This window comes from Serratia montpellierensis (genome assembly GCF_020858655.1).
GTDB lineage: Bacteria > Pseudomonadota > Gammaproteobacteria > Enterobacterales > Enterobacteriaceae > Serratia > Serratia montpellierensis.
On the sequence record NZ_VOSN01000002.1, the window covers coordinates 1 to 57,671 of the forward strand.

At 59.7% G+C, this 57,671-nt stretch carries 42 protein-coding genes and 1 tRNA gene (1 of these 43 running past the window's edge); 30 read left to right on the forward strand and 13 right to left on the reverse strand.

Annotation, left to right across the window (positions count from 1 at the left end):
- Positions 1–151 precede the first annotated feature (151 nt).
- The 3 genes from actP to acs all read right to left on the reverse strand — a co-directional run bounded on the left by actP (position 152) and on the right by acs (position 4,162).
- Complete coding sequence (actP, locus tag FUU19_RS01285) at positions 152–1,804, reverse strand: cation/acetate symporter ActP (RefSeq protein ID WP_230491026.1); 1,653 nt, start codon at positions 1,802–1,804, stop codon at positions 152–154.
- Positions 1,801–2,112, reverse strand: a complete 312-nt coding sequence (locus tag FUU19_RS01290; protein ID WP_004930047.1) for a DUF485 domain-containing protein — start codon at positions 2,110–2,112, stop codon at positions 1,801–1,803. The genes actP and FUU19_RS01290 overlap by 4 nt, the downstream gene beginning before the upstream one ends.
- Positions 2,113–2,203: 91 nt before the next feature.
- Positions 2,204–4,162, reverse strand: a complete 1,959-nt coding sequence (gene acs / locus FUU19_RS01295) for an acetate--CoA ligase (RefSeq protein WP_230491027.1) — start codon at positions 4,160–4,162, stop codon at positions 2,204–2,206.
- A 902-nt stretch (positions 4,163–5,064) separates the two neighbouring features.
- On the opposite strand from acs, the gene gltP reads away from it, so the two are divergent.
- Entirely contained in the window at positions 5,065–6,381 is a 1,317-nt protein-coding gene (gltP, locus tag FUU19_RS01300) for a glutamate/aspartate:proton symporter GltP (RefSeq protein WP_063988404.1), read from the forward strand.
- A 274-nt stretch (positions 6,382–6,655) separates the two neighbouring features.
- Entirely contained in the window at positions 6,656–7,999 is a 1,344-nt protein-coding gene (locus tag FUU19_RS01305) for a condensation domain-containing protein (protein WP_230507058.1), read from the forward strand.
- Between the two features lie 42 nt (positions 8,000–8,041).
- Here the strand turns inward: FUU19_RS01305 and FUU19_RS01310 are convergent, their stop codons facing one another.
- Both FUU19_RS01310 and FUU19_RS01315 read right to left on the reverse strand, forming a co-directional pair.
- Complete coding sequence (locus FUU19_RS01310; protein ID WP_230507059.1) at positions 8,042–11,137, reverse strand: amino acid adenylation domain-containing protein; 3,096 nt, start codon at positions 11,135–11,137, stop codon at positions 8,042–8,044.
- Between the two features lie 64 nt (positions 11,138–11,201).
- Positions 11,202–12,812 (reverse strand): condensation domain-containing protein, encoded by a 1,611-nt coding sequence (locus FUU19_RS01315; RefSeq protein WP_141971576.1) that lies wholly within the window; start codon positions 12,810–12,812, stop codon positions 11,202–11,204.
- Positions 12,813–13,347: 535 nt separating this feature from the next.
- On the opposite strand from FUU19_RS01315, the gene FUU19_RS01320 reads away from it, so the two are divergent.
- From FUU19_RS01320 to FUU19_RS01330, 3 genes are all read left to right on the forward strand, one after another.
- On the forward strand, positions 13,348–15,441 hold the full coding sequence (locus tag FUU19_RS01320; protein ID WP_230507060.1) for a TonB-dependent receptor: 2,094 nt from the start codon (positions 13,348–13,350) through the stop codon (positions 15,439–15,441).
- Positions 15,442–15,518: 77 nt separating this feature from the next.
- On the forward strand, positions 15,519–18,428 hold the full coding sequence (locus FUU19_RS01325) for a condensation domain-containing protein (RefSeq protein WP_230491031.1): 2,910 nt from the start codon (positions 15,519–15,521) through the stop codon (positions 18,426–18,428).
- Between the two features lie 47 nt (positions 18,429–18,475).
- The gene (locus tag FUU19_RS01330) at positions 18,476–19,708 is read left to right on the forward strand and encodes a YncE family protein (protein WP_025304962.1); all 1,233 of its coding nucleotides are present in this window, start codon (positions 18,476–18,478) and stop codon (positions 19,706–19,708) included.
- A gap of 66 nt (positions 19,709–19,774) precedes the next feature.
- On the opposite strand, the gene FUU19_RS01335 is transcribed toward FUU19_RS01330, so the two are convergent.
- The gene (locus tag FUU19_RS01335) at positions 19,775–22,051 is read right to left on the reverse strand and encodes a TonB-dependent siderophore receptor (RefSeq protein ID WP_230491032.1); all 2,277 of its coding nucleotides are present in this window, start codon (positions 22,049–22,051) and stop codon (positions 19,775–19,777) included.
- 284 nt (positions 22,052–22,335) lie between these two features.
- Between FUU19_RS01335 and fes the strand changes: the two genes are divergently transcribed.
- The 11 genes from fes (at position 22,336) to FUU19_RS01390 (ending at position 36,626) form a co-directional block, all read left to right on the forward strand.
- Positions 22,336–23,715: an enterochelin esterase gene (gene fes / locus FUU19_RS01340; protein ID WP_230507061.1), complete on the forward strand. Its 1,380-nt coding sequence runs from the start codon at positions 22,336–22,338 to the stop codon at positions 23,713–23,715.
- The gene (locus tag FUU19_RS01345; protein ID WP_048325765.1) at positions 23,690–23,896 is read left to right on the forward strand and encodes an MbtH family protein; all 207 of its coding nucleotides are present in this window, start codon (positions 23,690–23,692) and stop codon (positions 23,894–23,896) included. Before fes ends, FUU19_RS01345 begins: the two co-directional genes overlap by 26 nt.
- A 32-nt stretch (positions 23,897–23,928) precedes the next feature.
- The gene (locus FUU19_RS01350) at positions 23,929–27,873 is read left to right on the forward strand and encodes an enterobactin synthase subunit F (protein WP_230507062.1); all 3,945 of its coding nucleotides are present in this window, start codon (positions 23,929–23,931) and stop codon (positions 27,871–27,873) included.
- A 176-nt stretch (positions 27,874–28,049) separates the two neighbouring features.
- Positions 28,050–29,306, forward strand: a complete 1,257-nt coding sequence (entS, locus tag FUU19_RS01355) for an enterobactin transporter EntS (RefSeq protein ID WP_033649954.1) — start codon at positions 28,050–28,052, stop codon at positions 29,304–29,306.
- 212 nt (positions 29,307–29,518) lie between these two features.
- Positions 29,519–30,724 carry an isochorismate synthase gene (locus tag FUU19_RS01360; protein WP_230491034.1) on the forward strand — a complete coding sequence of 402 codons (1,206 nt, stop codon included), beginning with the start codon at positions 29,519–29,521 and terminating at the stop codon, positions 30,722–30,724.
- Positions 30,725–30,731: 7 nt separating this feature from the next.
- Entirely contained in the window at positions 30,732–32,360 is a 1,629-nt protein-coding gene (locus FUU19_RS01365) for a (2,3-dihydroxybenzoyl)adenylate synthase (RefSeq protein ID WP_230507063.1), read from the forward strand.
- A 3-nt stretch (positions 32,361–32,363) separates the two neighbouring features.
- Positions 32,364–33,224 carry an isochorismatase family protein gene (locus FUU19_RS01370; RefSeq protein ID WP_230491035.1) on the forward strand — a complete coding sequence of 287 codons (861 nt, stop codon included), beginning with the start codon at positions 32,364–32,366 and terminating at the stop codon, positions 33,222–33,224.
- 61 nt (positions 33,225–33,285) lie between these two features.
- Entirely contained in the window at positions 33,286–34,350 is a 1,065-nt protein-coding gene (gene yncE, locus FUU19_RS01375) for a 7-bladed beta-propeller protein YncE (RefSeq protein ID WP_060433936.1), read from the forward strand.
- Positions 34,351–34,471: 121 nt separating this feature from the next.
- Positions 34,472–35,092 carry a DUF2238 domain-containing protein gene (locus FUU19_RS01380; RefSeq protein ID WP_141971559.1) on the forward strand — a complete coding sequence of 207 codons (621 nt, stop codon included), beginning with the start codon at positions 34,472–34,474 and terminating at the stop codon, positions 35,090–35,092.
- Positions 35,093–35,419: 327 nt separating this feature from the next.
- Entirely contained in the window at positions 35,420–36,154 is a 735-nt protein-coding gene (locus FUU19_RS01385) for a winged helix-turn-helix domain-containing protein (protein WP_230491036.1), read from the forward strand.
- On the forward strand, positions 36,135–36,626 hold the full coding sequence (locus FUU19_RS01390; protein WP_230491037.1) for a FidL-like protein: 492 nt from the start codon (positions 36,135–36,137) through the stop codon (positions 36,624–36,626). Before FUU19_RS01385 ends, FUU19_RS01390 begins: the two co-directional genes overlap by 20 nt.
- Positions 36,627–36,709: 83 nt before the next feature.
- Here the strand turns inward: FUU19_RS01390 and FUU19_RS01395 are convergent, their stop codons facing one another.
- The gene (locus FUU19_RS01395) at positions 36,710–37,453 is read right to left on the reverse strand and encodes a winged helix-turn-helix domain-containing protein (protein ID WP_141971554.1); all 744 of its coding nucleotides are present in this window, start codon (positions 37,451–37,453) and stop codon (positions 36,710–36,712) included.
- A 424-nt stretch (positions 37,454–37,877) separates the two neighbouring features.
- Here FUU19_RS01395 and FUU19_RS01400 point away from each other — a divergent pair, with 424 nt between their 5' ends.
- The 10 genes from FUU19_RS01400 (at position 37,878) to FUU19_RS01445 (ending at position 46,393) form a co-directional block, all read left to right on the forward strand.
- Positions 37,878–38,438 (forward strand): fimbrial protein, encoded by a 561-nt coding sequence (locus FUU19_RS01400; protein ID WP_141971552.1) that lies wholly within the window; start codon positions 37,878–37,880, stop codon positions 38,436–38,438.
- Positions 38,439–38,523: 85 nt separating this feature from the next.
- Positions 38,524–39,069, forward strand: a complete 546-nt coding sequence (locus FUU19_RS01405) for a fimbrial protein (protein ID WP_141971550.1) — start codon at positions 38,524–38,526, stop codon at positions 39,067–39,069.
- Between the two features lie 29 nt (positions 39,070–39,098).
- On the forward strand, positions 39,099–41,654 hold the full coding sequence (locus FUU19_RS01410; RefSeq protein WP_230507064.1) for an outer membrane usher protein: 2,556 nt from the start codon (positions 39,099–39,101) through the stop codon (positions 41,652–41,654).
- A 30-nt stretch (positions 41,655–41,684) separates the two neighbouring features.
- Positions 41,685–42,434, forward strand: a complete 750-nt coding sequence (locus tag FUU19_RS01415; protein ID WP_230491040.1) for a fimbria/pilus periplasmic chaperone — start codon at positions 41,685–41,687, stop codon at positions 42,432–42,434.
- A 47-nt stretch (positions 42,435–42,481) separates the two neighbouring features.
- Positions 42,482–43,096, forward strand: coding sequence for a fimbrial protein (locus tag FUU19_RS01420; protein ID WP_141971544.1), 615 nt, complete (start codon positions 42,482–42,484; stop codon positions 43,094–43,096).
- Entirely contained in the window at positions 43,089–43,679 is a 591-nt protein-coding gene (locus FUU19_RS01425; protein WP_230491041.1) for a fimbrial protein, read from the forward strand. The genes FUU19_RS01420 and FUU19_RS01425 overlap by 8 nt, the downstream gene beginning before the upstream one ends.
- 10 nt (positions 43,680–43,689) lie before the next feature.
- Positions 43,690–44,202, forward strand: a complete 513-nt coding sequence (locus FUU19_RS01430) for a fimbrial protein (protein ID WP_185742335.1) — start codon at positions 43,690–43,692, stop codon at positions 44,200–44,202.
- Positions 44,203–44,371: 169 nt separating this feature from the next.
- Positions 44,372–45,184, forward strand: a complete 813-nt coding sequence (locus FUU19_RS01435) for an MrpH family fimbial adhesin (RefSeq protein ID WP_202670177.1) — start codon at positions 44,372–44,374, stop codon at positions 45,182–45,184.
- Positions 45,185–45,434: 250 nt separating this feature from the next.
- The gene (locus tag FUU19_RS01440; protein ID WP_225529162.1) at positions 45,435–45,971 is read left to right on the forward strand and encodes a helix-turn-helix transcriptional regulator; all 537 of its coding nucleotides are present in this window, start codon (positions 45,435–45,437) and stop codon (positions 45,969–45,971) included.
- A gap of 137 nt (positions 45,972–46,108) precedes the next feature.
- Entirely contained in the window at positions 46,109–46,393 is a 285-nt protein-coding gene (locus FUU19_RS01445) for a hypothetical protein (protein ID WP_141971536.1), read from the forward strand.
- A gap of 615 nt (positions 46,394–47,008) precedes the next feature.
- On the opposite strand, the gene FUU19_RS01450 is transcribed toward FUU19_RS01445, so the two are convergent.
- The 6 genes from FUU19_RS01450 to aspA form a co-directional block, all read right to left on the reverse strand.
- Positions 47,009–47,084 (reverse strand) — tRNA-Phe (locus FUU19_RS01450).
- A gap of 160 nt (positions 47,085–47,244) precedes the next feature.
- Positions 47,245–47,820 (reverse strand): division control transcriptional repressor DicD, encoded by a 576-nt coding sequence (gene dicD, locus FUU19_RS01455; protein ID WP_015376374.1) that lies wholly within the window; start codon positions 47,818–47,820, stop codon positions 47,245–47,247.
- A gap of 39 nt (positions 47,821–47,859) precedes the next feature.
- Entirely contained in the window at positions 47,860–49,578 is a 1,719-nt protein-coding gene (locus FUU19_RS01460; RefSeq protein WP_230491042.1) for a protein-disulfide reductase DsbD, read from the reverse strand.
- A complete protein-coding gene (gene cutA / locus FUU19_RS01465; protein ID WP_004929657.1) occupies positions 49,554–49,877 on the reverse strand; it encodes a divalent cation tolerance protein CutA in 324 nt (107 codons plus the stop codon). Before cutA ends, FUU19_RS01460 begins: the two co-directional genes overlap by 25 nt.
- Positions 49,878–49,986: 109 nt before the next feature.
- Positions 49,987–51,288, reverse strand: coding sequence for an anaerobic C4-dicarboxylate transporter (locus tag FUU19_RS01470; protein ID WP_016929379.1), 1,302 nt, complete (start codon positions 51,286–51,288; stop codon positions 49,987–49,989).
- 249 nt (positions 51,289–51,537) lie between these two features.
- The gene (gene aspA, locus FUU19_RS01475) at positions 51,538–52,974 is read right to left on the reverse strand and encodes an aspartate ammonia-lyase (protein ID WP_004929659.1); all 1,437 of its coding nucleotides are present in this window, start codon (positions 52,972–52,974) and stop codon (positions 51,538–51,540) included.
- 370 nt (positions 52,975–53,344) lie between these two features.
- Between aspA and FUU19_RS01480 the strand changes: the two genes are divergently transcribed.
- From FUU19_RS01480 to FUU19_RS01495, 4 genes are all read left to right on the forward strand, one after another.
- A complete protein-coding gene (locus tag FUU19_RS01480; RefSeq protein WP_019453406.1) occupies positions 53,345–53,833 on the forward strand; it encodes an FxsA family protein in 489 nt (162 codons plus the stop codon).
- Between the two features lie 189 nt (positions 53,834–54,022).
- Positions 54,023–54,316, forward strand: a complete 294-nt coding sequence (locus tag FUU19_RS01485; protein ID WP_004952634.1) for a co-chaperone GroES — start codon at positions 54,023–54,025, stop codon at positions 54,314–54,316.
- Positions 54,317–54,360: 44 nt separating this feature from the next.
- On the forward strand, positions 54,361–56,007 hold the full coding sequence (gene groL, locus FUU19_RS01490) for a chaperonin GroEL (protein ID WP_084826953.1): 1,647 nt from the start codon (positions 54,361–54,363) through the stop codon (positions 56,005–56,007).
- Positions 56,008–56,232: 225 nt separating this feature from the next.
- Positions 56,233–57,671: the 5' portion of a methyl-accepting chemotaxis protein gene (locus FUU19_RS01495; RefSeq protein WP_141971362.1), read on the forward strand. Its footprint extends 187 nt past the window's final position; only the first 1,439 of its 1,626 coding nucleotides appear in the window; it begins with the start codon at positions 56,233–56,235; its stop codon lies off the right edge, out of view.

Below are 57,671 nucleotides of genomic sequence, written 5' to 3' on the forward strand. Positions count from 1 at the left end.
GACGTTCAGGGCTTTTTGCTGTGCGTAAAACGCAAAAAAGCGCAGCTAGGCTGCGCTGCTTTTCCCTGCTTCTCTCCGATAAACAGCCAGAGAAAAGGCCCCGAAGGGCCTTTGATTAGGGTGTGTTTGCTTTTTTTCACTTATTATTCGGTTAATGCGAGCTGCCCTGAGAGATGCCCAGCCCGGTTTGCGAACGGACAAACTGAGCCCGGAAGCGTTCCCGCTCCTGCTGCCCGGCCAGCGAGCTGTCGGTGATCGAGAACAACCAGGTGCCGACAAAGGCCACGATCATTGAGAACAGCGCCGGATATTCATACGGGTAAATCGGTTTTTCATGGCCGAGGATCTGCACCCAGATCGTCGGGCCGAGGATCATCAGAATCACCGCCGTTAACAGACCCAGCCAGCCGCCAATCATCGCGCCGCGGGTCGTCAAACGCGACCAGTACATCGACAGGATGATGATAGGGAAGTTACAGCTGGCGGCGATAGAGAACGCCAACCCGACCATAAAGGCGATATTCTGCTTCTCGAACAAAATCCCCAGAGCAATAGCGACCAGGCCCAATACCACGACGGTGATCTTGGAGACCTTCAGCTCGTCGCGCTCGGTCGCCTTGCCGTTTTTCATCACGCTGGCGTACAGATCGTGGGAAACCGCCGAGGCACCGGCCAGCGTCAGGCCTGCAACGACCGCCAGAATGGTGGCGAAGGCCACCGCCGAGATAAAGCCGAGGAAGAAGTTGCCGCCAACGGCATTGGCCAGATGCACCGCCGCCATATTGGTGCCGCCCAGTAGCGCGCCGGTGGCGTCTTTGAACGCCGGATTGGCGCTGACCAACAAGATGGCGCCGAAGCCGATGATAAAGGTCAGAATATAGAAGTAACCGATAAAACCGGTGGCGTAGAACACGCTCTTGCGTGCTTCTTTGGCGTCACTGACGGTAAAGAAGCGCATCAGGATGTGCGGCAGACCGGCGGTGCCGAACATCAGCGCCAGGCCGAGCGACAACGCGGAAATCGGATCGGAGACCAGACCACCGGGGCTCATGATGGCGATGCCTTTCGGGTGCACCTTCACCGCTTCGGCGAACAGGGTATTGAAGTCGAAGTTGACCGACTTCATCACCATCAGCGCCATAAAGCTGGCCCCTGCCAGCAGCAGCACTGCTTTGATGATCTGCACCCAGGTGGTGGCCAGCATGCCGCCGAACAGCACGTACAACACCATCAGGATGCCGACCAGGATCACCGCCACATGGTAGTTGAGTCCGAACAGCAGCTGGATTAGCTTGCCGGCACCGACCATCTGCGCGATCAAATACAGCGCCACCACCACCAACGAGCCGCAGGCCGACAGGGTACGAATCGGTTTCTGCTGCAGACGGTAAGAGGCGACATCGGCAAAGGTATAACGGCCGAGGTTGCGCAAGCGCTCCGCGATCAGGAACAGAATGATCGGCCAGCCAATGAGGAAGCCGATAGAGTAGATCAGGCCGTCATAGCCCGAGGTGTAGACCAGGGCGGAGATACCGAGGAACGAGGCCGCAGACATGAAGTCACCGGCGATCGCCAGCCCGTTTTGCAGGCTGGTGATGCGCCCGCCCGCGGTGTAGTAGTCCTGACGGGAACGGGTGCGTTTGGAAGCCCAGTAGGTGATGTACAGGGTGGCGCCGACAAATAGGATAAACATCACGATCGCCTGGATGTTCAGCGGCTGACGCTGTACTTCACCGCCAATGGCGTCGGCCCAGGCCAGACCTGGCAGCAACAGCAGCGCGGCGGCGGACAATAAGCGCTTCATTGTTTCACCTCACGCAGAATTTCTGCGGTGAGACGATCGAACTCGCCGTTGGCGCGAAACACGTAGATCCCGGTCAAGACGAAAGAGATCACGATCAGCCCGACGCCGACCGGGATCCCGCGGGTGATGGTTGATCCGGCGGCGATCGGCGTGCCGAGCCATTGCGGATCGAAGGCGATCAATAGAATAAAGCCGACGTACAGCGCCAGCGTAATCAGTGAAAGCAGCCAGGCGAACCGGCCGCGTTTTCTCACCAGCTCTTTAAAGCGCGGGTTTTCTTCAATCCCTTGATAAATGGTGTCATTCATCAGAGTGTCTCCAGTCGGTATTGAGAGAGTACGCCGCGCCAGGGCCGCTCAACGGCGCGTTATCCGAATGAGCGGCCTGAAGCGGCGTAAATTATGACGGCACTTTCATTGATTGTTTTTCTTCCAACAGCTTGTCGACTACGGCCGGATCCGCCAGCGTGGAGGTATCCCCCAGATTGCTGGTGTCGCCGGCGGCAATTTTGCGCAGGATACGCCGCATGATCTTGCCGGAGCGCGTTTTGGGCAGCGAATCTGTCCAGTGCAGCACGTCCGGCGTGGCGATCGGCCCTATCTCTTTGCGCACCCAGTTGCGCACTTCGGTATAGAGCTCCGGCGTCGGTTCTTCGCCGTGGTTCAGCGTGATGTAGGCGTAGATCGCCTGGCCTTTGATGTTGTGAGGAATGCCGACCACCGCCGCTTCGGCGATTTTCGGGTGCGATACCAGCGCAGACTCGATCTCGGCGGTGCCCAGACGGTGGCCGGAGACGTTCAGCACGTCATCGACGCGGCCGGTGATCCAGTAGTAACCGTCTTCGTCGCGGCGGGCGCCGTCACCGCTGAAGTACATGCCTTTGAAGGTCGAGAAGTAGGTTTGCTCGAAGCGGTCATGATCGCCGAACAGGGTACGCGCCTGCCCCGGCCAGGAGTCGACGATCACCAGGTTGCCTTCGCAGGCGCCTTCCTGTGGCGTGCCGACGTTATCGACCAATGCCGGCTGTACGCCGAAGAAAGGTCGCGTGGCGGAACCGGCTTTCAGCTCGGTGGCGCCCGGCAGCGGGGTAATCATGAAGCCGCCGGTCTCGGTCTGCCACCAGGTATCGACGATCGGGCACTTCGCGTTGCCTATCTTGTTGTAATACCACTCCCAGGCTTCTGGGTTGATCGGTTCGCCGACCGAGCCCATGATGCGCAGCGAATCGCGTCGGGTGCCCTCGATCGCCTTGTCGCCTTCGGCCATCAGGGCGCGAATGGCGGTCGGTGCGGTGTACAGAATGTTGACCTGGTGCTTGTCGATCACCTGCGACAGGCGATTGACGCCCGGATAGTTAGGCACGCCTTCGAACATCAGCGTGGTGGCGCCGCAGGCCAGCGGGCCGTACAGCAGATAGCTGTGGCCGGTGACCCAGCCCACGTCGGCGGTGCACCAATAAATATCGCCGTCGTGGTAGTCGAACACATACTTAAAGGTCATCGCGGCGTAGACCAGGTAGCCGCCGGTGGTGTGCAGCACGCCTTTCGGCTTGCCGGTCGAACCGGAGGTATACAGGATAAACAGCGGATCTTCGGCGTTCACTTCTGTCGGTGGGCAGTCGGCGGAGACGCCCTGGGTCAGCTCATGCCACCACAGATCGCGCCCTTCCTGCCAGTAGCCCGGTTTCCCGGTGCGTTGGAACACCACCACGTTAGCCACGCTGACTACGCCGGGATTTTTCAGCGCATCATCGACGTTCTTTTTCAGCGGCACGGCGCGGCCGGCGCGCAGGCCTTCATCGGCGGTAATCACCAGCCTGGCGTTGGAGTCGATAATGCGTCCGGCGACCGCTTCCGGTGAGAAGCCGCCGAAGATCACCGAATGTACGGCGCCGATACGCGCGCAGGCCAGCATTGCGACCGCCGCTTCCGGCACCATTGGCATATAGATAGCCACCACGTCGCCTTTTTTCACGCCGAGCTTTTTCAGCACGTTGGCGAACTGGCAGACGTCATGGTGCAGCTGTTTGTAAGTCACGTTCTTGGATTGGGTCGGGTCATCGCCTTCCCAGATAATGGCGGTCTGGTCGCCGCGCTCAGCAAGATGGCGGTCCAAACAGTTGGCAGACAGGTTCAGCGTGCCGTCTTCAAACCAACGAATGCTGACGTGGCCGGGATCGAACGACGTGTTTTTAACTTTGGTATAGGGTTTGATCCAGTCCAGGATTTTGCCATGCTCACCCCAGAAAGCCTCTGGGTCTTGAACCGACTGTTGATAATACTGTTGGTATTGTGCCGGATTAATCAGGGCGTGCTCTGCAATTGCAGAAGGAATAGCGTGTTTATGCAGTTGGCTCATAGCTTTTCTCCTTGAAGTTGTTAATGATATGTCAACTGAAGGTTAAGTATAGTTTGCTACGATTCTTTGTTTCTTTTTTGCGCGGCAGATCACGCAACAAAGATATTGATTTGTAATAGTTCTGTCGCATTTGCAGGGCGTATCTATCTCTTTGGCGTTTAAATCATCATAAACCCGCTTTTTTAGCCAAAAACACTTATCTAAAGAACAAAAAAGAATAAACAAAGGTGAAGTTATTTGCCTCGTGCCAAATAAATCGGTGGAAAGGCCTGCGTTATTTCGCGCTATAAATCTTTTTGGATTATTTTTCGCTATTAATATTCGAAGTTGGTATTAACGCGATATAACGATGGACGGCATATCGTGAAATAACGTTTTATTAACCTTTAATTCCTGATGAAAGGTCGTGAGATACCCGAGGGTATTCAGCCTGCGATATCGTTCGCTTTTTAATCGAAATATAAAGTAGCCCTGCATTTATAGAGGGGTATGTCACTCGGCTAATTCTCATTTATTTTACTTTTGAGTAACAAAATATAAACATTTGATGCGGACTAAATATGCAGAATGGGCGAAAAATAACGCATTTCAATTGCGTTCAAAAAAACATCGTCGACGCGGTTATGTACTTCATTGTATGAAAAATTATGTTTTTAATAACAACCAATTATGCCGTTTGAAATAGTTACGCGAATTTTTTGTGATTCGATTCAGCGCTCAACCCTGACAAATCAAGGCTTGCAGAGCATGCCACCCGGATGATACAGATTTATACTGCGTCGCACTCAGGGCAGGTGAACGCTTCCACTGAATTAACATAAGCCTGTAATAAATGATTAAGTATTCTTTTCTCCGTGTTGCGACTTTGTGCGGCGAAAAGAGTCTTTGAGGACTTTTTGGGTATGAAAAGTGTAAAAATTAGCCTGGCTTGGCAAATCCTGATCGCGTTGGTACTGGGTATTATTGTTGGCGCGGTATTGCACAACCAGACAGAATCTCGTGAGTGGCTGGTCAGCAATATTCTCAGCCCGGCGGGTGATATATTTATTCGCCTGATCAAGATGATTGTGGTGCCGATTGTTATTTCCACGCTGATCGTCGGTATTGCCGGCGTAGGCGATGCGAAAAAGCTGGGCCGCATCGGATTGAAAACCATTATTTACTTCGAAGTGATCACCACCATCGCCATCGTGGTGGGGTTGACGCTGGCCAACGTATTCCAACCCGGCCACGGCATCGACATGTCGACGCTGACCACGGTGGACATTTCGCAGTATGAGAAAACCACCGAACAGGTGCAAAGCGGTTCGCACAGTCTGGTGGCGACCATTCTGTCGCTGATCCCATCGAACGTCTTCTCGTCGATGGCCAAGGGCGACATGCTGCCGATTATCTTCTTCTCGGTGCTGTTCGGTCTGGGGTTGTCGTCGTTGCCGAAAGAGACCAAAGAGCCGTTGCTGAAGGTGTTCAAGGCGGTGTCCGAGAGCATGTTCAAAGTCACCCATATGATCATGCGCTATGCGCCGATCGGGGTGTTTGGTCTGATTTCGGTTACGGTAGCCAACTTCGGTTTCGCTTCGCTGCTGCCGCTGGCCAAGTTGGTGGTGCTGGTATACTTCGCCATCGCGTTCTTCGCCCTGGTGGTGCTGGGGGCGGTCGCCCGGCTGTGCAACCTGCGCATCTGGACGCTGATCCGCATCCTGAAAGACGAACTGATCCTGGCTTATTCCACCGCCAGCTCGGAAACGGTGCTGCCGCGCATCATCGAAAAGATGGAGGCTTACGGCGCGCCCAAGTCGATCACCAGCTTCGTGGTGCCGACCGGCTACTCCTTTAACCTGGATGGCTCGACGCTGTACCAGAGCATCGCCGCTATCTTTATCGCCCAGCTGTACGGCATCGAGCTGTCGTTGGGGCAGGAGATCGTGCTGGTGCTGACGCTGATGGTGACCTCGAAAGGGATCGCCGGCGTGCCGGGGGTCTCGTTCGTGGTGCTGCTGGCTACGTTGGGCAGCGTCGGCATCCCGCTGGAAGGCCTGGCGTTCATCGCCGGCGTGGACCGTATCCTGGATATGGCGCGTACCGCGCTGAACGTGGTGGGCAACGCGCTGGCGGTACTGGTGATCGCCAAGTGGGAGCACCAGTTCGATCGCAAGAAGGCGCTGGCTTACGAAACGGAGTTCCTGGCGCAGAAGGTGAAGCCGGCCAACCAGGCCTAATCACCGAGTATTACCGCCTTTAAAAACGCCCCGGCCAATTGTGCCGGGGCGTTTTGTTTTTATGCCCCTGCAACCTGCCGCTTTCTTTTCTCTGCCCTACAGTGCGACTTGCATCCCCGCTTAACAAAATCTAAAGTGTTACCAAATTAATAGAAATGATAATGGATGTTATTATCATTTTCATTTGATGATGTATGGAGACACGCAAAAGCCGTTGAACGGTGGGGTTACGCCCGTTCTGCGTCTTTATTCGGGCTTATCAAAGGTAGGTAACATGTCGGACACCGCTTTGGCCTCTGAATGGTTGCCGCTGGCGCCAGCGCAGCTTGATTTCTGGGAAGAACACACCTTGCACCCCGGGCAGACCTTATCCACCGTCGCACACTGCACCGAACTGTGCGGCGCGGTAGAGGAAGAGGCGCTCTGTCAGGCGATCGCCGTCACCCTCGCCGAAACGCAGGCGTTTGCCCTGCGCTTTGGTGAGCGGCACGGCGACTCTCCTCCGCCGTTACGGCACGATCCACAGCGCATACCGTCATTGCAACGTATCGATCTGCAAACGCACGGCGACCCTTGGCAGGCGGCGCAGGGCCTGATGCGCGAGGATATTGCGCAGCACCGGGCGCTGCACAGCGAGCCGCTAGCCGCCGCGTGGTTGCTGAAGCTGGGGCCGGAGCGCTACCTCTGGTACGTGCGGGCGCACCATATTCTGGTCGACGGTTTCGGCATGGCGCTGATCGAACACCGCTGCGCCGCGTTGTATGCACACTATCGGGGTGAAGGCAGCGCGGGTATTCCCCTGGGCGCCTTCGACGTCTTTCAACAGGCTGAGCTGGCCTACGCTGATTCTGAGCGATGCGAGCGCGATCGGCGCTTTTGGCAGACCTATCTGTCGCCGTCGCAGGCGCTGCCGACGGTACGCAAGGGCGGTGAGGCCTATGGCGTGCGGCGTCTGAGCGTCCACCACCGGCTGCCGGCGGCGGTATCGCAACGACTGGCGCAGCTGGCGGAGCGCAGCGGCATCAATTGGCCCGATTTGCTGGTGGCGCTGTCGGCGGCCTGGCTGTTTCAGGTGATGCCGCGCTGTACTTGGCAGGGCGATACGCTGCCGATGTGGATGCCAGCGATGAATCGCCGCGGGCAGGCCGCCACCAACGTGCCTTCGCTGGCGGTGAATACGTTGCCGCTGCTGGTGTCACCGCAGCAAGCGGAGACGCTGGGGGGCTTTCTCACCACGCTGACGCAGCAACTGCGTGAGCTGCGCAGCCACGCCGGCTACCGTCTGCGCCAATTGGCCGCCGATCGCGGTGTGGATCCGGGCTCGCGCTTCTTTATTTCCCCCTTCATCAACGTGCAACCCTTCGATGCGCCTCGTTTTACTGGCTGTCGCGGTACCCGCAGCGTATTGGCCGGCGGCTCGGGCGACGGTTTTAACCTGACTTATCGCGGCCGCACCGACGCCCGCGATCTGCAGGTGGATATCGATATTTATCTGGAACAGTTCCCGGCGGAGGATGCGCTGGACTATGGCGAGGCGCTGCAAGAATTCCTGTTGCGTGCGCTGCAGCGGGAAGCGTGGGAACAGCCGCTGGCGGCCCTGACGGCGTTGCCCGCCTGAGAAAGCGCGGGCGGGGGATGTCCCCGCCCGAGTGGTATGGCTTCAGCTGGCCAGCAACGCCGCCACTTCGCGTGCGTTCTTGCACGGCAGGAGCGAACTGCTCACCAGCCGGGTGCCGAAAGCGTCATTGAGGCGTGCCGCCACCTGTTTGATATGCGGCAGTTTCAGTCCCATGGCGATAAACGCCGTCTCTTCTCCCCATTCCGGGCGCGGCGTTACGCCAATCGCCTGCCAGTAAATGGTCAGGATCTCTGCGCTGCGCGCCAACGGTGCGTTCGGCGGCGGGGCCGCACAGGCGTTCAGCGCCGGCGCGGTTTGCTGGTGGCTCAGGTCGGCGCGGATGCGATGGCGATCGGTTTTACCGTTGGCGGACAGCGGCAGCGCCTCGGCATGGATAAAGCGCGTGGGAATATGGGTACAGGGCAGATAGCCGGTGGAGAAGGCGCGGATCTCGGACAGCGGCAGCGGTTTGCCGTCGCGGGTCAGATACAGGGCGCCGAGCGCTGCCTCGTTGTTCTCTCCGCTGGGATAATCCACCACCACCATATCCAGGATCGCCGGATGGCGGCGCAGCACGTCTTCGATTTCCGGCAGCGAGACGCGCACGCCGCGGATCTTCACATAGCCGTTCACCCGGGTGGCGAACATGATGTTGCCGTCCGCCCGGTAGTAACCCTGATCCCCGGTGCGAAAAGCGCGCAGCGGTTGCCCGTCCGGTCCTTCGAGGGTGACGAAATCATGCTGCTTCACCTCCCCCTGTTCCAGATAGCCCAACGCCAGGTTAATCCCGGCGGTATGAATGCGGCCGACCACGCCGGCCGGGCAGTGGCTGCCGTCGTCATGGCAGATGAAGTAGCGGTTGGCCGGCAGCGGGCGGCCGTAAGGCACGGTGCCGCTCTCCTGTGGGGCGATCGGGTGCCAGATGCTCCAGATGGTGGTTTCGGTCGGCCCGCCGAGTGAGAACAGCGTGAGATCCGGGCGCAGGGTACGCAGGGTTTGCACCGTCGCCGGCTTGATATAGTCGCCGCCTTGCGCCACCAGGCGCAGCGAGCGCAGGCTGTCGGCCGTTTTGCAGGTGAGCAGCATCTCCAGAATGGCGGGCACCGAACACCACAGGGTGACCCGATGTTTTTCCACCAGTTGGTTCCAACTGATGGCATCCTTTTCCTGATGCGGCGCCGGCAGCACCAGCGTGGCGCCGGCGCACAGCGAGCCGAACAGATCGAACATCGACATGTCATGGTGCGGCGGCGTGACGGAAATGAAGACGTCGTCGGCGGTGACTGCCCAGCGTTGTTGAGTGTGGTGGATAACGTTGGCGGTGGCGCGGTTGTTAAGCACCACGCATTTGGGCTTGCCGGTGGTACCGGAGGTATACAGGTAGTAGCTCGCGGCCTGGCTGGCGCTGCGTTCAACCAGCGTCCGTTCATCCGGCAGCGCGGGCGCGCGATCCGCCTGCGCCAGCAGGGTCGCCGGCGTCACGCCGTTCGGCGTCTCCAGATCGCCGCCGTGCACCACCAGCGTCGGCCGGCAATTCTCCAGCAGGTAGGCGGTGCGTTCCGGCGGCGAGTTGATATCGATAGGCACCCAGATCACGCCCTGCAGGGCGCAGGCGAGGCTGAAGATGATCAGTTCCGGGCTGCGCGGCAGGTACAGCGCCACCACGTTGCCCGGCTGCACGCCGCGGCTCTGCAGGTTGACGATCGCCGTGGCGATCCGCTGGCCCAGCTCACGATAGGTCAGCGTCTGTTCGCCGCAGATCAGCGCATTGCCGCCGTCTTGCGCGCCGAACAGCCGCTCGGCCAGCTGCGCCAGATAAGGATAAGGCGCGTAATTCGCTTCGCTGTCGTTGTGGCAGTAATGCGCCAGATCGATGAAGTCGCGCGGTGCGATCGCCAGGTCGGCCCGTTGGCAACTGTGCAGGATGCGTCGCTGCAACGCGGCCAGCATCGCTTCTACCTGTTCACCCTGCAGCGCCTGCTCGGCGTAGTCCACGCACAGCTGCAGGGTTTTTTCACTGTCCAGCGTCAGGCGGATATCGATGGCGACCTGCGGCGTTTGGGTCAGGCCGTCGTGGAAGCGCACCGGCGCCTCGGCCGGCAGCGTCTCCCAGCCCAGGCAGTTGGTCAGGATCACCGGCAGCGCCGGGCCGCCCTGGCTTTGGCCGAGCAATTGCCGCGCCAGATCGACGCCGGAAAATGCCAGGTGATCGAGCGCGCCGAGCACGTCGTCCTGCAAGGCTTGCGCGCGCTGGATAAAGTCTTCGCCGTAGCGCGAATAGCGCACCGCCACGAAGCTGGAGGCGTTGCCCAGGGCGCCGTCGGCGGCGGGGAACGCCACCGGTACCCCGACGCACAGCTCGCCGTCGGTGGTCCAGTGGGCCAGCGTATCGAGGATCAGCGCCGAGAGCAGGCTGTTGCGCAGCAGCGCATGTGGCGATCCCAGGCGGCCGAGCTGTTTTATCGTATCGCGCGGCAGCGTCAGGGTGGCGCGGCGATAGCGTGATGAGGTGAGATTGGCGAGCGGGGCGCGCCACGGCAACGCCGACGGGGTGGTGACATCCTGCAGCTTTTCGCGCCAGTAGGCGGCATCGGCCTGGCGCTGCGCCGCCGATGCGGCGGGGGGCGGCAGCGCGGCGGTGGTCGGCGTCAGAGGGCGATCGTCGAACAGGCGCGCGATCACGGTGGAGATCCCCTGGCCGTCGAGGGTCAAGGCATCGAAGCTGGTAAAGATCAGCGTATCGTACGGCGATCCCGTCGGATCCTGCCGTTCGGCTAGTTGGATCACGGCGATGCGCCACAGCGGCTGGCTCGGATCGTGGCGCTGGTGGGAGTAACGCGCGCGCAGCTGTTCGACCTGGCGCTGCGCCGCTTCGCCATCAAGGGTGCGCAGATCGTGGCGATCCAGATGCAGCGTGGTTTCCGGGCGTACGTGCTGCGTGCCGCGCGGCACATCGATGCAGGTGCGCAGTGCCGGGTAGTGTTGAACCAGCTCGGTCAGGCGCGCTTCAAGGCGCGGTACATCCAGCTGCCGGGCGCGGTATTCGCGAAAGTCGTGCATCGCCACGCCGCCCAGCGGCCATCGATCGCTGCGGCCCAGAAGATAGGCCTGCTGCAGTGCGGTTAATGGTGTCTCCATGGTACTTCCCTATAGTCGCTAACCGATTAAAACGAGCCGGGCGCCGCGCGCCCGGAAACCGATCTCAGTGCTGCGGCGCCAACGCGGCGAGCAGCGTTTTCGCATTCCGTCCAGCCTCGGGCGAGCGTTGGCAGATCAATGCCGCCAGCGCCGCAGGGGAGGAGTGCGCCGCCAGATCCTGTGCCGTCAGCGCCGCCGCCAGATACTTGTTGAGCACCGTCAGCAGCGCGTTCACCCCGGCATCCGGCAGGGCCAAGCGGTGGATATCGTCGTGGTCGTGCAAGCCGGCCTCGGGGGCCACCCGCGTCAGCAGCCGGTGCAGCACCTGGCGCACCGGCGCCTGCTGCGCCAGCGCGTCGGGCGTACATTGCGCCAACAGCTGCGACAGCGGGCGATCGAACGCCTCCGTTTGCCGTGCGGCCAGGTGCAGCAGCGCCCGGTAACAGGCCAGCAGGCGCGGCAGCACCTGCTCGGGGAACGCGTCCTGCCGTACGTCCCAGTTGATCAGAATGCCGTCGTCGACGTGGGCGACCTGCGCATCCAGCGCAACCTGCGGTCCTTGAGAGATGACCCAGCCGAGACGGCCGAAGGTGTCGGTGACCCGTTCGGAAAACAGCGTCTTGCCGCGGATGCCGAAACCGGCGGTAAACACCACCGGCGAAGGCTGCAGGCTGCCGTGCAGACGCGACAGATCGCGCATTACGCTCACGCCGGGGTAATCCGCATGCTCGATAAGCTCCGCCAGCTGCGCCATCAGGCGCCGGCAGAAGGCGCTTAGATTTTCCGTCGGGTTCAGCTCCACGCCGAGCAGCACCAGGTTAGAGAAATCGCCGATGAGGCGATGCGCGTCCTCCCGTTCGCTCTCGCGGTGGAACAGCGGCACGTTGAGCCGGAAGCGCGTCATATTCCAACCTTGGCCGACGGCCAGGGCGAACAGCGCGAGAAACAGCGTCGAGAGGGAGGTGTGGTGCCGTTTGGCGACGCTTTCCAACGCGCGGCTTTCTTCCGCATTCAGCTGTACGGCCAGGCGATCGCTGCGGCAGCGGTCCGGCGTGCGCAGCAGGCGCGGCGCTGGCGGCACCTGCGCCAGGCGTTCACGCCACCAACGCTGGCCGCGTTCGCGCCGTTGGCGTAGCCCGTCGTCGGCGTCGCGTCGTTCGAGGTGTTCGAAGTAGGCCGGTGGCGCGTCATCGGAGGGGGGCGGCGGACACCGGTGATAAAACGCCGTCAGATCCTCCATCAACAGGCGAAAGCTCATGGCATCGCCGGCGATCATGTCGAGATCGACATGCAGGCGGCTGCGCCCTTCCGGCAACAGGCTCAGGCTGATATCGCAGGGCACGCCCTGTTCCAGCGGCAGCAGCTGGGTGCTTTTTGCCTGGCGTTTGGCGGCAAGTGCGGCTGCCAGCGTTGCTTCATCGGCGTGCTGCCAATCGTCGAGATGCAAGGCGTGCCGAGGGCCGGGAGGCGCGATCGTCTGCCGGCCATCATCGGTAATGCGCAGGCGTAACAGCGGATGGTGCAGGTACAGCGCCTCGACGGCCTGGCGCAGCCGGGCGAGATCCAGCTCGCCGCCGTCGAATTCCGCATACAGGTGGGCGGCCATGCCGCCGAGGGGAGGAGCGGACTGTCGGCCTACCCAATAGGCGGCCTGCATCGTGGTCAAAGCTTTCATCGGGTATCCATTTTGATTCAGCCAACGAGACTGCAAGAATATATCCAAATGTTAATGGGAATGAAAATTATTATTATTTGATCCATTTGGCGCGAGGGTGCTATCTATAAGGGGTTTTAGCGAGAACGGACGGGCATGCCGTTGGGTTTGAATAATTTATCTATATTATTCTTAGCATTGTAATGATTGCTTGTTATTGCAGCGCCTGTTTTACCTGCGAAAGCATAAGGTTTTCTGGCGGCTATCGCGGCCTGCCTCACACCTTTATTGATAATGATTTGCATTAGAAAATGCAAAATATTATCATTCTTAACATTATTTTACGTTTTTATACAAGCTGCCGGCCGCTCCGCCGGCGGCTTGGCCGTGGACGGGGCCGCGCCCGTTTGGCCGCGAAAGACATGGGTTTGCCGCAGGGATAAGCAACAAAAAGGTCGGGAAGGCCGTAGCGTCATGGTCTGTGTGAGTGTCGATGTAGGTTGTGTAAAAAAAAATCAAATTTTGTGCACCTCTGGGATGAAAGGAGAAGACATCTATGGGCAAGCATTTTGCGGCTCAACGGCATGAAAGCGTAGGAAACGGGGAAAAAGCGGGGTTGAAAGCCATTGGGGCGTTTTCCTCCGTATTTTTAGGGGTTTGTTCACTGGCGATCGGTAACGTCAACGCTGCGGAAACCAAGAGCAACGAAACCTACCAGGACGCGGAAACGCTGCTGGTCACCGGTGAGAAGATCAAACGTTCCATTTTCGACACCGGCTCCAGCGTGCAGGTGTTCGACAGCAACCGCATCGCCTCGATGCCTGACGCAGTGCAGATCCCCGATCTGCTGCGCATGACCCCCAACGTGGTGGATCTGGGCATCGGCAACGAACTGCCGACCGTGCGCGGCATCGACGGTTCCGGTCCGAACGTCGGCGCCAATGCCTTCCTCAGCGGCACCCGCCCGCGCCTCAATCTGTCGTTGGACGGCCGCTCGCTGACCTATAACGAACAGGCGTTCGGCCCGCAGTCGCTGTGGGATTTGGATCGCGTCGAAGTGTTCCTCGGCCCGCAAAGCTACATCCAGGGGCGCAACGCCATCGCCGGCGCCATCGTCATGGCCAGTAAAGATCCGACCTTCGAGTGGGAAAGCGCCTTCAAGGGTGGGGCCGGTAACCAGCATTCTTCACAGCTGGCCGCCATGGCGTCCGGCCCGCTGGTGGAGGATCAGCTGGCGTTCCGCGTCAGCGTCGATCGCCAGCGGCGCCGCAGCGAAGCCGATCTGCCGGCCTATGCGCCGGTGGGCGATCCGCGCGAAGTGGAAGCCACCACCGCCCGTGCCAAGCTGTTGTTCAATCCGGCCGGCCTGCGCGATCTGACCACCAAGCTGACCTTTAACCACTTCGGCAGCACCGCGCCACAGAACGAAAGCCTCAACCCGCAGCCGCATCCGACCAACCCGCGTCACGATCCGCGCCGCGCCGTGTTCAAAAGCAATATGAACAGCAGCATCTGGGATCTGGCCTGGGAGGCCTCCGATGCGCTGACGTTTGAAAACCGCGTTATCTATACCGATTTCAACATCAACCGTCCGACCGCTTACAACATCCAATACGCCGAGATCGACGGCCAGGAAGTTCACGTAGAGCCGGTGGTACGCTTCGGCGGTGCGGACAGCCGTCTGCACGGGCTGGCGGGGCTGCGTTACTTCCACGGTACGCAGGATGAGTTCGTCAATATCTTCGGCGGATCGACCTTCAAAGATAAAACCGATACCCATTCGGCGTTCGCCGAGCTGACCTATGCGCTGACGCCGCAGGTGGACGTGACCGCCGCCAGCCGCCTGGAACGCGAACACCGTCGCCGCGACGGCGGCAGCCAGGCGGTGCGTATCGACTTCGATGAAACTTACACCGTGTTTTTGCCGAAGCTGGACGTGGCCTGGAAACCGACGGATACCCAAACCTACGGCGCCAAGATCGCCCGCGGCTATAACGCCGGCGGCGGCGGCATCACGATCGGTACGCCGGTGGTCAGCTATACCTACGGTTCCGAGTATGTCTGGAACTATGAGCTGTACACCCGCCATCACCTGAAAGACGCCAACGTGGTGCTGACGGGTAACATTTTCTTCAACGATTACAAAGACATGCAGCTGCCGTACTCGTTGGGTGAGAACTCCAGCGTGATCCGTAACGCCGACAAGGTGGAAACCTACGGTGCGGAAATCGGCGCCACCTGGCAGCCGCGTTGGGACTTCGAACTGTTCGGCAACCTCGGCCTGCTGAAAACCGACATCAAGAAGTTCTCGGGCAGTGGCGTGGAAGGGCATGAGCTTGCGCGCGCACCGGCTTACACCGCCAACATGGGTGCCAAATATCAGTTCCTGAAAGGATGGGAGCTGAGCAGCAACGTGGCGTTTACCGACTCCTACTATTCGCAATACGACAACGACTCGCGCGGGCGCATCGGCTCCTATTGGACGGCCAACGCTCAGCTGGCTTACACCTTCGACTACGGTCGCGCCACGCTGTATGCGAAAAACCTGTTTGATTCAGACCGCCGTGAGATGGTCAGAAGCAACGACATCTACACGGCGACTCTCCAGCGAGGCCGTCTGGTCGGCGCGGCGGTTGAGCTGAATTTCTAACGCTATCGCGATGACGGGGGACGAATGTCCCCCGTTTTATGCGCTATCCCGGCACGGCCGGGCAAGGAGATAACGCAGTGATCGGTGATTTTGACAGCATTCTGAGCGATGAAGAGGCCCAGCGGCTGGAGAGCGCTTTTCAGGCGCTGGGCGCGGCGTCGGCGAACGGCGAGCGGCCGGTAAGCGAAGCCGAAGAGCGGGCATGGTTTGCCCATCTGCAGCAGGGTGACGCACGCGGGCAGCGGGCGCTGGCTTGGCGCCTGACGGGGGGCGTGGATGTCGCCCAACTGACGGCGGCGCTGCAGGCGTTGGTGCGGGAGACGCCGGGCGTGGACGTGCATTACGTTTTTGATGACGAAAACGGTCTGGTGAAACGGCCCGCCGGCTCGGCGCCGCTGCCGGTGAGCCTCCGTCAGGTGGCGGACGAACCACACGCCATTTGTTGCCTGCTGCAGGCGCAGGCGGCGCCGTTTGAACTGGAAAGCGAAGCGCCGCTGCGCTGCCTGCTGTTGCTCACGCCGGGCGATGACGTGATTTTGGGCGTGGTATTGCATAACATCCTGGCGGAAACGCTGCCGTGGCGCCACCTGCCGGCGATGCTGTCCGCCCGTTATAACGGGGATGCGATGCCTCTGCCATTCGCGGCGGAGCCGGTCGAGCTGCCGGAAATCCCGGAGCCGCAGCTGCCCTGGGCGCGCCAGGCGGTCTCGCTGCAGGATTACCGCAGCCCGGCGCAGCGTGCTGAAGCCTTGCCGCCGGTGGGCGCGCGCGTGGTCACGCGCATTGCGCGCGCGCTGTTGCCCGCCAACGACACGCCGCGGGCCTTGCTGGCGGCGGTGGCGGCGCGGTTTGCCGAGTTCGTCGCCGCGCAGGCCGGTGGCCAAACGGTGCAGCTGTGCGTGCCGGCCGCAGAAACGGCGGAGTGCGTCGGTCTGGAGCTGGGCCTGACGGCGGCGCCGCTGATGCGCCTGACCGTGCAGCATGGCGAGGGCGACATCGGGCAGCGGCTGCTGGCGCAGGCCGTGGCTGAACAGCTGGATCCGCAACGGGCGCAGCTGCTGGTGGCCTGGCGCGACGATCTGGCCGCAGAGTGGCGGCTGGAAGGCGTTCACGCCGAACGCCTGTTGCTGCCGCCGCTGCATACGCCGTTTGAACTGGCGCTGCTGTTGGGCTTGCCGGAGGCAGAAACGCTGACGCTGGAGCTGGTCACCGACCCGCGCCTGTCTCCGCACGCGGCGCCTTTCCTGCTGGAGCAGTTCAGCGCGTTCCTGGCCGGGCAGCGAATTGCCGTCGCCTTGCCGGTGGCTGAGGCCGTTTCCCCGGCGATGGCCGCGCCGGTGGCGAACGGCGACGCCGACGAAAGCGTTGCGCCGCTGATTTTGCAGGAGTTCCGTGAGGCGCTGGTAGCGCCGGAAATGACCCTCGATGAAGACTTCTTCGATCGCGGCGGCCATTCGCTGGTCGCTACCCGGGTGATTGGCCGCTTGCTGAGCCTGCATCAGATCGAAATCAACATTAACGATCTGTTCAGCCATCCGACGGCGCGCGGGCTGGCGGGCTACGCCAAACGCCTGAACGTCGCGCAGCCGAATGCCTCGGTAGCCATCGCCGACGATCATGATCGGGCGCAGGCGCCGCTGTCGCTGGCGCAGGAATCGCTGTGGAAGGTGTATGAAGCCTTCGGCCATGACGAGATTTTCAACCTGCCGTTCTCTCTGCGCTTCTTCGATGCGGTGGACGAAACGGCGCTGCACCAGGCGTTTATCGACGTCATGACTCGCCATACCGTGCTGCGTTCACGCTTTGTCGAGCAGCAGGGGGAGGTGGTGCAGGTGGTGGTGCCGGCCGCAGAACTGCCGGATTATCAGTGGTTCCGCTTCTCTCACGAGACGCCAGCGGGTAATGCCGCGGCCCTGTTGGCCGACGCCGGCCAGCACCGGTTCGATCTGGCCGCCGAGCTGCCGCTGCGCGCCACGCTGCTGCGCGATGCGGACAACGGCCAACAGCTGCTGTCGCTGCTGTTCCACCATGTGGTGCTGGATGAATGGTCGCTCAACCTGATGATGGATGAGCTGGGCGTCGCCTATCGCCATCGCGTCGTCGGCCAGGCGCCGCAGTGGAGCGGGCAGCCGCCGCAGTTCCACACCTTCGCCCGGCAGCAGCGGGCCTCCGGGGTGCAGCAGCAACATCTGGACTACTGGCTCGATGCGCTGCGCGGCGCGCCGGTCGGCCAGCCGATCTTCCGGCAAGAAGCGTCCACCCATCCGGCGGTGCCGGCACCGGCGGACGTCAACGGCGGCTGGCTGGAGTTCGAGGTCGATCCTGCCGTGGCGGAAGGCTTGTATCAGCTTGCCCGCCGCAACAACGCGTCGCTGTTTAACGTGGTGTATGCCGGGATTACCTCGGCGCTGCGTCTGCTGGGCGGCCCGGCGGATCTGCTGGTGGGCACCTCAACCTCCGGCCGTAACGACGCCGAGTTCTTCGATACCGTCGGCTATTTCACCACCGTGGTGGTGCACCGCGTGCGCTTTGACGAAGGGCTGACGGTGGCCGGGTTGGTCAGCCAGGTGAAAAACACCATCAATGGCTCGCTGCCGTACACCGACATTCCGATCGATCTGGTGGAAGAAGGGCTATTCGGCGTGGACGCCGACCGCAAGAATCACATGTTCGAAGTGTTCATCCAGATCCACAGCCGCATCAAGCTGAACGGCGAGTTCCGGCTGCAGGACGGCAGTGCGATCGCCTACCGTCAGGTGGAACCGGAGAAAGCCGAATCGCTGCTCGGCCTGCAGTTTGAGGTGATGGAAGACGATCTGGCCGGGAAGAAATCCCTGCGGGTGATGATGACCTACCGTCAGGACCACTACAGCCGGGAGCAGGCCAATCTGATCGCCGATGGCGTTCAGCACGTCTTTACCCAGTTTGCGCAGCACATCGCTGGCGATATCGCTCTGGCGGCGCTGCCGCCCGGGCCGCAGGCATGACGTTGTTTCACTCTAACCGAAAGCATGATTTTCAAGGAGATAAAAGGATGTCTGGAACCCTAGCAACCCCGCGCGCGCTACTGTCGCTGCTGGTGGCGGCCTCTCTGGTGGTCGCCGGCGCCGCGCAGGCGGACGATGTCGGCATCAAACCGCAGGACATCAAGCGCGAGGCGCTGTCATCGACGGTGGTGGAGATGGCCTACAGCACCTCGCAACAGGCGCTGTTCGTCAGCGCGCCGGACTGGAAAGAAGAGGCGCGCTCCCGCGTGCTGCGGCTGGATCCCAACACCCTGGCGATCAAGGCAGAGATCCCGCTGCAGGTGAAAGGCTTCGGCGTGGCGCTGAACGACGCGGGCAATCGCCTGTACCTGACGCAGGCTTTCAACGGCGAAGTTGGGGTGGTGGACACTACCACCAACCACGCGCTGGGCAGCATCAAGCTGCTGGACAAAGCGGTGCTGGAGCAGGCTTACAAGCAGGCGGGCATCAGCGGCAAGCGCCTGGACTTCCTGTTGGCGGAGCTGAAGAAATTCAAAATCACCGAGGACTACCTGTACCGCCTCCGCGAGCTCAAGTATGACGCGCAAAGCGGCCGTCTGTTCCTGCCGGGCCTGGGCTTCGGCGTCGACAGCGTGCTGTACGTGGTCGATACCAAAGCCGGCAAGCTGGAGAAAGTGATCCCGGGCTTCGGCTACAACGCGGTGGGCATCACGCTGGATGAGAAGGGCCGCCGGGTGTTCGTCTCCAACATGCAGGGGCAGGTGATCACCCTGAACGCCGACACGCTGGCGATCACCGCCACGCACGAAGTGCAGGCCGATCAGCTGCTGAACCTGGTGTATGACCCGGCGAGCAATCGCCTGCTGGGCGTCGATCAGGGTATCGATCGCGACGACTACCGCAACCATCATCTGGGGCACGACTACGTGAAGCGCAGCAGCGGCCACCGGGTGTTTGCGCTGGATGCGGACAGCGGCAAAGTGCTGGCCAGCGAGCTGACGGATGAGGTGCCGATCGGCCTGCTGCTCGACGAACGCAGCCAGCGGCTGTATGTCGCCAACCGCAAAGGCGTGCGCGTGGATCACGGCGCCGGGACGCTGACGGTGTTCGACGCCAAAACGCTCAAGCGCCTGCAAACCGTAGACCTGCCGCCTCACCCTAACAGCCTGGCGTTGGATCCGAAAGGCGACGCGCTGTTCGTGACGGTGAAAAACGACGGCGCTTCCACCAAGGCCGGCAAGCCGGAAAGCGTGGTGCGCATTCAGCTGCACACCAGGTAACTAAATATTAAATATAAAGATAAAAAAAGGGGCGCCGCGGCGCCCCTTTTTCGTTGGGTCATGTCATCAGAAGTGGGTGTTGATGCTCATGTAGTAGGTACGCCCCGATTCGTTATAGGTGGCTGCGCCTGCACCATACATGTAGGAGTTGGTTTTCGCGTTGCCAACAGTTTGTGCATTGCCGGCGCGGAACTGGCGTTTGTCGAACAGGTTGTCGATGCCGGCGGTGACGCTGACGTTTTTGGTCAAGTCATAGGTCGCGCTGGCGCCGACGATGGCGTAAGGGCTGACCTCGCGGGCTTCTGAGCCGACAGCGCTCTCTCCTTTATAGTTATACTTCTTCGGTTTCTGCCGGCCGTACCAGGTTAAAGTGGACTGCATCGACAGATCCTGCGTAGCCTGCCAGCTGAGGGTCGAGTTGACGGTGAACTTCGGGATCACCGACAGGTAATCGCCGGTGGTCTTGTTCTTGTTCTCGATCATGTAGGTGGCGTTGTTGCTCCAGGTGACGGTCTCGCTGACCGGCACGTTCAATGAGCCTTCCAGCCCCTGCACCACCGCCTTCGGCACGTTTTCCCACTGATAGATATCGGTTTTAAGACTGTTTGAGGAAATTGGCGCGTAGCCAGCCTCAATTTTGTTGCGGTAATCGTTGCGGAAGTAGGTCACGCCGGCCAGCCAGCCTTCGTTATGGAACTCCAGCCCGATCTCTTTGTTAACGCTGGTTTCCGCTTTCAAATCGTCGTTGCCCATCAGATAGCAAGCGCCAGCACTGGCTGCACAACCTTGACCACGGCTATACAGGATATAGTTACCGTTGTTCTGGAACAGATTGGGCGCTTTGTAGGAGCGTGCGATACCCATCTTCAGCGTGAAGTAGTCGCCCAGTTCCTGCGACAGGTTCAGCGCCGGGCTCCAGTTGTTGCCGGATTCGGAGTGCAAATCGTAGCGCAGGCCCGGCGTCAGCATGGTGGTGTCGGTCAGCTCGATATTGTCTTCGGCGAACAGCGAGAAGATATGTGCGGAGGAATAAGGACTACGGTTAGTGCTGTCCACTCCAGGGATCACTCCACCTTCGGTGAGAGACTGGCTAGTGGAGGTGCCGTCTTTCATCCGCTGCTGAGACCACTCGGTGCCCAGCGTAGCGGTCTGTGAAACGCCCAGTTCAAACGGCACGCTGACTTCGCTGTGCGCCAAGAAGTCGTCCAGCTTGATGGTGCCGAAACCGGTGTTATTGGTGTCGAAAATGCCTTCCAAGCCGCCTGACAGGCCTTCATTCAGGCGGGTGTTGCGGGTGCGCTCGAACTGCACGTAGTTGTTGGTGCTCACGCCGTTGTCCCAGGCGCCGCGGTGGGTCAGGCCGAAGGTTTCACGGTAGATGCGGTTGGTCTCTTTGCCGTAGTTGCTCTGCACCAGGGCGTTGGTGTTGGTGTTCTGGGTATCGCCGGCGTACAGGTTGCCCTGGCGGCCGTAGGCGTACTCGAACTCCAATGACTGCAGATGGGCGAAATCCCAATGCAGCAGGGCGTCGATGTTTTTATCGACCACTCCTTCACGTCCGGCAGGTAATGTATTGGAATAGCTGCCAGTGCGCTCGGATTGATGACCTTGGTTAATGTCCCAGGCGTCGGCCTGCGTTTTGCTGTAGCCGCCGAACAGGCGGAAGCTCAGGGAATCGCTCAGCGGGCCGGACAGGCTGAAGTCGGTGCGCTTGGTGGCGCCTTCCTGCTTGTGCTGCGGCACGTTGAAGTAGCCGTTCAGCGAGCCGTGCAGCGCATCGCCGGCCTTCTTGGTGATGATGTTGACCACGCCGCCCGCGGCGCCGTTGCCGTAGCGCGCGGCGGCAGGGCCGCGCAGCACTTCGATGCGCTCGATCATTTCCGGCGGCACCCAGGCGGTATCGCCGCGCGAGTCGCGCTCGCCGCGCCAGCCCTGACGCACTGAGTTGCGGCTGGAGGCCGGTTTGCCGTCGATCAGAATCAGGGTGTTTTCCGGGCCCATGCCGCGGATATCGATCTGGCGATTGTTGCCGCGCTGGCCGCTGGTGGAGTTGCCGGTCAGGTTAACCCCGGGCATGGTGCGGATCAGTTCGCTGATGTCGCGTGCCGGCGGGCGTTTTTTGATCTCTTCGGCGGTGATGGTGGACACCCCCGGCGCCTGCAGGTTCTGCCGGGCGGCGGTCACGACGATGGTGTCTTCGCCGCGCGGCTTTTTATCCGCTGTGCCGCTGTTTTCTTCCGTGGTGGGGGTGTCGGTCTGCTGCGCGGCGTTGGCGAACGCGGACGCGCCCAATCCCAAGCCGATAAGAGTGGCTAAAGAATAACGTGATAGCTTGCTTTTCATTTGAGTGTCCTACCTTGCTGCCATCCCTCGCCGAACGGGGGGAAGGGCGGTTGTAGTTTTTGTGTAGTCGGAAATAGAAAATCGGCTGCGGCAAGGGATGCCATTGATGTATCCCCGATCCCTGTCCGTTGCGCGCAATACCAGCACGATCTCCAAGCCTTACACACTATTGCAAATGCAAATTATTATCAATAGTATTTGGCGTACAGTGCGTTCGGGCGGTGGCCGGCGATAGGGAAAAGTCGACGTTCCCGGTGCCGCCAACTACAAAATGGGTAGGCGTTGTGAATACAGAACTACAGTCAGAAAGCAGCAGATTATTGGCCAGCAGCAATGCGGGCAGTCCAGGGTGGTGGTTGACGGTGGCACGGCGCGGTACGCCATGGGTAGAACCGGCGGGTAACGGCCGGTGGCGAACCACCTTTTTCTGGCGCGATCCTCAGGGATGCGAATTGACCTCCGCCTACCGTCGCGTGTGGATCAACATTAACTGCCTGACCGACCATCACCAGCCGAATCCGCCGCAAAGCCTGCAGCGTTTGGCCGGTACCGACGTGTGGTACTGGCAGACCGAGCTGAGCGGCGCCTGGCGCGGCAGCTACTGCTTTATCCCCTGCTTTGACGAGCGGCCGCCGGCGTTCAGCGGCGACGATGCGCACGCCAACATGCACAACCTGCGCCACTGGTGGCACCAGGTGTTCGCCAGCGCCACCCCCGATCTGCTCAACCCGTACCGCTCCTGGCAAAGCGCCAGCGGCCACAGCGTATCCGGCCTGCACATGCCGGATGCACCGCCGCAGCCGGTATGGCGCTCGTTCGACGAGTACGAGATCGCCAGCGGGCGCTGTACGCCACCGCTGCCGGCGCGTTTGCAGCGCCATACCTGGCAAAGCGAGCGCCTGGGCAATAGCCGCGACGTCTGGATCTACACCACCGGTGACAGCAAGCCGGCCGAGCGCCCGCTCGCGATCCTGCTCGACGGCCAGTTCTGGGCGAAGCAGATGCCGGTTTGGGAGCCGCTGATGCAGCTGACCCGCGAAGGGGCATTGCCGGAAGCGGTGTATGTGCTGATCGACATCATCGATCTGCCGCATCGGTCGCGCGAACTGACCTGCAAGGACGACTTCTGGCTGGCGGTGCAGGAAGAACTGATGCCACAGCTGGCCGACTGGGCGCCGCACAGCGACAAACCGGCTGACACGGTGGTGGCGGGGCAAAGCTTTGGCGGCCTGGCCTCCCTGTATGCCGGGCTGCGCTGGCCGCAGCGCTTCGGCGCGGTGATCACCCAGTCCGGTTCCTACTGGTGGCCGCGGCGCGACATGCTGCAGCTGCCGAGCATTCCCGATGACGCCTGCTGGTTGCTGCAACAGGTAGAACTGCACGGCTTGGGCAATCACGGCGCGCTGAAGGTATTTATGGAAGCCGGTTCGCAGGAAAAATTGGTGCATCGGGTCAGCGGCGAAATGGCGGCACGCCTGAGCGACGCCGGCCATCGGGTGCACTACCGGGTGGTGGAAGGCGGGCACGACGCGCTGTGTTGGCGCAGCGGCCTGACCGATGGGCTGCAGGCGGTCTGGGCTTCCGCTTTCGCCACCGCTTATCCGGCATCGGCGACGGCAACGGCACGAGGAACACATGGTGGAAAGCCTGAATCCGTTCGATGATCAACAGCAGCGCAGCCTGGTGCTGCGCAACGTACAACAACAATACAGTTTGTGGCCGGATTTCCGCGCCATTCCGTCCGAATGGACGATCGTCTTCGGCCCGGCGGCGCGCACCGCGTGCGCCGAATGGCTGGAGCAGCATTGGCAAGACATTCTGCCGGTCGCAGCACGCGAGGCGTGACCGGCGCCAGGTAATCACGGGAGCAATAAGCAGTGTCACACACCCCTAACTCTCTCAGCGGCCCGGCGCTTGCGGGCGAATGGCCGCTGGTCGCGGCGCAACCCGGCATCTGGGTCGCCGATCAAATCTCCCCGCATCGCAATGCCTACGCGGTCGCACATGCCATCGAACTCAACGGCCCTGTCGCCGTGGAGCCTCTGCTGCGGGCCATCATCCAGGGCCTGGGCGAGGTGGACATGCTACGCCTGCGTTTTGCGGAACGCGACGGCGTGCCGGTGCAATGGCTGGACGATGCGCTGGCGGTGCACGAGCCGGAACTTGTCGATCTGACGACGTCGCCGGATCCCGACGCCGCCGCGCGCGCGCTGATGGACATCGATCTGGCAAGCGATCTGCGCGCCGGCAGCGGCGCACCGCTGTATCGCCATGTGGTGATGCGTTTGGCTGATGATCGCTGGTTCTGGTATCAGCGCTATCACCATTTGCTGGTGGACGGTTTCAGCTTCACCGCCATCGCTCGCCGCGTGGCGGCGATTTACTCCCATCTTTGCCACGGCGACGCGCTGGAACCGACGCCTTTCACGGCGTTCAGCGACGTGGTGGCGGAATACCAGGCTTACCGGCAGGCGCCGGCCTGGCAACGCGACGCCGATTTCTGGCTTGAAAAAGCGCGGCAGCTGCCACCGCCGGCCACGCTCTGCCCGCAGCCGCTGGCCGGGCAAACGCCCACGCCGCGTATCCATCGATTGGAACAGCGCTGCGATCCGCAGGCCTTCGCCGAATTGGTACAGCGTGGCGCGCAGCAGAAGCTGAACGCCGCCGATATGGCGGTGGCGCTGGTGGCGCTGTGGGTATCGCGCCTGAGCGGCCAACCGAGCTTCAGCGCCGGTTTTATCTTCATGCGCCGCACCGGATCGGCCGCCTTGTGCGCCGCCGGCCCGGTGATCAACGTGTTGCCGATGGAGATGCACCTCGAGCCGCAGGCCACGCTGTATGAGGCCGCCACCCGCATCAGTCGCGAGCTGAAAACGGTGCGTCGCCATCAGCGCTACGACGCCGAACAGGTGCAGCGCGATCTGGGGCGCATCGGCGACGGCGAACCGCTGTACGGCACGGTCTTCAACTTCAAAATGTTCGATTACCAGCTGGATTTCGCCGGTATCGAAGGCATTACCCACGATCTGGCCTCCGGGCCGGTGCGCGATCTGGAGATTGCGCTGTTTATTGACGAACACCATCAGCTGAAGGTTGAACTGCTGGCCAACGCCGAGCGTTACAGCCGCCAGGAATTGCAGGCGCACCTGCAACGATTGCCGCTGCTGCTGGCGCAGTTCGCCGCGCAGGCAACGTTGCCGATCGGCGAAGCCGATATGCTGACTGCAGACGATCACGCGCTGCTGGCGCGGGTCAACGACACGGCGCACCCGGTGCCGGCGACCACGCTGAGCCAGTTGCTGGCGCAGCAGGCGCAAACCACGCCGGACGCACCGGCGCTGGCGGATGCGCATTTCAATTTCACCTACCGCGAAACGCGCGAGCAGGTTACGGCGCTGGCGCGCGAGCTGGTGGCGCAGGGCGTGCGGCCGGGCGACATCGTGGCGGTGGCGCTGCCGCGTTCGGTGTTTCTGTCGCTGGCGTTGATGGCGATCGTGGAAGCGGGCGCCGCCTATCTGCCGCTGGACACCGGTTATCCGGACGAGCGGCTGGCGATAATGCTGGAAGACGCCGCGCCCCGGCTGGTCATCACCAACCCGGCGCAGCAGGCGCGTTTCGCCGACAAGGGCGAAATTTTGCTGTATGACGCGCCGCTGGCGGCCGATCACGCCGCCGGGGTGGCGATCGCGGGCCCGACGCCGGACCATGCGGCCTATATCATCTTTACCTCCGGCTCCACCGGGCGCCCGAAAGGCGTGCTGGTCGGCCATCAGGCGATCGTCAACCGCCTACTGTGGATGCAACACCAGTATCCGCTGGGGGCGGACGACGCGGTGCTGCAGAAAACGCCGTGCAGTTTCGACGTCTCGGTGTGGGAATTCTTCTGGCCGCTAATGGTCGGCGCCCGGCTGGTGATGGCGCCGCCGGAGGCGCACCGCGATCCGCAGCAGCTGCAACAGCTGATCGCACAACACCGCATTACCACGCTGCACTTCGTGCCGTCGATGCTGGCGGCTTTCGTGGCCGCCCTGGACGACGACGCGGCGGTGGCGAACTGCGCTGCGCTGCGCCAGGTGTTCTGCAGCGGCGAAGCGCTGCCGGCGGAGCTGTGCCGCCTGTGGCAAAGCCGCACGGCGGTGCCGTTGCACAACCTCTACGGCCCGACCGAAGCGGCGGTGGACGTGACCTGGCATCCGGCTTACGGCGACGCGCTAGCGAAAGTGACCGGCGCCAACGTGCCGATCGGTCTGCCGGTATGGAACACCGGGCTGCGTATTCTTGACGCGCGCCTGCGGCCGGTGCCGCCGGGCGTGGCGGGCGATCTGTATCTGACCGGCGTGCAGCTGGCGCACGGCTACCTTGGCCGGCCGGATCTGACCGCCAGCCGCTTTGTCGCCGATCCGTTCGGCGAGGGCGGGCGCATGTACCGCACCGGCGACGTGGCGCGCTGGCTGCCGGACGGCACGGTGGAATATTTGGGCCGCAGTGACGACCAGCTGAAGATCCGCGGGCAGCGTATCGAGCTGAGTGAAATCGACCACGCCTTGCTGTCGCTGCCGGGCGTGCGCCAGGCGGTGACGCACGCGCTGGTGCTGCAGGGCACGCCGGTGGATGCCGGCGGCGATGCGCGCCAACTGGTGGGTTATCTGGTGATGCAGCCCGGCGCGAACTGGGATGCGGAAGCCCTGCGTGCGGCGCTGGCCGACCGTCTGCCACCGCACATGGTGCCGGTGGCGCTGGTGGAAATGAGTGATTTGCCGCTGAGCGCCAACGGCAAGCTGGATCGCAAGGCCTTGCCGCAGCCGCAGGGCGGTGAGCGCAAGGCAGGACGGCCGCCGCAGGCCGGGCTGGAAAGCGAGATCGCGGCGGTGTTCGCCCGTTTGCTGCAGCGCGAGCAGGTGTTCGCCGATGACGACTTCTTCGCGCTCGGTGGCCATTCGCTGCTGGCGATGCGGCTGGCGGCGGAGCTGCGCCGCGATCTGGGCAAGGCGGTGTCCGTCGGCCAGGTGATGGTGGCGTCGCGCGTCGAGCAACTGGCTGTCTTGCTGGCGGAAGAACGCACGCAGGAAGAGGCCGATCGTAGCGGCTTCGACAGCGTATTGCCGCTGCGCGTCACCGAGGGGCCGACGCTGTTCTGTCTGCACCCGGCGTCCGGTTTCTCCTGGCAGTTCAGCGTATTGCCACGCTATCTCGATCAGCACTGGTCGCTGGTCGGTATCCAGTCGCCGCGGCCGGACGGCCCGCTGGCGCTGAGCGAAGATATGGATCAGGTGGTGGATGCCCACCTGCAGACGGTGTTGCAGGTCCAGCCGCACGGGCCGTACCACTTCATCGGCTACTCGCTGGGCGGCACGCTGGCCCAGGGCATCGCCGCCCGGCTGCAGGCGCGCGGCGAGCAGGTGGCGTTCCTCGGCCTGCTGGATACCTATCCGCCGGAGACCCAAAACTGGGACGTGATGCTGGACGACAACGTGTTGAAGGAAGTGCAGCGCGAGCGCGAGCAGTTCCTGGCGGTGTCGCAGGATACGCTCGATCCGGCGCTGGGCGAGACGCGCACGGCGATGTTCGACAACATCGAAGCCAACTACGCCGATTCGGTGCGGTTGCTGTCGCACACGCGTACCGCCCGTTTCCATGGCCAGGCGACGCTGTTCGTCGCCAAACGTACGCTGCAGGAAGGGATGGACGTGCAGCAGACCTGGTCGCAGTACGTCGATGCGCTGCAGGCGCACGAGCTGGACTGCGCGCATGTCGATATCGTTTCGCCGGCGTCGTTCAAAGTGCTGGGGCCGCTGCTGAACCGGATCTTGCGCACGCTGTAATCGCGCTCGTCATCTCGCCGCCAGGCTCGGGGATTACCCCGCGTGTGGCGGCGTTTCTTGCGGTTGCTCACAATTGAATATCAATGATTTTTATTATCATTATTGATTTCGTCATCTGTGCTAGCATAGCGCTCCGCAACTGCAGAATCCCCGTTTAAAGATGTGGTGAACAACCGATGAGTAGCAAACCCTCCATCCTGCTTGATTTCAGCCTGTTGAAAACCAACCGGGCTTTCCGCGCGGTGTTCTGCGCGCGCTTTATCTCCATTGTAGCGCTGGGGTTGATGGCGATCGCCATCCCGGTGCAAATCCAGGCGCTGACCGGTTCCACCCTGCAGGTCGGGCTGGCGGTGACGCTGGCCGGCGGCGGCATGTTCGCCGGGCTGCTGATGGGGGGCGTATTGGCCGATCGCTATGAGCGGCGCCGGCTGATCCTGTTCGCGCGCTCCACCTGCGGCATCGGCTTCGTCGGCCTGTGTCTCAATGCCCTGTTGCCATCGCCTTCGCTGGCGGCCATTTATCTGTTGGCGGTGTGGGACGGTTTCTTCGGTGCGGTGGGGGTGACGGCGCTGCTGGCGGCCACGCCGGCGCTGGTGGGCCGCGAAAACATCGTGCAGGCGGGCGCCATCAGCATGCTGACGGTGCGCTTCGGCTCGATTCTTTCCCCGGCGATTGGCGGCCTGGTGATCGCCCACATGGGCATTGCCTGGAACTACGGCCTGGCGGCGTTCGGCACCCTGCTGACGCTGTTGCCGCTGCTGAGCCTGCCGCAGCTAATGCCGCCACCGCAGCCGCGTGAACACCCGCTGCGCGCGCTGGCGGGCGGCTTCGCCTTCCTGTTCCAGAACAAGGTGATCGGCATGGTGGCGCTGATCGGCGCGCTGCTGACCATGGCCAGCGCGGTGCGCGTGCTGTACCCGGCGATGGCGGAAAGCTGGCACATCGACGCTGCCCACCTCGGTTATATGTACGCCGCCGTGCCGCTCGGCGCGGCCATCGGCGCGTTCACCAGCGGGCGCGTGGCGCACGTGGCGCGCCCCGGCTGGGTGATGCTGCTGACGGCGATCGCGGCGTTCGCCGCCATTGGCCTGTTCGGCCTGATGCCGTGGTACAGCCTGGCGTTGCTGTGCCTGGTGGCGTTCGGCTACCTGAGCGCGCTGAACTCGCTGCTGCAATACGGCCTGATCCAGAGCCTGACGCCGGACAATTTCCTCGGCCGTATCAACGGCCTGTGGACGGCGCAAAACGTGGTGGGCGATGCGCTGGGCGCGTTGCTGTTGGGGGCGATGGGCGCCTTCATGCTGCCGGCGATGAGCGCCAGCGGTTTCGGCTTCGGCGCCGCGCTGCTCGGCATCCTGTTGCTGTTCGCCATGACCGGTTTGCGCCAGGTGACGTTGCACAAACCGGAGCCGCAGCCCGCCACAGAAAAGTAGTCGAACGCGTTAAGACAACGCTGTGGGATCAAATAGCAATGCTTATCATCGGCATGCGTAAAACCCACAGCGTTTATGTCATGATTTCGAAATGAAAGAAGTGCTTACGTTTATTGACATAGCAAATATCGGCGAGTAATTTAGCGCGGAATTAACTCAAATGATAATCATTATTATATTGGTTATCACTTCAAATCCTTGAGGGCGAAGCGATGGATACTGCCGTGAACGACATCAATCGAAAGGAAATGCAGGAGTGCGAAGAACACCGGTTCGCCGCTGATTTTTCTCCGGCGTCGGGCTTCTTCTTTACCTCTCCTTTCCGCAGCTTGACCACTACCGGTTGTTTCAGCCGCATTCGCCTGCCGGCCGCAGACGGCGCCGATCTGAACGGCGAGTTCCAGCGCAGCGTACGGCAGGCGTTTGCCGAGGCCCGTCAGGCCGGTATCAAAAAACCGCTGCTGTGCGGTGCCATCCCGTTCGATACCCGGCAGCCTTCGGCGCTGTTTATTCCGCAGCAGAGCCGCTGGTTCGATCGCGCCGCCTTTATGGCCGGCGTTCGGCCGCCGGCGAACGGCCCTGAACTGGCCGGCGTGACGGAGCTACCGCCGCAGCAGCCGTTTATGAAGATGGTCAGCGACGCCGTTGACGCGATGAAGGCCGGTGAGCTGGATAAAGTAGTCTTGTCGCGCCTGCTGGAGATCGAAACGCGCCAGCCGGTGGATCGCCATGCGCTGATGGCACGCGTAATTGCCCAGAACCCGCATGGTTTCCATTTCCATGTGCCGCTGGAGCAGGGTGCGCTGTTGGGCGCCAGCCCAGAGCTGCTGCTGCGCCAGGACAACGGCCGTTTCTATTCTAACCCGCTGGCCGGTTCCGCCCGGCGCGAGGCCGACCCGCAGCGCGATCGCGAAGTGGGGGAGTGGCTGATGACCTCGGCGAAAGATCGCCACGAGCATCGCATCGTCACCGAAAGCATACGTGACGTGCTGGCCGGCCGCTGCCGCTACCTGAACGTGCCGCAAACCCCTGAACTGCTGACCACCACGACGCTGTGGCATCTCTCCACGCCGATCGACGGCGAGGCGGCGTCTCCAGACGAAAATGCCCTGTCGCTGGCCTGCCTGCTGCACCCGACGCCGGCGCTGTGCGGCATGCCGACGGCCGAGGCGCACGCCCTGATCGGCAAGCTGGAGCCGTTCGATCGCGGCCTGTTCGGCGGCATCGTCGGCTGGTGCGACGACGAAGGCAACGGCGAGTGGGTTGTGACTATCCGCTGCGGCACCGTTGACGGCAACCGGGTACGGCTGTTCGCCGGCGCCGGCATCGTGGAAGACTCTTCACCCGAATCTGAATGGCATGAAACAGGCACCAAACTCAGCACCATTCTGCGTGCCTTTGGTATGAATCAAGGATAACGACAAGATGAGCATTGCCTTTACCCCCTGGCCGGCGGAGTTCGCCAGCCGCTATCGCGAGCGCGGCTACTGGACTGACAAGCCGCTGACCGAGATCCTCGACCGCCAGGCCAACAACGACGCCCCGGCGATTATCGATGCCCAGGGCAGCCTGACCTACCGCGAGCTGCAGCAGCGCTCCGATCGCCTGGCGGCCGCTCTGCTGCGCCGCGGCGTGAAATCCGGCGATACCGCGTTGGTCCAACTGGGCAACGTGGCGGAGTTCTATATCGTGTTCTTCGCGCTGCTGAAGATTGGCGTGGCGCCGGTCAACGCGCTGTTCAGCCATCAGCGCAGCGAACTGAATGCCTATGCCGAGCAGATCAAGCCGGCGCTGCTGATCGCCGACCGCCAGCACGCGCTGTTTGCCGACGACCAATTCCTGAACGCCTTCCGCGATGCGCATCCTTCGCTGCGTGTCGTGGCGCTGCGCAGCCAGCCCGAGGGTGAGCTGGCGCTGGCCGCCTGGCTGGACGAAGCCAGCGACGGTTTCGTCGCGCAGCCTTCTGCGGCCGATCAGGTGGCGTTCTTCCAGCTTTCCGGCGGCAGCACCGGTACGCCGAAGCTGATCCCGCGTACCCACAATGACTACTACTACAGCATTCGCCGCAGCGTGGAGATCTGCCGTTTCGACGCGCAGACCCGCTATCTGTGCGCGCTGCCGGTGGCGCACAACTACCCGATGAGCTCGCCGGGCGTGTTGGGCGTGTTTTATGGCGCGGGGCTGGTGGTGTTCGCCGCCGATCCGGACGCCGGGCAGTGCTTCCGCCTGATCGAACAGCACCAAATCAACGTGACGGCGCTGGTGCCGCCGGCGGTCACGCTGTGGCTGCAGGCGATCGAAGAGTGGGGCGGCAATGCCCAGCTCGCCAGCCTGAAACTGCTGCAGGTGGGCGGCGCCAAGCTGGGCGAAACGCTGGCGGCGCGTATTCAGAACGAAATCGGCTGCCAACTGCAGCAGGTGTTCGGCATGGCTGAAGGGCTGGTGAACTACACCCGGCTCGACGACGACGAGCGCCACATCCTGACGACGCAAGGGCGGCCGATGTCGCCGGATGACGAAGTGTGGGTGGCGGACGACGACGGCAATTCATTGCCGGCGGGCGAGGTCGGTCGGTTGATGACGCGCGGGCCTTATACCTTCCGCGGTTACTACCAGAGCCCGGCGCACAACGCCGATGCCTTCGACGCCGACGGTTTCTACTGCTCCGGCGATCTGATCAGCATCAGCGAAGACGGCTACATCACCGTGCAGGGGCGGCAGAAAGACCAGATCAACCGCGGCGGGGAGAAGATCGCCGCCGAGGAAATCGAGAACCTGCTGCTGCGTCATCCGGACGTGATCAACGCCGCGCTGGTGTCGATGCCGGACGCGCTGATGGGGGAGAAGAGCTGCGCTTATATCATCGCCAACGCGCCGCTGAAGCCGGTGGTACTGCGCCGCCACCTGCGCGAACAGGGCGTGGCGGACTTCAAACTGCCGGATCGTTTTATTCAGGTGGACAGCCTGCCGCTGACTCCGGTCGGCAAAGTGGACAAAAAACGGCTGCGTCAGCAGCTCGACGAGCAACTACAGACTCAGGCTCAGGGAGATTAATCGATGGCCATTCCAAAACTTAATGACTACGCGCTGCCGACGGCGGACGAACTGCCGCAAAATAAAGTCACCTGGCAGGTAGAACCGCAGCGCGCCGCGCTGCTGATCCACGATATGCAGCAGTATTTCCTCAATTTCTGGGATGAAGACAGCGCGCTGATCAAACAGGTGGTGGAGAACATCGCCAACCTGCGCCGCTACTGCAAACAGCAGGGCATTCCGGTGTTCTATACCGCGCAGCCGAACCAGCAGAGCGATGAAGACCGCGCGCTGTTGAACGACATGTGGGGGCCGGGCCTGAACAAACACCCCGAGCAGCAGGCGGTGACCGCCGCGCTGGCGCCGGACGAAGACGACACGGTGCTGGTGAAATGGCGCTACAGCGCCTTCCACCGCTCGCCGCTGCAGGAGATCCTGCAGGAGTCCGGCCGCGATCAGCTGATCATCTGCGGCGTGTATGCGCACATCGGCTGCCTGACCACCGCCATCGACGCCTTCATGCGCAACATCCAGCCGTTCATGGTGGCCGACGGCCTGGCGGACTTCTCGCGCGACGAACACCTGATGGCGCTGCGCTATACCGCCGGCCGCTGCGGCCGGGTGGTGACCACCGCGTCTCTGCTGCCGGCGGCCGGCATCGCCAGCATCGACGCGCTGCGTCAGCAGATCCTGCCGCTGCTGGACGAAGACAGCGAAGACATGGGCAACGATGAGAACCTGATCGATTACGGTCTGGATTCGGTGCGCATCATGGAGCTGGCGACCCGCTGGCGCAAGATCCGCGGCGACATCGACTTTATCGCGCTGGCGCGCAACCCGACCATCGACAGCTGGTGGGCGCTGCTTTCCGAAGAGAAAGCCTGATTTTAATAACGATGAGAGGGCGGCCGCTCGGCTGCCCCGTTGGCTCTATAAGGAGATTTCGATGAATGCTTTGATCACCAAGGGAAAACGTGCGGCATTTCCGCTGATGCTGCTGTCCACGCTGCTGTTCTCCAACTCGTTGCTGGCGCAGACCGCGCCGGAAGTGCTGCGCAAACCGGTCGGCAAGGGTGCCTATGAAATGGCCTACAGCCCGAGCGAGAACGCGCTCTACCTGGCGACGTCGCAGAGCCGCAAGCTGGACAAGGGTGGCATCGTTTACCGCCTGGACCCGACCACGCTGGACGTGACCCAGATTATTCATAACGACATCAAGCCGTTTGGCGCTGCCGTTAATGCTAAAACCGGCACGCTGTTCTTCGGTAACACGGTCAATAACTCGGTGACCGCCATCGACGCCAAGACCGGCGACGTGAAAGGCCGCCTGGTGCTGGACGCGCGCCAGCGTTCCGAGACCGTCAAGCCGCTGGCGCCGCGCGAACTGGTGGCGGATGCCGACAGCGATACGCTGTACATCACCGGGCTGGGTGAATCCAGCGTGGTGTGGGTGGTGGACGGCAAGGATCTGACCCTGCGTGCCACCGTGACGGATACCGGTAAGTATGGCACCGGCCTGGCGCTGGATGCCGCCGCCAAACGCCTGTACGTCACTAACGCCGACGGCGAACTGGTGACCATCGATACCCAGAGCAACAAGGTGCTGTCGCGCAAGAAGCTGGATGAGTCCAAAGAGCACTTCTTCCTGAACATCAGCCTGGATACCGCTACCCATCGCGCGTTCATCACCGATTCCAAGCAGCCGCAGGTGCTGGTGGTGGATACCCGCAGCGGCAACATCCTGAGCAAGATCGACGTGCCGGAATCGCTGGCGGTGCTGTTCAACCCGGCGCGCAATGAAGTTTACGTGACCCATCGCCAGGCGGGTGAAGTGAGCGTGATCGACGCCAAGAGCTACAAGGTGCTGAACACCATCAAGACGCCGACCCACCCGAACAGCCTGGCGCTGTCGCCGGACGGCCAGACGCTGTACGTCAGCGTCAAGCAGGCTTCCAGCCGCGAGAAAGAAGCGACCGCGCCGGACGACGTGATCCGCGTAGCGCTGAAGTAATCCCTCTCAGGGTAAGCACCCCTCGAACAGGCGAAGCGGCGACGCTCCGCCTGTTTTTTTTCGCCGTGCGATCTGCGGTATAAAGAGGGCATTGATCCGTTAACCCGAAGGAACGTTGGTTATGCCCGTCTCACGCACGCCGTTGTTGTTGTCCGTTATTACCCTGTTGCTGCTGGCCGCGCTGATCCACAGCGGCATCAGCCCTTACGATCGCGCGACCTGGCTGATGGAGGTGGCGCCGGTATTGATCGTTTTGCCGCTGCTGTGGCTGACCCATCGCCGTTATCCGCTGACGCCGCTGCTCTACACGCTGATTTTCTTCCATGCGCTGATCCTGATTTTCGGCGGCATGTACAGCTACGCTCGCGTGCCGCTGGGCTTTGAGGTGCAGCAGTGGCTGGATCTTGGCCGCAACCCGTACGACAAACTGGGGCATTTCTTCCAGGGATTGGTGCCGGCGCTGGCGGCGCGTGAGATCCTGCTGCGCGGCGGTTATGTGCAGGGCCGCAAGATGTTGGGCTTCGTGGTGTGCTGTATCGCGCTGGCCATCAGCGCGGTGTACGAACTGATCGAGTGGTGGGCGGCGCTGGCGCTGGGCCAGGGCGCCGATGAGTTTCTCGGCACCCAGGGCGACCCGTGGGACACGCAGTCCGATATGTTCTGCGCCTTGCTCGGCGCGATAGCCGGCCAGTGGCTATTCGGTGGCTGGCAGGATCGGCAACTGCGGCGTTTAAAAGAGTAAGCCCTGCGGCGGTTGAGTCGGGTAAAAGTGACAGTTTCTCGTGCTGCCTGGTATTTGCCGGGCGGCATTTTTAATGTCCACATTATAAAAAATCGACAATCATCAGTTAAATATTTGTCACCCTGTGATACAGCACAATGTTATTTCCTATATTTATGTTTATTTAGCTTTTTATGTGTTTTTCTAGGAATTTTCTTAACTCATGCCGTGTGCTACTATTCTCATGTTTAATAAGGGCTAATTATTATTAATTAGTTTTTTGAGCGGGGAATAATGAGATACATAATTAATAATAAGATTAAATATCATGAAGATAGATCAGAGTTGGTGGATCTCAACGCTGAGCTACCCCCTCAAACGCTCACCGCCACGCTGAACCGCCTGCTGTCCACGTTGGTCAGAAACAATAATCTGGTGGTCTCCCGCGATACCCTGCTGACGCAGGTATGGGAAGCGCACGGCCAGGTGGCCTCCGGCAATAACCTCAATAACACTATTTCCATCCTGCGCAAGATGTTCGCCGCCTTGGGCGAGGACGACATTATCGTCACGCTGCCGCGCCAGGGATTCATGTTTACCGCCGCTTCGTTGAAGACGACGGACAGCCTGGCGGAGAGTTTGCCGGAGATGCCGATCCCGGCGGCTGCAGAAAGCGCCTTGCCGAGCAGGCCGCGGCGAACGCAGCGATTTAAGCGCTTCGGGTTGGCCGCTTTGCTGCTGTTGGCGGTGGGCAGCGGCATATGGGCCTGGCAGGACACCGGCTATGCGCCGCTCAGCGCGGTAAGCGTTGGCAATATCGGCAGCTGTGAAGTGAAGTTTATCGCTTCTTATCATAAGACCGGTTCCGGTAAGGCGGATTTGACGCACTTACAAACGTTGCTGGATAAAAGAAACCATATTCACTGTAGTGAGCCGGCGACGCTGCTTTATTACGACAGCCAGTCGGTGGTGCCCGGCAGCGCAGAACGCGTGCGATCTTCTTACTTCTTTTATTGTCCGCAGGCGGCGATGGCGGCGGGCAAAGCGCAATGCGAGAACTACTATGAAAGTCTGGAAAAATAACTGGATATGGCATTACCGTTACGCGCTGTTAGCCTTTGCGGCACTGGCCTGCTGTTGCGTCGCCGCTTATGTGCTGTTTGCTATGCCGCAGGTGCCGGAATGCCGGGCGTCGATGCGGGTGCATAATCAGGATAAAGATACGGCGATGGAGCGTGTACTGCTGGTAAGCATAGTGCCTGAGGGGGCGCGGCAGCTCACTATGTTGATGAGCGGCAGTTTTTTTGATGGTGATACACGTTATGTGGTCGATCGCTCCGTGGAAATGAGTTACCAGCGTCGCGGCAGCAACTACACCATGTGGGTAACGAAAAATACCCGCAAGCCGCAGGACTCTATCGTTCGCGAGGATATGAATCGCCGGTTGCCTATCGCCGGGCAGCAGTTGCATATGCGCATCGAGCGTATCGATCCGCATCACTATCTGTTTATTGATAACCATTCGCCGCTTTTTGTCTGCGTGACTGGTGCATAACGGTCCCCCCCAGAATTACCGGGGGGCCGATGTTGTCTCTGACCCTGGGTGTCAAGAGCGAAAAGATTAAGGTTGATTGCCGGCTAGATAGTTATCTTTATGCAAGGGCTGTTGCCGGAGCGTGGGCAGTAGGTGACCTGCTGCTCGTCCTGGTTAGTGCTCTCATTAAGAATGTTAGCGTAATAATAGACGTCTGCCCGCGTACGGCAATTGAAGCCCGCCTGTTGTATCACCTGCTTGATGTTCTCCAAGCTGCCTCCACCTAAAGTCATGCTGTACACCTGGCAGCTTTGGTAATTCCCAAGTGGATAAACGCTGATGCGCGTGCTGTTTTGGTACAACACAATGATGGCAAAAGGCACCAGACAGGCAGCGGCAATCATTATTAAGCGTTGTAATGCCCGTCGGATACCGGGGGGAGAATTCCCGGGGGGCGGCGTAGAAGCAATTTCCACCTCCCGTTGTTGTTCCTTTCTATATATCTCATCCTTATTTTCATTCGCTTCATGAATACTTTTGGCGGTGAATTTAAACCCCTGGCGGGGATAAGTGACGATAATCTCCTCGGCGCCAAACTGCGCCAGTGATTTACGTAACCCGGAAACGTAATTGTTTAAATTATTGTTGGAGGCTTTCAGCCCATGATCGACCCAAACATCATTAAGTAACCTCTCTCGCAACAACAGCTTGTTATTATTCTTGATGAACAACGAAAGCAGTCTGCTGGTTGGCTTCAGTAAAGCTATTTTATTGCTGGCATTATCGACATGCATCAATGTGCCTTCCTCCTCATTATAGAGGATGCTCTCATTTATAATGAAAATCATTTTATTTACCCGTCAACTTTCCTGTCGAGAGATTATTCTGAGACCTCTTTTTATTTTTTTCAATCCCTTGGGCCGCAGGGCAATAGGATTTTTCTCTTTATTCGTATAATTGAAATGAAATGTTTATCTGCTTACAAGTTTTTTAATATAAATATTGATAATTAAATTCTATTTATCGGAATTTTAATCTATTTAATTATTATGTTATCGATAATTATCCCGTGTTTTTTGTATTTTGCGATATAACGTTTCAAGTTGAGAGCGCTAAGTGTAAATTTGTTTCCACTGATACGGGGCGCGGAAACGCAGCGTATTAGCCACGGAGACAATGCGCAGGAATCTCAGGAATAAAGCTGCCGCATTGCATGCGTGACTTAAGGATTTAATTCTTCCCACTACTTACTAAGGAATGTAAGGAATCTCTATGAAACTGAACAAAATTATGATTGCAGCGGTATTGGCCTTCGGCGCTTCTTCTATGATGGCCCAGGCTGCGAATCAGGGTAGCGGTACCGTCACTTTCACCGGTGAAATCATCGATGCGCCATGCTCTATCGCTCCGGGCGATATCGATCAAACTATTAAAATGGGGCAGATCTCCAACCTGAGCCTGAAGGACGGCCGTGAGTCTCAATTAAAACAGCCGGTTACCATTAAGCTGCAAGACTGCACCAGCGCCACACAGAAGACAGTGCAGACCACCTTCACCGGTCAGCCTGGCGGCGCGGCTGGCACGGATAATAAAATGATCGGGTTTGGCAGCGGCAGCACTGCTAAAGGGGCGAGTATCGTTATGACCGATGACGAAAACGGTAATGCCGTGATTGAGTTGGGCAAGGCGACCGCAGGTCAGGGTATTAAAGCAGGCCAGGAAACAGCTGACCTGAAATTCACCGCCTTCCTGAAAGGTAATGGTGGCGCTTTGGATACTATCGTTCCGGGTGCATTCACTAGCGTGGTTAACTTCGCGCTGAACTATCAATAAGCGCTTTATCTGAATAATGCCAGCATGCGGGGTAGCCCGCATGCTTTTCCCCAGAATGGATTCCTGTTTGCAAGGGATAATCTCTATGGCCCTTATTGGCAAAAATGTAGTGGCGCCTTCCCTATTGGTCGCGATTTTTACGGCCCAGGCGATGCCGGCAACGGCTTCGGTTATTGGCTGGGGAAGAGTCAATATGGAAGGCGCTATTGTCAACGCGGCCTGCGCCCTTGAGTCGGCCAGCCGTGATCAAACCATCGACATGAAAACTTTGCCGGTGGAACAAATTTCCCGCGATGGGCACGGGCTAACCCGCCCCTTTACGCTGAAATTAGTGAACTGTGGGTTGTCGGGTGATAATTCCGCTAATTCTGGACGCCAGCATTTCCGCATGATATTTGACGGTAATGCAGAAGGAAAAAACTTCGGCGTCATCGGCGACGCCCGCGGTATTGCATTGCGCATTGTCGATAGCATCGGTGCGGATATTTACCCTGGGGTGCCGATGTCAATAGAAAATACCCTAACAAAAGATTATCGCTTGAATTATTCAATGCAGCTGGTGGCTAACAGCCAGGTATTGCGCGCAGGGGATTACCGCTCCGCCATTCGTTTTAAATTGGATTACTACTGATTATAAATAAGTTAAAGGTTGGCGGGATCATGGATGCGAGAAAATTTAAATCGGGGGCACTCCCGTTAAGTTTATTAGGGATATGTATTTCTCTGGCTCTCTGCGGCTTGGCCTTTCAGGGGCGGGCGGATGATGCAATTCAGTTCAACACCGACATCCTGGATATCAACGATCGTAAAAATATCGATCTCGGCCGCTTTTCCAAAGGCGCCTACATTATGCCTGGCAAGTACAGCATGACGGTATTGGTGAACAAACAGTCATTGGATGAGCAGCCGGTGGCTTTTTATCCGCCGGAAAACGATCCCGATGGCAGTGCGGCCTGCGTCTCGCCGCAGCTGGTTGAAAAACTGGGCCTTAAAACCGAGTTTCTCAAGCAGCTGCGCTGGTGGCATAACGAGCAGTGCCTGGATCTGACCAGCCTCAAGGGCATTGAGGCCAGGGGCGATCTGGCGGTGTCGGCGCTGTATCTGAACATTCCCCAGGCCTATTTAGAGTACTCCACACCGGATTGGGATCCGCCGGCGCGCTGGGATAACGGCATTCCCGGCCTGCTGCTGGACTACAACCTGAACGGCCAGGTGCAGAAGAACCGCAACGGCAGCGGCCAGACGCAGCGCCTGGGTGGCAATGGTGCGGTGGGTGCCAACCTGGGCGCCTGGCGACTGCGGGCCGACTGGCAGACCAGCCTCAATCACCAGACCGGCTCAGGGGAATCGAGCCAGAGAACGTTTGACTGGAGCCGCTATTACGCTTTTCGCGCGTTGCCGCAGTGGGGCGCGCGCCTGGCGCTGGGTGAGGATTCGCTGCAGAGCAACCTGTTCGACAGCTTCCGCTTTACCGGCTTCAGCCTGGTGTCGGACGACAACATGCTGCCGCCTAACCTGCGCGGCTATGCGCCGGAGGTGACCGGCATCGCCAAAACCAACGCCAAAGTCACCATCAGCCAGCAGGGCCGCGTGCTGTATGAGGCGCAGGTTGCCGCCGGGCCGTTCCGCATCCAGGATCTGAGCGATTCGGTAATGGGCAAGCTGGACGTCAAGGTTGAAGAACAAGACGGCAGCGTGCAGCAGTTTCAGGTGGACACCGCCAACATTCCTTACCTGACGCGCCCCGGCATGGTGCGCTTCAAGTTTGCCGGCGGCCGGCCGTCGAACTGGGAGCACGATGTGCAAGGGCCAACCTTCGCCGCTGGTGAATTCTCCTGGGGGATCAGCAATGGTTGGTCGCTGTACGGCGGGACCATCGCCGGTGGCGATTATAACGCGCTGTCGCTGGGGCTGGGGCGCGATCTGTTGGTGCTCGGCGCGCTGTCGTTTGATACCACGTATTCGCGGGCCAGATTGCCGATCGACGACGGCACCAAAAAAGGCGGCTCGTACCGCTTGAGCTATTCGAAAAGCTTTGATGAATACGACAGCCAAATCACCTTCGCCGGTTATCGCTTCTCGGAAGAAAATTTTATGACCATGAGCGAATACCTGGACGCGCGCTATCACGGCCTGCGGAACGGCAAAAGTCGGGAAATGTACACCATTACGTTCAACAAGCAGTTCCGCGATCTGGGGATCAGTACCTATCTCAACTACGACCACCAGACTTACTGGGATAAGCCGACCGACGAACGCTACAGCCTGGCGCTGTCGCGCTATTTCAACCTGGGAGCGTGGAAAAATCTGAGCGCCTCACTCTCGGCCTATCGCAATAAGTCCAGAGGGACCAACGACGACGGTATGTATCTGAGCCTGACGGTGCCGTGGGGAGGGGATGCCAACCTCAGCTACAGCAGCTCGTGGAACCGTAACAATAACAACCAGCGGGTGGGTTACTACCAACGGCTGGATGAACACAACAACTACCAGTTGACCGCCGGCACCTCGCGCAGCGGTGAATCCGCCAGCGCGTTTTACAGCCACGACGGCGACGCGGCGCGTATCGATACCAACGTGAGTTATCAGAGCGGCCAGTATTCCTCGTTAGGCATGAGTCTGCAAGGGGGCGCCACGCTGACCTCCCAGGGGGCGGCGCTGCACCGCAGTGGGAACTTTGGTGGCACCCGTCTGCTGTTGGACACCGATGGCGTGGCCGGGGTACCGGTACGCGGCTATGGCGCCACGAGCCGTACCAACATGTTTGGCAAAGCGGTGGTGACGGACGTCGGCAACTTTTACCGCAGCCGGGCGAGCATCGATCTGACCAACTTATCGGACGAGGCTGAAGCGACGCAGTCGGTGGTGCAGGCGACGCTCACCGAAGGGGCGATTGGCTACCGGCGCTTCAACGTGATTTCCGGCCAGAAAGCCATGGCGGTGATCCGCCTGGCGGACGGCAGCACACCGCCGTTTGGCGCCGAGGTGTTCAACCGCCGCAGGCAGCAGACCGGGATTGTGAATGACGGCGGCAGCGTTTACCTCAGCGGTATTCGCGCCGGTGAACAAATGACGGTGCATTGGGAAGGGAAGGCGCAATGTGAAATCGATCTGCCGGCGTTGCGCACGGATGTTGCTCTGAGCGATCTGCTGCTGCCGTGCCGGCGCGTGGCCGCAGGCAGTGAAGGCCAGGCAGATGCCCCGGAAAATCCGTAAATGCAATTTTTGACCAAATGGAAGCTTATTATGCGAAACAACACTGTAAAAACGCTGTCGGTAGCCGGCCTGCTGACCACCACCTTGCTGAGCGGCCTGGCGCAGGCCGCCATCGCGCTGGATCGCACCCGCGTGATTTTAAACGGCGGCGATAGCTCGGTCAGCATGAACATCACCAATAAAAATACGCAGCTGCCTTATCTGGCCCAGGGCTGGCTGGAGAATGAGCAGGGTGAAAAAATCAACAGCCCGCTGATCGTGTTGCCGCCGGTGCAGCGGGTGGAGCCGGGCGCGCAAAGCCAGGTCAAGGTGCAGGCGCTGCCGGCCGCCAAGGCGCTGCCGCAGGATCGCGAGAGCCTGTTCTACTTCAATCTGCGCGAGATCCCGCCGAAGAGCACCAAGGCCAACACGCTGCAGATCGCGCTGCAGACCCGCATCAAGCTGTTTTACCGCCCGGCGGCGATCGTGCCGAACAAAAACGTCGCGTTCAACCCATGGCAAGAACAGCTGACGCTGACCCGCCAGGGCGCGGGCTTTAAAGCCAATAACCCGACCCCGTATTACATCACGCTGGTCGATGCCCGCAGCAGCAAGAGCGGTAAAACCGCCGCCGGTTTTGAACCGCTGATGGTGCCGCCGAAAGGTAGCGTCATGTTAGGCGCCACTGGCCTGGGCAATGCACCGGTGCTGACTTATATCAATGACTACGGCGGCCGCCCGGATCTGACCTTCAAGTGTGGCGCCGGCGATTGTCAGGCGATGCCTGAGAAGCAAGGATAATCGGCGCCGGCAGCGGCGCTCCATCAGTTGAAGCGGCAGGGAAACTCATGCAAAGAATCGATAACGGCTGCAATAGCCAGGGAAGAGACGCTTTAACGCGACGGGCAGGCCAGGCGGCGTTATTGGCGCTGGTTTTGCTGACGAGCCAGGGGAGCCGGGCAGAGCCTGGTAACCACGGCATGTTGTTTGTGCATGGCGCGCTGACCGAAGGCGCCTGCCTGCTGGAGATGTCTTCGGCCTACCAGGATATCTGGCTGGGTGAAACCACCACGAGCAGCCTGGCAGTGCCCGGCAACCGCACGCAGCCAGTGGCCTTCCAACTGCGGTTGCGCGACTGCACGCGCATGGGGGCAGCCATCAGAGACACTCGCCTCGGTTACCGGCTGTGGGATGCCTACCAGCCGGCAGTAACGGTGAGCTTCACCGCCCCGGCCGATGCGGATAACCCGCAGCTGGTGCAGGTGCAGGGCGCCGAAGGCCTGGGGTTGCGGCTGTTGGATGCGGATAACCGCGATGTGCGGCTGGGCAGCCGCAGCCGGCCGCAGCTGTTGGCGCTGGGCGATAACGGGCTGCAGTTTTATGTGATGGCGGAGCGTACGCGTGCGCCGCTGTTGGCGGGTGCCTACCGCGCGGCGATCGATTTCCGGCTGAACTATGACTGAGGTGGATGGTATGGGCGATACAGGGCGACGCACGCTGGCCATCGGCGGCGAATATCTCCTTGTGGGCTGTGCGCTGGCGGCCAGCACCGCTGCCGCTTCGGCGCTCACCCTGCTGGCGGTGCTGAGTTTTGGCCAGCTGGCGCAGGCTGCGACGGTGAATGTCACGGTGAAAGGCGAAGTGCTCGCGAAACCAAAGTGTGAAATCAACGGCGGCAATGACATCGATGTGCCCTTCGGCGAACTGAATATCGCAGACATTGACGGCGTTAACTACGGCAAGAAAAAGATCCCCTATAGCGTGAGCTGCAGCGGCGATACCTCCGGCTCGAACGGAAATATGAAAGTGTCATTGCAGGGCGAGAACTCAAATTTTGGCGTCGGTTTACTGCGTACCCGCGAGAAGGACGATTTGGCGATCAAGCTGCTGTTCGAAAATGGCCAGCAGCTAAAGCTGAACGAGTGGCATAACTTTTTTTATCCCAATTATCCACTGCTCTATGCCGTACCGGTCAAACGCGGCGGCGCCAGGTTGAGTGGCGGGGATTTTTCCAGTTCCGCCACATTATTAGTCGAGGTTCAATAAGGAGATGAAGATGAAATATATTCCAGGGCTGGTCGCCTTGGCCTGCATGGGGTTGCTGGCCAGCGGCGCGGCGCAGGCGATAAATGTGAACTTTACCGGGAAGCTGGTGGCGGCACCCGACTGCGTCCTCAACACGGGTAAAGATATCAGCGTTGATTTTGCGGAAGTGGTGAGCACCAAGGTTGATGGTAAAACCTACAAGAAAATGCCGATCCCCTACACCGTCAGCTGCAGCGGCGGTTCACCAGGCAGCGGCCAGCTTAAGGTGATGCTGGGCTATACGACCGTCCCATGGGGGGATTACAGCTCGATCCAGGCCCAACCCCTCCAGCAATTTGCTAATTTCGGGTTGCGTATCATCGAAGGGGACGCGGATAAAACCTATGTGCCTAACACCAAGGTGGTGGTTGCCGATCAGAATAATCCGCCTAAGTTTTACGCCGTGCCGATCGGCAGAGAGAACGCGGGTTTACCTGAGGGAAATTTCACCGCGTCGGCGACCATGACCGCCATATATGAGTAAAGCGTTAGACCGGCACCGAAGCTGCACTGCTCCGGTGCCGGGCTGCGGCAGCAATAAAGCCGCCGCGTTATAAACGCGGTGGAAAGAGGCACACCGACGGCACTTAACCGGCGGAATATTTTCGCCATTGGCGAGGTCGGATAATTCATTTTGCCGGCAGGGTAACCAGATGAAAAAGATTTTTTTAGTGCTAATCATATTTTTCGGCGGCATAAATGCGGCCAGCTCCGCTAATTTTGAGGCTATTCCTCGTATAGAGCCTACAAGTGGGTCCTATGCTTTTCTCTCTTTTACGTTTCTCCGTATTTTACCGGAGTCGCAGGAACCCAACCCATGTTATGGGCAAAGAGAATGCAAGTTATCTGTGGTAATGACCTTATCGAACTCCCCACGTGTCTCTGTGGCGTTGGCTGAGACCAACAGCAGTTGCAACACGGCGGATTGCAAGACCAGCACGAAAACGGCCAAAACCATGGGGGAGCTTGCGCCGTTAGTCAGGTATTTAGGGCGCAATGGAACGAACTCGACGAGAGATATAAACCAGCTTGGCACCTGGCCTCTTCGACTCTGCTTCGGTGTGGCAATTAACGGTAAATGGAGTGGCCCTTTCGGCTGTTCCCCAGAGATACCCAGGACGAACAGCTGCGATATTCTTGACACGAATGCCATCGTTGACTTTGGCTCATTCAGCAGCGACGTTACGGCCCGGCAGGCCACGGGAAGCATTAAGGTAAATTGTGCCAGCGAGGCTTACTTACGCGTTAAGTTTAATTCCAATGTCACCAACATGTCGTTAAGCCAGGACGGGCGGATGACCGCCAGCCTGAAGTTTAGAGACCTGATCACCGGCGTGGGCGAGGATTATGTCAAAGTGCCTGGCGGTAATAGAGAAATCTTTATCGACGGTGATCTCAGGAATAATAATACGTCGCATACCGGCCCGTTTTCTGTACCTGTGGTAGCGATAGTAGAAATCATATAACAGTGACTAAACGGCCAGTCCCCATTTTTAATGGGAGCGGGCGTTATGAATGTGTTACCCCGTTAGGAATGCGATTTTCAGCGAGACGTTTCATTAGGCGCTGTTATTCTTGGTCCTTCCGCTGAAAGTATTTTCAGCGGAAGGCTGCGTAAAATGAATAACGGTGGGAGCAAAATTTACCGGGCTGTTTATCAGGAATGGTTTCTCGTTTGGCAAATAAGGGGAAATAGGCCTACAGGAGGCTCAGACAATGAAACCAATCAATATTGTGATTGATGACGAAAACCGCTATTTTGCCGCCGGCTTGCGGTTAAGCATTGCGAGATATGCGCAGCAGTATAATAAAGTCGCGCATTTCCTGCCGCCAGGCAGTGATGAGTGGCCTGACATCGTGTTGACCTCGCAGATCCGGCGCACCCGATGCTGGGCTACCTATTCAAAGGCACACGTCGTCACCATTAAAGAAAGGCAGACCCTTGTCGCCAGGCGTACAAGCCGGGTGTTGTACCGCACTGACGATCAGCAATACCTGTTTACGCTGCTTACCGATGCCCTGGCCAATCCCGGCCCGGTATGCCATTTTTCCGGTCAGGCGCTGACCCCCCGTGAGCGGCAGGTTATCGGCTATATGCGGCGTGGGTTGGATCAATCGCAAACCGCCAGAATAATGGGGGTGAGCGTTAAAACGGTGCACAGCCATAAACGTTCGGTAATGGGTAAGCTGATGTTAAACCGCAGCCATGATTTTATGTATTGGTTACTATCGCCAGAGGCAGAGTATTCCTAACCGTGATGGGGGATAATTTTAATTATTCCCATCTGTTATCTTTAGAGCGCTAAAGGATAGTGGATTATGATTAAAATTTATCAGGGGAATATTAATTCTTGTTTTATTCATTTATTAAATAACAAAAAGGGAAAGTTATGAAAAAGACGACAGCTTTGCTTCTCGGCGCCTGCATCATGATGGCGTCTTATGCTCATGCCGGTTTTAATGGCAATCAGAGCGTGCAGGGTAATAATGGCAACGCCAGCGGCGCCGGCAATAGCGATTTTGGCCAATGCATCAATGGTCAGGGGAAAAAGGGTGGGCAATGTGCGGGCAACACCAACACAGGCGCCAAGCCTAAAGAAAAAGATAAAGGCGAAGTAATGAATGCGATCTGTGAATCGCCGTTTATGAAAAAATACTCGCCGCTATGCCAGTAATATTTATTTTTAAATGACAAGCAGGGTTATCCTCCCTGCTTTTTTTGTGGCTATTGATTAAATATCCTGTTGTTCCGACTCAAAATATAAGTTCGGTGAATTATTATCGTTGGCAGTGATGGTAGCTGTACGTAATTTACGTTGGGTATTATCTACACCAAGGGAAAGGTTAAGTGGATTTTTTTTATTTCGCGATATTCTTGTTCTGTTTAAGCATCTATTCATTCTACAAACATGCGCAGCGGATGAAGAAAAGGCAGTTATCTATTCAAGGACTCGGCCATTCTTCCCGTCGGTTGGCATCATGGCGTCATCATTGACGCTGCTTCGGTATTGTATGGCGTAGCGTTTTTACCAGAGAGTAGTACCCGCCTCAACGAAATTGGGTATTGCTCGCCTGGCATCGCCACTTTCACGCTTAATGCCAAGAATACGGTAATCCGGTTACCCTGGAGCCAACGTCTCTGAGAGGACACCTTAAGCAGACAAGGAAGCATTCGTCATGTATTGCTGGCCCGTAGGGTGAGGCCCTTGGCCGAATAATCGAACGCAGTTCGATGGAGAGTCCGTACCCCAGAAAGCAAAAACCCAGCCATAGGCTGGGTTCTCTAAATATGGTGCCCGGACTCGGAATCGAACCAAGGACACGGGGATTTTCAATCCCCTGCTCTACCGACTGAGCTATCCGGGCAACGCGCAGCATTAAACCGTATTGGCCGAAAGCCGTCAACGGCTTTATGCGTGAAAGACGTTAAAATGCCTCCGGTTGCTGGCTTTTCAGGCAAAGGGCGCAAAAAATGCGCCTGTTCTGGCTATCACCTTGGGTTGGCTGTGTCGCCAACCCTGCCGATTCAGCTCAACGCCCCGTTGCGGCGGCACTGTGCTACCTGCAAGATGTCTTCCGCCAGTCGTTTGGCGACCGATACGTCCTGGAGCTGACGTTTTACCAGCAGTTTGCTCAGGCAGCCTTCCTGAATCAGCTCCATTTGCTGTGCCACCATGTCGGCGTCGTCGGCGTCCATGTCACGCAGCAATTCGCGGGTCAGCTCCAGCGAGGTCAGCTTTTGCTGCTCCGCCAGTTGGTGGATCGGGTGATCCGTTTCTGGGAAGAAGCTGCAGGCGGCAATAAACAGGCAGCCGGGATAGCGGTCTTGCTGCACGTATTCCGCCAGTACGTCATAGCGCGCCAGCAACTTTTGCTGCGGGCTCAGGTTTTCATCCAGCAGCAGCTGGCGGCGCCAGGTGTCGATCTGCTGGCCGTGGTAGCGCAGGCAGTCGTACAACAGCGCTTCGCGATCCGGCCAGAACCGTTTGAGATCGCCGGGCTGAACGTCGAGTTTTTCCGCCAGCATCTCTAATGTGGCGGTCGCCAGGCCCTGTTGTTCCAACAGACCCAGCGCAGTATCAAGGACGTGTTCACGTTGCACTTGTGCTTCCTCCCATTCACTTCCGATCTTCAGTGTCAGTTATCGCATCACTTTCTGCAAATGCGCGTTGAAGGCTTCCGCCTTCATAAAACCGGTGACCCGCTCGGCCGTCAGCTCGCGGCCTGCCGGATCGAAGAACAGGATCGTCGGCAGCCCCAGCACCTGCAGGTGCTTCAGCAGCGCCGCTTGTTCCGTGCTGTTAGCGGTGACGTCCGCCTGCAGCAGCACCGCGTTGGCCAGGCTCGCCTGCACCGCTGCATCGCTGAAGGTGTATTTCTCGAACTCTTTGCAGGCTACGCACCAGTCGGCGTACAGGTCCAGCATCACCGGTTTGCCCCGCGCCTGTTGCAGCGCGAGATCGAGCTGTTCGACGTTGTTGATGCGGGTAAAGGCCAGATGCGGTTGAGCCGCCTGCTGCGCCTGGTCGGTGCCGAAAGCCCAGTCCTGCAGCGGCCGCGCGGCGATCACCGCTGCCGCCAGCAGCAGCAGTTGCAGAGCGCGCGTCCAGCCACGTGTGCTTCTCAGGCTCAGAGCGAAGGCCCAGCCGAAGAATGCCAGGCCGAGCAGGCTCCACAGGCGCAGGCCCCACAGGTCGCCGATCACCCGCTCCAGCAGGAACACCGGCAGCGCCAGAATGACGAAACCGAAGGCCTCTTTCACGTACTGCATCCACGGGCCGCTGCGCGGCAGCAGGCGGTTGCCGAACAGGGTGACGATCACCAGCGGAATGCCCATCCCCAGCGCGTACAGGTACAGCGTGCCGCCGCCGGCCCACAGATTACCGCTCTGGGCGATATACAGCAGGATGGCGCTGAGCGGCGCGGTGGTGCAGGGGGAACAGATCAGCCCGGCCAGGGCACCCATCAGGAACACGCCGGTCAGTGAGCCGCCGCGCTGGGTGTTGCTCCAGTTCGCCAGCCGGGTTTGCAGCGCCGAGGGCAGCTGCAGGGAATAGAGGCCGAACATCGACAGCGCCAACGCGATGAACAGCACCGACAGGCCAATCAGGACGTAAGGATGCTGCAGCGCCGCCTGGAACTGCAATCCGGCGGCGGCCACCACCAAGCCCAGCAAGGTGTAGGTGAGCGCCATGCCCTGCACGTAAACCACCGCCAGCGCCAGAATGCGGCCGCTGTTTTGCGGCCGGTCGCGGCCGAGGATGATGCCGGAGATCAGCGGATACATCGGCAGTACGCACGGGGTGAAGGCGATGCCGATGCCGATCAGCAATGCCCACAGCGGCGAGAACGGCAGGCTGGCCGGTGTGGCGGGGGCTTCAACTGGTGCAGCGGCCGAGAGCGGCGCGGCTGCGGTGGCGCTGACCGCATCCAGCGGGATGGTTCGGGTTTCCGGCGGATAGCAGAAGCCGGCCTCGGCACAGCCCTGATAGGTGACGCTGAGGCTGGCGTTGGCCGCCGCCTGTTGCAGCGGCACCTGCAGATTCAGCTGCTGTTTGAAAATCGCCACTTCGCCGAAGAACTCGTCCTTGTGGCTCAACCCTTCGGGCAGGGTAAACGCGCCGAGCGTCGCCTGCTGCGGCACCAGTTTGATCTGCTGGCGATACAGGTAGTAGCCGGGGCGGATCTGCCAGTTCAGCGTTACCTGGCTGCCCTGCTGTTTGAAATCGAAGGCGAAGGCCTGATCGACAGGCACGAACTGGCTGCCGCCTTTCGGCGCGAACAGCGAAGCCTGCGCCGCCTGTGGCAGGAAGAACAGGCTGCACAGCAGCAACATCAGTTTAAGGAAGCGTTGATCCATAACAGGTAGTCTTTATCTCCGGCCATCACCGGCAGCACCAGCAACTCGGGCGTCTGGTAGGGGTGATGTTGTTTCAGGGTGTCGAGCAGGGCCTGCTGACGGCGGCGATCGCTTTTGAACAGCATCTGCACTTCGTATTCCTGTTCCAGTTTCCCTTCCCAGTAATACAGCGAGGTGGCGCCGGGCAGCAGTGTGGCGCAGGCCGCCAGCTTATCGCCCAAGACCCGCGCCGCCAGTTCCTGGGCGCTGGCTTCATCGGGTGCGGTACAGAGTATGACGACAGCTTCGCAATCAGACATCTTCAGCCCTCTCATCGGTTCGAATGGGCACTATACCCTGAAGGCGGATTGGCTAGAAGGCGAGTTTATCGCCAAAAGGAAAACCGGGGCCGCAGCCCCGGTCGAAGCCTTACAGCATGACGCTGCCGAGCAGGAAGCCGAATACCACCGCGAAGATCACGCCCATGGTGCCGGGAATGAAGAACGGATGGTTGAACACGAAGCGGCCGATGCGCGTGGTGCCGGTGTCGTCCATCTGCACCGCGGCGACCAGCGTCGGGTAGGTCGGCAGGATGAACAGGCCGGAAACGGCGGCGAAGGAGGCGACGGCGGTCAGCGGCGACACGTTCAGCGCCAGCGCCATCGGCATCAGCGCCTTGGCGGTGGCGGCCTGCGAGTACAGCAGCGCCGAGCAGAAGAAGAAGATCACCGCCAGTAGCCACGGGTGCGCCTGAATGACGCTGCCGGCCGTCTCTTTGATCCAGTCGATGTTGGCCTGCACGAAGGTATCGCCCAGCCAGGCGACGCCGAGGATACAGATACAGGCGCTCATGCCGGCCTTGAAGGTGCTGGAGTTCAGCACCATGTCGGTGTCGACGCGGCACAGCAGGGTGGTCAGCGTGGCGACGCTCAGCATGATGATCAGGATGGCGTTGGTGGTGTTCATCAGCGGCTTGGCCACCAGGCCCAGGCCCGGGCTGTTGATGATGGCGTAAGCCACTACGCACAGCACGCCCAGCAGGAACAGCAGCACCGAGGTTTTGGCGCGCGGTTTGATCGCCAGCGCGTTGTTGCCGCGCAGGGTGATCAGACCCTCTTCCAGGCGTTTCAGGTACACCGGGTCGTTAGACAGCTTGGAGTCGAACAGCCAGGTCACCAGCAGCGACATCACCAGCACGGCGCAGAAGGTGGACGGGATCACCACCATCAGCAGGTGCAGGTAGCTGACGCCGTGGCCTTCCATCACCGAAGACATGTACACCACCGCGGCGGAGATCGGCGAGGCGGTGATGGCGATCTGGGCGGACACCACGGCGGTCGACAGCGGGCGGCAAGGCTTGATGCCCTGTTCTTTCGCCACTTCGGCGATCACCGGCAGCGCCGAGAGCGAGATGTTGCCGGTGCCGGCGAAGATGGTCAGGAAGTAGGTGACGATAGGGGCGAGAATGGTGATGTGCTTGGGGTTCTTGCGCAGCAGCTTTTCGGTCTGCTGCACCAGGTAATCCATCCCCCCGGCGACCTGCATCGCGGAGATCGCTGCGATCACCGCCATGATGATGGAAATCACGTCGAAGGGAATGCTGCCCGGCTTGACGCCGATCAGCGCCAGGACCAGAACGCCCAACCCCCCCGCGAACCCGATACCGATACCGCCCAACCTGGCCCCTAAAAAGATGGCCAGCAGAACGATAACCAATTCTACGGCTAGCATAGTGTTTACTCCTTAAAATGAGATATCCCGTCATCCTTGAAACTGCATCGGTGTTGGCTGCGAGCACTCACCCCAGTCACTTACTTAAGTAAGCTCCTGGGGACTTGCGCTCTTGCCGCCTTGATGCAGTCCCAATGATTTAGGGTGTAAATTGAAAATAAAACGTTAAAATTTTGTGGGCGCCGGAAAGTAAAAAGGCACGCTATCCAGAGGATTTAGCGTGCCTTTCAGGGCTACCGGGTAGGTCTGTTATTGTTCATTTTCATCCGTATAGCGTTTAGCTTTATAGGCCGGGTGCATCAGGTTCTCCACGGAGAAGATGTCATCCAGCTCGGCTTCGGTCAGCAGGCCGCGTTCCAGCACCACTTCGCGCACGCTCTTGCCGGTTTCGGCGCAGATCTTCCCGACGATGTCACCGTTATGGTGGCCGATGAACGGGTTCAGATAGGTGACGATACCGATCGAGTTGAAGACGTAGTGTTCGCAGACTTCTTTATTCGCGGTGATGCCGTTAATGCATTTTTCCAGCAGGTTGTAGCAGGCGTTGGTCAGGATGTGGATCGACTCGAACATCGCCTGGCCGATCACCGGCTCCATCACGTTCAGCTGCAGCTGGCCCGCTTCGGCCGCCATGGTAACGCAAGTGTCGTTGCCAATCACCTTGAAACACACCTGATTGACCACTTCCGGCACCACCGGGTTCACTTTGGCCGGCATGATGGACGACCCCGCCTGCAGCTCCGGCAGGTTGATTTCGTTCAGGCCGGCGCGCGGGCCTGAGGAGAGCAGGCGCAGGTCGTTACAGATTTTGGACAGTTTCACCGCCAGGCGTTTGAGCGCGCTGTGCACCATCACGTAGGCGCCGCAGTCGGAGGTAGCCTCGATCAGGTCTTCCGCCGGCACCACCGGCAGGCCGCTGACTTCCGCCAGTTTTTGCACCGCCAGCGGCTGATAGCCTTCCGGGGTGTTGAGCGCGGTGCCGATGGCGGTGGCGCCCAGGTTCACTTCCAGCAGCAGCTCCGCGGTGCGGTGCAGGTTGCGGGTCTCTTCGTTCAGCAGCACGCTGAAGGCGTGGAATTCCTGGCCGAGGGTCATCGGCACCGCGTCCTGCAGCTGGGTGCGGCCCATTTTCAGGATGGTTTCGAACTCTTTCGCCTTGCGATCGAAGCCTTCACGCAGCTGGTTAATGGCGTCGATCAGTTTCTGGTTGGAGGCGTACACCGCGATGCGGAACCCGGTCGGGTAGGCGTCGTTGGTGGACTGGCACTTATTGAGGTGATCGTTCGGGTTCAGGTACTGGTATTCGCCTTTTTGATGGCCCATCAGCTCCAGGCCGATGTTCGCCAGCACTTCGTTGGTGTTCATGTTCAGCGAGGTGCCTGCGCCGCCCTGGAACACGTCCACCGGGAATTGATCCATGCACTTGCCTTTATCCAACACCTCGTCGCAGGCCTGGATGATCACGTCGGCGATTTTGCGCGGGATGGTTTTGAGTTCTTTATTGGCCATCGCCGCGGCCTTTTTCACCATCACCATGCCGCGAACGAACTCGGGGACATCGCTGATTTTGCTGTTGCTGATATAGAAGTTTTCAATCGCACGCAGAGTGTGAACTCCGTAGTAAGCGTCTGCGGGGACTTCACGTGTTCCTAACAGGTCTTCTTCGATACGAATGTTGTTTGACATGAGAACCTTCTCTATGTGTTGCTGCCGAATTAATAATTTGTCAGGTCAAGGCTAGTAAGGGCACAGCCTAAATTAATATTGCCGAAGGCTTGGGGCGTGAAACGATTAACCAAATCGCCCGTTGCTGGCCAGATCATATGCTGGTTGGTAAGAAATGACTGAACCCAGATCACCTTATGGTGTTTAAGGATATGCCCTTTTCCGGTTCTGTGACTTCTTTCACGTTTGTGAACTTTAGCAATAAAAACCGGCTCTCGGTTGAAATGGTGGGGTGATGCCCTCATTGTAATGGTGTCGGCCGTTTACGGCCTCTTTTTTCGCGCCGTCGCCCCCATGGCGGCCGTGCTTTACCTACCGATAGGAGAACCAGGTGCGCTGGTTACCGCTACTGCTGATATTTCTGCTGGCTTACATAGAAATATCCATCTTTATCAAAGTCGCCGCCGTGCTCGGCGTGGCTGTCACCCTGCTGCTGGTGGTGTTCAGCTCCTGCGTCGGCATTTCGCTGGTGCGCAATCAGGGCATGAAAACCTTCGTGCAGATGCAGCAAAAACTGGCGGCCGGCGAAAGCCCGGCGGCGGAAATGGTGAAAAGCGTTTCGCTGGTGCTGGCGGGCTTCCTGCTGCTGATCCCGGGCTTCTTTACCGACTTCCTCGGCCTGTTGCTGCTGCTGCCGCCGGTGCAAAAATCGCTGACGCTGAAGCTGATGCCGCACCTGTCGGTTTATCGCCCCGGCGGTTGGACGGGGGGCGACGCCGCCAACGGCAACACCTTCGACGGTGAATTCCAGCGCAAGGATGACGAACGCCCGGTGCTGGAACATCGCCCGGATGAGGAGCGCAAGCCCCACGATCGTTAAGCAAACGCGGCCCAGGCCGCGTTTTTCATCTCTGTCGCATCCGCGCGACCAAAAATGCGAAATTTTTTTCGTTAGCCCCCTTGAAGGGGGCTGGAACGCCCCCATCTCAAATCCCACGAGGCCGGTAATAACAACCATCCGGTGTACAACCCTAAATCTGATAGAGACCTTCTTACAGGAGAGCGTTCAATGAGTATTCGTCCATTGCATGACCGCGTTATCGTCAAGCGCAAAGAAGTTGAATCAAAATCTGCTGGCGGCATCGTCCTGACTGGCTCCGCTGCGGGTAAATCCACTCGCGGTGAAGTGGTTGCAGTGGGTAAAGGGCGTGTGCTGGAAAGCGGCAACATCCAACCGCTGGATGTGAAAGTTGGCGATATCGTGATTTTCAACGACGGCTACGGCGTGAAAGCAGAGAAGATCGACAATGAAGAAGTGTTGATCATGTCCGAAAGCGACATTCTGGCAATTGTTGAAGCGTAATTGCGCTTTATCTTCTGAACTGAACGAGTTGAAGGGAAATACCAATGGCAGCTAAAGACGTAAAATTCGGCAATGACGCTCGCGTGAAAATGCTCCGCGGCGTGAATGTTCTCGCTGATGCAGTAAAAGTGACTCTGGGCCCGAAAGGCCGCAACGTAGTGCTGGATAAATCTTTCGGCGCACCGACCATCACCAAAGACGGCGTTTCCGTTGCGCGTGAAATCGAACTGGAAGACAAGTTCGAGAACATGGGCGCACAGATGGTGAAAGAAGTGGCCTCCAAAGCGAACGACGCGGCGGGCGACGGCACCACCACTGCAACCGTACTGGCTCAATCCATCATCACCGAAGGTCTGAAAGCGGTTGCTGCAGGCATGAACCCGATGGATCTGAAGCGCGGCATCGACAAAGCGGTTATCGCTGCGGTTGAAGAACTGAAAAAACTGTCCGTACCTTGCTCCGATTCCAAAGCTATCGCTCAGGTAGGCACCATCTCCGCCAACTCCGACGAAACCGTGGGTAAACTGATCGCGGAAGCGATGGAGAAAGTGGGCAAAGAAGGCGTTATCACCGTTGAAGAAGGCACCGGCCTGCAAGACGAGTTGGACGTGGTTGAAGGTATGCAGTTCGACCGCGGTTACCTGTCCCCATACTTCATCAACAAGCCGGAAACCGGTTCTGTTGAGCTGGAAAGCCCGTTCATCCTGCTGGCTGACAAGAAGATCTCCAACATCCGCGAAATGCTGCCGGTGCTGGAAGCCGTTGCCAAAGCAGGCAAACCGCTGCTGATCATCGCTGAAGACGTAGAAGGCGAAGCGCTGGCGACTCTGGTGGTCAACACCATGCGCGGCATTGTGAAAGTGGCTGCCGTTAAGGCACCTGGCTTCGGCGACCGTCGTAAAGCCATGCTGCAGGACATCGCGACCCTGACTGCCGGTACCGTTATCTCTGAAGAGATCGGTCTGGAGCTGGAAAAAGCCACTCTGGAAGACCTGGGTCAGGCAAAACGCGTTGTGATCAACAAAGACACCACCATCATCATCGATGGCGTGGGCGACGAAGCGACCATCCAGGGCCGCGTTGCTCAAATTCGTCAGCAGATCGAAGAAGCGACCTCTGACTACGATCGTGAAAAACTGCAGGAGCGCGTAGCGAAACTGGCCGGCGGCGTTGCCGTTATCAAAGTTGGCGCAGCCACTGAAGTTGAAATGAAAGAGAAGAAAGCCCGCGTTGAAGACGCCCTGCACGCGACCCGCGCCGCAGTGGAAGAAGGCGTGGTTGCCGGCGGTGGCGTAGCGCTGATCCGCGTTGCAGGCAAAATCGCCGCGCTGAAAGGCGACAACGAAGACCAGAACGTGGGTATCAAAGTTGCGCTGCGCGCAATGGAAGCCCCTCTGCGTCAGATCGTGGTCAACGCCGGTGAAGAAGCTTCCGTTATCGCCAACCAGGTGAAAGCGGGCGAAGGCAGCTACGGCTACAACGCTTACTCTGAAGAATACGGCGACATGATCGCGATGGGTATCCTGGATCCGACCAAAGTGACCCGTTCTGCTCTGCAGTACGCGGCTTCCGTGGCTGGCCTGATGATCACCACCGAATGCATGGTCACCGACCTGCCGAAGGCTGACGCACCGGATCTGGGCGCAGCAGGCGGCATGGGTGGCATGGGCGGTATGGGCGGCATGATGTAATCATCCCCCACACGCTTGTGTGCTGAGAACCCCGGTCAAACGACCGGGGTTTTTTTTATCTTAAAAATCAATAAAAAGAATATTTATTTAGCCTGTTATTAGTTCACTGAATGAATTATTGCATTATTTTGTTTTTGCCCTAAACCGTTGCCGTTTCGTACCGATATAGCCCCTACCAGGCGGGGAATTTTCCCTCGCCGGTGTGACTGTCAACGGAGACGACTTATGCTGAAAAATATGAAAATAGCCACCTGGCTGATGTTGATGCTGTTGCTGCTGGGCTTGATGCCCATGGGAACCGGCGCCATCGCCTTCTATTTCATGCAGCAAAACGGCAACAGCATCGGCAGGATGAGCACGTTCTCCGACGAGGAAGCGGCGCTTAACCGCAGTTGGCGTGCTTTGCTGCAAACGCAGACGCTGATCGACAACATGGCGTTCGAGCGCTGGGCGCAGACCAGCAGAGCCGATATTCAGCAGGGTATCGATGAGGCGCGCGGTGAGCTGCGCAGCGCCGACGTCGCGTTCAACCTGTTTTGGGAGACGCCGGGCCTGACGGTATCGCGCCCGGATCTGGGCGAGGCGATGAAAAAGGTCTACCTGGCGCAGCAGGCGGTGCTGAAGCAAGAACTGACGCTGTTGGCCGATACGCCGCAGGCGGCGCTGATCGAGCGGCTGCACGCCATGGCGGCAGAGAAGCGCCAGGTGCGCCAGCGGCTGGATAACCAGTTTGCCGACTACATGCGGGCCACGGTGGCCGCCCACCGTCTGGCGGTGGAAGAGGCGGAGCAGACCCAAAAAGTCTTCGCACGCCTGCTGAGCGGCACCCTGGCGGCGATCCTGCTGTTGCTGGTCGCCGTGCAACGTGATTTCCGCCGGCGTTTGATTCTGCCGCTGCGCCAGATCGCCGAACACTTGCAAAAGGTTGGGCGTGGCGATCTGCGCAGTGAGATCGCGGTACGCAACAACAATGAGATCGGCATGCTGTTCGCCAGCCTGCGGACGATGCAGCAGGAGCTGAGCGCCACCGTGCAGCAGGTGCGTGACGGCGTGGAGTCGATCAACCACGGTACGCACGAGATCGCCGTCGGCAACGCCGATCTTTCCAGCCGCACTGAAGAACAGGCCAGTGCGCTGACGGAAACTGCCGCCAGCATGGAACAGATCACCGCTACGGTGCGGCAAAACGCCGATAACGCCAACCAGGCCGCCGGGATGGTCAATCAGACCGCCGGCATTGCCCGCAACGGCGAAACGCTGATGGCCAGCGCGGTTGACAAGATGCGGGCGATCAACGACAGCGCGCGCCAGGTGGGGGATATTACCAGCGTGATCGACGGCATCGCTTTCCAGACCAATATCCTGGCCCTGAACGCCGCCGTGGAGGCCGCCCGCGCCGGTGAACAGGGACGGGGTTTTGCGGTGGTGGCCGGCGAGGTGCGCAACCTGGCGCAGCGCTGCGCGACTTCGGCCAAGGAGATCAGCGGGCTGGTCGACGGCGTGACCGGCGATATCGCCGCCGGCGTGCGGCTGGTGGAACAGGCGGGCGAGACGATGAATGCCATCGTCGGCTCGGTGAACCAGGTGACGTCGCTGATGGATAACATCTCGTACGCGTCGGAAGAGCAAAGCAAAGGCGTTGAGCAGGTCGGAGTGGCGGTGAC

Coding starts and splice junctions, on each gene's coding strand:
- FUU19_RS01335 (WP_230491032.1), bottom strand. CDS start 22,051: ATGAAAAGCAAGCTATCACGTTATTCTTTAGCCACTCTTATCGGCTTG.
- FUU19_RS01305 (WP_230507058.1), top strand. CDS start 6,656: ATGTCGGACACCGCTTTGGCCTCTGAATGGTTGCCGCTGGCGCCAGCG.
- yncE (WP_060433936.1), top strand. CDS start 33,286: ATGAATGCTTTGATCACCAAGGGAAAACGTGCGGCATTTCCGCTGATG.
- FUU19_RS01405 (WP_141971550.1), top strand. CDS start 38,524: ATGGCCCTTATTGGCAAAAATGTAGTGGCGCCTTCCCTATTGGTCGCG.
- FUU19_RS01445 (WP_141971536.1), top strand. CDS start 46,109: ATGAAAAAGACGACAGCTTTGCTTCTCGGCGCCTGCATCATGATGGCG.
- FUU19_RS01320 (WP_230507060.1), top strand. CDS start 13,348: ATGGGCAAGCATTTTGCGGCTCAACGGCATGAAAGCGTAGGAAACGGG.
- FUU19_RS01370 (WP_230491035.1), top strand. CDS start 32,364: ATGGCCATTCCAAAACTTAATGACTACGCGCTGCCGACGGCGGACGAA.
- groL (WP_084826953.1), top strand. CDS start 54,361: ATGGCAGCTAAAGACGTAAAATTCGGCAATGACGCTCGCGTGAAAATG.
- FUU19_RS01440 (WP_225529162.1), top strand. CDS start 45,435: ATGAAACCAATCAATATTGTGATTGATGACGAAAACCGCTATTTTGCC.
- FUU19_RS01485 (WP_004952634.1), top strand. CDS start 54,023: ATGAGTATTCGTCCATTGCATGACCGCGTTATCGTCAAGCGCAAAGAA.
- FUU19_RS01425 (WP_230491041.1), top strand. CDS start 43,089: ATGACTGAGGTGGATGGTATGGGCGATACAGGGCGACGCACGCTGGCC.
- FUU19_RS01310 (WP_230507059.1), bottom strand. CDS start 11,137: ATGGAGACACCATTAACCGCACTGCAGCAGGCCTATCTTCTGGGCCGC.
- acs (WP_230491027.1), bottom strand. CDS start 4,162: ATGAGCCAACTGCATAAACACGCTATTCCTTCTGCAATTGCAGAGCAC.
- FUU19_RS01470 (WP_016929379.1), bottom strand. CDS start 51,288: ATGCTAGCCGTAGAATTGGTTATCGTTCTGCTGGCCATCTTTTTAGGG.
- actP (WP_230491026.1), bottom strand. CDS start 1,804: ATGAAGCGCTTATTGTCCGCCGCCGCGCTGCTGTTGCTGCCAGGTCTG.
- FUU19_RS01430 (WP_185742335.1), top strand. CDS start 43,690: ATGAAATATATTCCAGGGCTGGTCGCCTTGGCCTGCATGGGGTTGCTG.
- FUU19_RS01395 (WP_141971554.1), bottom strand. CDS start 37,453: ATGATTTTCATTATAAATGAGAGCATCCTCTATAATGAGGAGGAAGGC.
- FUU19_RS01460 (WP_230491042.1), bottom strand. CDS start 49,578: ATGGATCAACGCTTCCTTAAACTGATGTTGCTGCTGTGCAGCCTGTTC.
- FUU19_RS01365 (WP_230507063.1), top strand. CDS start 30,732: ATGAGCATTGCCTTTACCCCCTGGCCGGCGGAGTTCGCCAGCCGCTAT.
- FUU19_RS01435 (WP_202670177.1), top strand. CDS start 44,372: ATGAAAAAGATTTTTTTAGTGCTAATCATATTTTTCGGCGGCATAAAT.
- FUU19_RS01315 (WP_141971576.1), bottom strand. CDS start 12,812: ATGAAAGCTTTGACCACGATGCAGGCCGCCTATTGGGTAGGCCGACAG.
- cutA (WP_004929657.1), bottom strand. CDS start 49,877: ATGTCTGATTGCGAAGCTGTCGTCATACTCTGTACCGCACCCGATGAA.
- FUU19_RS01380 (WP_141971559.1), top strand. CDS start 34,472: ATGCCCGTCTCACGCACGCCGTTGTTGTTGTCCGTTATTACCCTGTTG.
- FUU19_RS01360 (WP_230491034.1), top strand. CDS start 29,519: ATGGATACTGCCGTGAACGACATCAATCGAAAGGAAATGCAGGAGTGC.
- FUU19_RS01290 (WP_004930047.1), bottom strand. CDS start 2,112: ATGAATGACACCATTTATCAAGGGATTGAAGAAAACCCGCGCTTTAAA.
- FUU19_RS01400 (WP_141971552.1), top strand. CDS start 37,878: ATGAAACTGAACAAAATTATGATTGCAGCGGTATTGGCCTTCGGCGCT.
- entS (WP_033649954.1), top strand. CDS start 28,050: ATGAGTAGCAAACCCTCCATCCTGCTTGATTTCAGCCTGTTGAAAACC.
- FUU19_RS01415 (WP_230491040.1), top strand. CDS start 41,685: ATGCGAAACAACACTGTAAAAACGCTGTCGGTAGCCGGCCTGCTGACC.
- gltP (WP_063988404.1), top strand. CDS start 5,065: ATGAAAAGTGTAAAAATTAGCCTGGCTTGGCAAATCCTGATCGCGTTG.
- FUU19_RS01420 (WP_141971544.1), top strand. CDS start 42,482: ATGCAAAGAATCGATAACGGCTGCAATAGCCAGGGAAGAGACGCTTTA.
- FUU19_RS01330 (WP_025304962.1), top strand. CDS start 18,476: ATGTCTGGAACCCTAGCAACCCCGCGCGCGCTACTGTCGCTGCTGGTG.
- FUU19_RS01410 (WP_230507064.1), top strand. CDS start 39,099: ATGGATGCGAGAAAATTTAAATCGGGGGCACTCCCGTTAAGTTTATTA.
- FUU19_RS01390 (WP_230491037.1), top strand. CDS start 36,135: ATGAAAGTCTGGAAAAATAACTGGATATGGCATTACCGTTACGCGCTG.
- aspA (WP_004929659.1), bottom strand. CDS start 52,974: ATGTCAAACAACATTCGTATCGAAGAAGACCTGTTAGGAACACGTGAA.